Source organism: Paraburkholderia steynii, from assembly GCF_900100565.1.
Lineage (GTDB): Bacteria > Pseudomonadota > Gammaproteobacteria > Burkholderiales > Burkholderiaceae > Paraburkholderia > Paraburkholderia terrae.
Map to the genome: position 1 here is coordinate 114191 of NZ_FNDI01000011.1, position 57671 is coordinate 171861.

The window sequence follows — 57671 nt, forward strand, 5'->3', positions numbered from 1 at the left end:
ATCTGGCTGAACGACCTCACCGACATGCTCGGCTGGGATCAGATCGACATCGATCCATTCGTCGCCGGCGTCGCCGTGCTCGGCTTCATCTACGGCGCGTACTTCACGGAGACGTTCCGCGGCGCGTTTCTCGCCGTGCCGCGCGGCCAGCTCGAAGCGGGCGCTGCGTACGGCATGTCGGGCTGGCAGGTGTTCACGCGGATCATGTTCCCGCAGATGATGCGCTTCGCGCTGCCCGGCATCGGCAACAACTGGCAGGTGATGGTCAAGGCGACGGCGCTCGTGTCGATCATCGGCCTCGCGGACGTCGTCAAGGCCGCGCAGGATGCCGGCAAGGGCACGCTGCGGTTCTTCTTCTTCACGCTGATGGCGGGCGCCATCTACCTGCTCATCACGACAGCCTCGAACTTCGTGCTGATGTACCTCGAAAAACGCTATTCGACTGGCGTGCGCAAGGCGGAACTATGATCGAGCTGATCCAGGAATACTGGCGCAACTATCTGTATACGGACGGCTACCGCTTCACGGGCGTCACCATCACGTTGTGGCTGCTGGTCGTTTCCATTGGCCTTGGCTTCTGCCTGTCGGTGCCGCTCGCCGTCGCGCGCGTGTCGAAGAGGAAGTGGCTGTCGACCCTGGTCTGGCTGTATACGTATATCTTCCGTGGCACACCGTTGTACGTGCAACTGTTGCTCTGCTACACGGGTCTCTACAGCCTCGAGATCATCCGCTCGAACGAACTGACCAACGCGTTCTTCCGCGACGGCATGCACTGCACGCTGCTCGCGTTCACGCTGAACACCTGCGCGTATACAACCGAGATCTTCGCGGGCGCGATCAAGGCGACGCCGTACGGCGAGATCGAAGCCGCGCGCGCGTATGGCATGTCGCAGTTCACGCTGTATCGCCGCGTGATCCTGCCGTCGGCGCTGCGCCGCGCGCTGCCGTACTACAGCAACGAAGTGATCCTCATGCTGCACGCCACCACGGTCGCCTTCACCGCGACGGTGCCGGACATCCTGAAGATCGCGCGCGACGTCAACTCGGCGACCTACCGTTCGTTCGACGCGTTCGGCATCGCCGCCCTGCTCTATCTGATCATTTCTTTTGGGCTCGTCTGGCTGTTCCGCCGTGCCGAGCGCCGCTGGCTCGCTTATCTGCGCCCGCAAGGCAAGTAAGGCGCCGACCCAGGCAAGTCAAGGAACCCGATGAACACTCCAGCTACACCGCAAATGCTTTTCGTCGACAACCTGCACAAGCAGTACGGCGACAACGAAGTTCTCAAAGGCGTCACGCTGCGCGCGAACCGCGGCGACGTGATCAGCGTGATCGGCTCGTCCGGATCGGGCAAGAGCACGATGCTCCGCTGCATCAACTTTCTCGAGCAGCCCAACGCCGGGCGCATCTTCGTCGAAGGCCAGGAGATTCGCACGGCGAAGGACAAGCACGGCGCGCTGCGCGTGTCGGACCCGAAGCAGTTGCAGAAGATGCGCACCAAGCTTTCCATGGTGTTCCAGCACTTCAACCTGTGGACTCACATGACGGTGCTCGAGAACATCATCGAAGCGCCGCTGCATGTGCTCGGTATTTCGCGCAAGGAAGCCGAAGACCGCGCCCGCACGTATCTGGAGAAGGTCGGTCTCGCGCCGCGTCTCGAGAAGCAGTATCCGTCGCATCTGTCGGGCGGTCAGCAGCAGCGCGTGGCGATCGCCCGCGCACTGACGATGAACCCCGACGTGATGCTGTTCGACGAGCCCACTTCGGCGCTCGATCCCGAACTGGTGGGCGAAGTGCTGAAGGTCATGCAGACGCTCGCCGAGGAAGGCCGCACGATGATCGTCGTCACGCACGAAATGGCCTTCGCGCGCAACGTGTCGAATCACGTGATGTTCCTGCATCAGGGGCGCGTCGAAGAAGAAGGCCGTCCGGACGAAGTGTTCAGGAACACGAAGAGTGAGCGTCTGAAGCAGTTCCTCTCGGGAAGCCTGAAATAAGGCTGCAATGTAGTTTATGTAGTATTACAGGGCGCTTACCGGGCGCCCTTTTTCATTTCCGCGCGGCGTCGCCCTCTCCTTCCTGGACGCCCCAAAAGCTTCGGCGTCCCAACATCTGCGCGATCAGCAGCCAAAACGCGCTTACTCCCGACGATTCTCTCCGTCAATAGTGGCAATCCTTGACGCAAGTCATTAACAACGGTGTGTCCCTTGCACGACAAGGCGTGGAGGGGCCTTCGCAGCCCTCTGTCCCCCACTTGTCCCATATTGGTATTGCAATTTAGAGACATCTTTACCGAGCATCACTAATTTATTCGCCAACCGAAGGGTATTTTGCTAAATTAGTAACCAAAGTAGCAAAACAAAGTTCAAGAAAAGTAGTTTCACTTCAAAACGAACGAAAAGGAGATACCGGTCGCGAGGGATCGGAATGACGATCAGACAGCCAGAAAGGCTGCGCGTCGACATCACAACCGGCCACCGCGCATCTCCCTGGAAAAGATTCCTGCTCGGCGCTGCTGGCGTCCGGGCACCACTCGCAGTACTGGCTTTACTTTTTGACAGGGTATGGAGGAGAAGATGAAGAAAGCTTTGGCTGCCGCAGCGCTGCTGACTTTTGGCGTTGCCGCACACGCACAGAGCAGCGTGACGCTGTACGGGCGTCTCGACGCTGGTCTGGAGTACATGTCGGGTGTGCCGACGAACCCGAACGCAGCGGGTGTCGCACAGAGCAGCTCGCACCGCTTCCGCGCGGAAAGCGGCGACTGGGGTACCAGCCTGTGGGGCTTGAAGGGTGCTGAAGATCTGGGCGGCGGCTACAAGGCCGTGTTCCAGTTGGAAGGCTCGTTCAACACGATGACGGGTGCTGGCCCTGGCGGCGGCGGTCTCTTCAATCGTTGGGCAACCGTCGGCTTCGCAAGCGATCAGTACGGTACGTTCACGATGGGCCGCATGCTGTTCATCTCGAACGGCGTGTGGGACTTCGATCCGTTTGGTCAGTCGAACTGGTCGTCGGCATCGCTGGTTCGTGGCCGCAACTGGCCGCAATCGAGCAACAACGTAGCCTACCAGTCGCCGAAGATCGCTGGCCTTGACTTCTACGGCCAATACGCGCTGTCGAATGCGACGAACTGGAACGGTAACGGCACGACCGCTCAAGGCCGTGAAGCCGGTGCGCAAGTCACGTACACGTCGTCGCTCTTCCAGCTTCGCGGTATCTATGACGAAATCCGCAACCCGGCAAACGGTGGCCTGAACGACTCGTACAACTTCTCACGCGAGTACACGGCTGCATTCAACGTGTTCCTCGGCCAGTTCAAGATCCAGGGCGCGTACCAGGCAATTCGCACGTCGGGCATCACGGCAGCAACGCCGGGCACGCCGACCACGCTCGATCACGAATGGGGTGGCGTGACGTGGCAAGCAACGCCGGCAGCAGCTCTGATCGGCGCGGTCTATCACGTGAACGGCAACAACGGTGCGGGCAACGCGACGATCTACACGCTGGGTGGCTCGTACAACCTGTCCAAGCGCACGCTGTTCGACCTCCAGGTCGCAACGGTCCAGAACAGCAAGACGGCTAACTACGGTCTGAACGCCAACGCGGCAGGCAACACCGTGGCTTCCGACAACCCGCTGATCGGCCACAGCCAGACGGGCGTTTATGCAGGTATCCAGCACTCGTTCTAATCGAACGGTGCAAACAGAACAGCTTTAACAGAAACGGTTTTCACGCTGCTGCGAGAGGCGCGTATCGGTGCGATGTCCGAAAGGGTGTCGCACCTTTTTTTATTTCTGCGCGAAGAAGGCGCAAGCGTCTTGTCTATTTCGCTCAGGCACTTGGCTCGTGCAGAAAAGCACCGGCGCGGTGCAACGCCGATGCTTTTTTCCAATGCGCTATTTCAATCGACGGGCGCAACGCCCGCAGTAAAGCTCACACGGCCGCTTCGTTCTCCTCACCCGTACGAATGCGGATCACGCGTTCGACATCCGCGACGAAAATCTTGCCGTCACCGATCTTGCCCGTGCGCGCCGCGCCGATGATGGCATCGATCACCTGATCGCATTGATCGTTCGCGACGACGACTTCGATCTTCACTTTCGGCAGGAAATCGACGACGTATTCGGCGCCGCGATACAGCTCGGTGTGTCCTTTCTGGCGGCCAAAGCCTTTGACTTCAGTGACGGTCAGCCCTGTCAGGCCGACTTCGGCAAGCGCTTCGCGGACTTCGTCGAGCTTGAAGGGTTTGATGACGGCGGTAATGCGTTTCATGGCGGGCCTCGTCTCGGTTCGGAAAAAGGAAGGTTCAGATGCGTTGATTCTACGCCGCAGCGCACACGTTGCCAGCACCCGGCATGGCAACGCGTGCCGTAACCCGCGCTCAACGGCAGATAAAGACTGATTTCAGGCGGCTTTGTCCGGAACCGTTGCGAGATCATCGGTCCAGACGGTCGCTTCCGAATCGCTCGGCGCGCGCCAGTCGCCGCGCGGCGACAGCGAACCACCCGAGCCGACCTTCGGCGAATTCGGCACGCAACTGCGTTTGAACTGGCTCGTCTTGAAGAAGCGCCACAGGAAAATGCCGAGATTGCGTTTGATGGCGGCAATATCGTATTCGTTGCGCTCGACATGCGCGCCTTCTGGCCAGCCGCCCTGCTCCTTGTCGCACCACGCGTGCAGCGCGAGGAATGCGACTTTCGACGGCGCGAAGCCATAGCGCAGGATGTAGAACAGATTGAAGTCCTGCAGCTCGTATGGCCCGATGAACGATTCCGTCTTCTGCTCGATCGCGCCAGCCGATTTGGCGGGCACGAGCTCGGGGCTGATTTCCGTGGCAAGCACGTTGAGCAGCGTGTCCGAGCCGCTCTTGCCGACGGCACCCGTCTCCGCGACCCAACGCACCAGATGCGTGATCAGCGTCTTCGGCACGCTTGCGTTCACGCTGTAGTGCGACATGTGATCGCCCACGCCATACGTACACCAGCCGAGTGCCAACTCGCTGAGATCGCCCGTGCCGATCACGATGCCGTTATGAAAATTGGCGAGACGGAACAGATGGTTCGTGCGCTCGCCCGCCTGCACGTTCTCGAAGGTGATGTCGTACTTCGCCTCGCCCGCCGAGTACGGATGGCCAAGGTCGTTCAGCATCTGCTCGCAGCTTGGCCGGATATCGATTTCCATCGCGGTGCAGCCGACCACGCTCATCAATTCGCGCGCCTGCTTGAGCGTGCGGTCGCTGGTCGCGAAGCCCGGCATCGTCACGCCGATGATGTTGGTGCGCGGCAGCTTCAGCCGGTCCATCGCTTTCGCGCAGACCAGCAGCGCGTGCGTCGAGTCGAGCCCGCCCGACACGCCGATCACCACCTTCTGGATATTCGACGCCGACAGCCGCTGCACGAGCGCCTGCACCTGAATGTTGTAGACCTCGTTGCAACGCTCGTCGCGGCGGCGTGAATCCGCGGGCACGTATGGGAAGCGCTCGACCTTGCGTTCGAGCGGCAGCGCCTGCGCCGCGTCGTGCCCGATCGCGAAGCGCACGATCTGGAACTTCGCCGCTTCATCTTTGTGCCGCTGCACCGACATGCCGAACGTGGTCTGCCGCATGCGTTCGTGCGAGAGCCGTTCGAGATCGACGTCCGCGAAAATCATGTGCGAATCATCGAGAAAGCGTTCGGACTCGGCGAGCATCTCGCCGTTCTCGTAGATCAGCGCCTGGCCGTCCCAGGCCATATCCGTCGACGATTCGCCGCGTCCCGCCGACGTGTACAGATACGCCGCGAGACAGCGCGCCGACTGCTGGCCGACCAGCTGATGCCGGTAGCCCGACTTGCCGACCACGACGTTCGACGCCGACAGGTTCACCAGCACCGTCGCGCCCGCGAGCGCCGCGAACGACGACGGCGGAATGGGCACCCACACGTCCTCGCAGATCTCGACGTGGAAGCGGAAGTCCGGCACGTCGGTCAGTTCGAACAGCAGCGACGCGCCGAACGGCACCTGCTTACCGAGCAGTTCGATGTCGCGCGCGACGGCGCTGTCGGCGGGCGTGTACTGGCGCGCCTCATAGAACTCGCCGTAGTTCGGCAGATAAGTCTTCGGCACCGCTCCCAGCACGACACCGCGCGCGACGACGATCGCGCAGTTGTACAGGCTGTGGTCCACCTGCAACGGCATGCCGACGATCATCGCGACGGGCAGCGTCTTCGACGCCTCGACGATCTTTGCCAGCACTGTCTTGCATGCGTCGAGCAGCGCGCGCTGATGGAAGAGGTCGTCGCAGGTATAGGCGGGCAAACCGAGTTCTGGGAACGCGACGAGCGCCGCGCCTTTCGCCGCGGCCTCGCGCGCTAGCGCCAGCGTCTCGTCGGCGTTGAAGGCCGGATCGGCGACGCGGCAGCGCGGCACGCCCACCGCGACACGCGCAAAACGGTGCGAATACAGGTTGAAGAAGTTGCCTTTCATGTCCGAGATTCCCAATGCACGCGAACCGGGAGAAACGGTCGCGCGCGAAACAGCTGCTATCGATCAGCGTAGATGATAAGCCGTAAGCGCATTCAAGGTCTCGATCGCGTGTATCGACGGGCCACGCCGCGCGCTACAGGCGCGCATTTGCTTTAACATGGCCGTTCGCCGCGCCGCGGTCACGCCTGCGCCCAGTGCCAAAGCATCCGGGCGCCAGCAAAACGAAGCGCGCGACATTCGCCTATCAGCCTCATCCGATCCTGCCGCTGCACCATGCACGCAAGCGAGTGCGGCACCCGGGATCGCCAACGGTCGAACAGATTGAACCAGGAACGTTTTGATTACCGCGCAGGCATTCTTGCTTCGCCGCTCGAAGTCGATGCCGCCGAATGGAATGCGCTGCTCAACCAGCAGGCGCAACCCACTCCATTCTTGCGCCACGAATTCCTGAGCGCGCTGCACGCGACGCGATGCGCCGTCGCGGATACGGGCTGGGCGCCGCAATTCGTCACGCTGACCGATCCGCGCACGGGCAAGCTCGCCGCGGCCGCGCCCGTCTACGCAAAGGAACACTCGTACGGCGAGTACGTGTTCGACTGGGCGTGGGCCGACGCGTACAAGCGCAACGGCCTGCCCTACTATCCGAAGCTGCTGTGCGCGGTGCCCTTCACGCCCGTGCAAGGCACGCGCCTCATTGCCGCCGACTCGCACGCGCTGCGCCATCTCGCCGCGACGCTCGTCGCGTTCGCGGAACAGGCCGACGTGTCGTCGCTGCACGTGCTGTTTCCGACGGAAATCGAAGCGCAAGCGCTGACCGATCTCGGCATGATGCAGCGCGAAGGCGTCCAGTTTCACTGGCTCAACGACGGCTACCGCCACTTCGACGACTTTCTCTCGACGCTCGAACAGAAGAAGCGCAAGAACATTCGCGCCGAGCGGCGCAAGGTGCGCGATGCGGGTGTCACGTTCCGGCGCTTGCTCGGTGAAGACATCAGCGACGCCGACTGGCGCTTCTTCAGCAAGTGCTATCGGCAGACGTACCGCGAGCACTTTTCGAGTCCGTATCTGAATCTCGACTTCTTCCGGATGATCGGCGCATCGATGCCGGAGAATCTGATGATGGTGATCGCCGAGTATGAGGGCAAGCCGATCGCGAGTTCGCTCGTCGTCTATCAGCGCGACGGCGCGAACGCGGGCGGCACGCTGTACGGCCGCTACTGGGGCGCGCTCGAACACGTGCCCTGCCTGCACTTCGAAACCGCGTACTATCAGCCGCTGGAGTTCTGCATCGAACAGAAGCTGGGGGTGTTCGAAGGCGGCGCGCAGGGCGAGCACAAAATGGCGCGCGGCTTCATGCCGACCGTCACGCGCTCGACGCACTGGTTAGCGCATCCTGCCTTTTCGGACGCCGTTGCGCACTTCCTCGACAACGAGAAGAATCATATCCACGCGTACGTCGACGAACTGCGCGAACACAATCCGTTCAAGGAATAACGAGGAACAGTCGCGCGCCATGCCGTGGTTTCTGTATCTGATCGAATGCTCGGACGGCAGCGTCTACACGGGCATCGCCACCGACGTCCAGGCCCGTTTCGACAAGCATTGCAGCGGCGCGGGCGCGCGCTATACGCGCTCGCGCAAGCCGGTGCGGCTGCTGGCGTCGTTCGAACTGGCCGACCGTTCGAGCGCGTCGCGCGCCGAATACCGCGTCAAGCAGCTTGCGCCCGCGCAGAAGTGGGAACTGGCGGCGGGTACGCGGACGCTTGAATCCGTGCTGCCTGCCGTCATTGAGGAAGTCGAGGCTGGCGAACCAGACACCTGACGCGGCGCGGCTTTTCCGTCGGCTGCAACAGTGTTTTCAAGATAAGCATCTCGACGCCGATTTCACTCGATCAGATACTTTCGTCACTGCAACGCGTCGCTGAATTCAGAACCAGCGGCGCTCCAACACCCGACGCGATACCCAGACACCTTGAGGTGAAAAAATGGACGAAAGAAAGCGTGACAGCATGATTGCTTATCTGCGCGGCCGCATGGCTAAGGTCGGCATCAAGGTGGCCGACCTGGCCGCGGCGCTGGCCGAAGAACGTCGGCGTCAGCAATCGGTGCGTTATCGCAGCCCATTTGGCGAAACGTGGGACGGCAACGGCGCGATGCCCCAGTGGCTCAGCAACGCTGTCAGCGCCGGGCAATCGCCGGAACACTTTGCGGTCGACAAGCCGGCGAAAAAGGTCAAACAGGAACGCCCGTCGGTCGACTGGCGTAACGACCCGTTCGCGGGCAGCCGCCTCGCGACGGTCAGCCCGCGCTAACGCAGCGCGGCATCTGATCCGGCCACGCGCTGCGTCGGATCGATAGAGCAAAAAAAAGACGCTCCCGAAGGAGCGTCTTTTTGCAACCAGGCTCGAAAAACGCGCGAATTACTTCTTGTAGTTCGCCGCGCCTTCCGTGATTTCCTTGTGCGCGGCTTCGATGCCCGCCCAGCCTTCCACCTTGACCCACTTGCCCTTCTCGAGCGCCTTGTATTGCTCGAAGAAGTGCTTGATCTGGTCCTTCAGATACTGCGGCACGTCGTCGATCGACTTCAGGTCCGCCGTCATCGGGCAGATCTTGTCGTGCGCAACGGCGATCAGCTTGGCGTCGACGCCCGACTCGTCCGTCATCTGCAGCATGCCCAGCGCGCGCGCGCGCACCACCGAGCCAGCCAGCAGCGGGAACGGCGTGATCACCAGCACGTCGACGGGATCGCCGTCGCCCGACAGCGTCTGCGGAATGAAGCCGTAGTTCGCGGGATAACGCATGCCCGTGCCGATGAAACGATCGACGACGAGCAGGCCCAGATCCTTGTCGGCCTCGTACTTCACCGGATCGCTTTGCGCCGGGATTTCGATGATGACGTTGAAGTCTTGCGGGAGGTCTTTACCAGGGGGAACGTGATTGAAGCTCATGGCGCTCTCTGATCAGGAAGAAATGGGAATAAGGCGCACGGCGCGCGCTGCGTCTCGATACGGGACCCAGCGCCGCAACCCGGACACGGCGGAATGCGCCATTATAGCCAATCGGCCGATGACACCCGCGTGGCGATCGGCGCGATAATTGTCTTACGCGTGTGACCGTGCCGGGCGGCCACACGTCTGGCCGGCTGCTGCGCTTCGTCAAGGCCTGCGCAACGCAACCGCCGTCGCCTGTCCCTTTCGTCATCTCTTCGTTGTTTCTTTCGATGTCCGCCTGACCGCCCAACCGGGCAAGGAGCATGTGTGGAAGAAGCGAAACACTTCATTGGCGGTGAATGGACCGCGTCGTCGAACGGGGAGACGATCGCCGTCATCGATCCCTCCGACGGCCAGCCGTTCGCCACGCTCGCGCGCGGCACGGCCGCCGACATCGACATTGCAGTCCAGTCCGCGCGCCGCGCCTACGAGGGCGCCTGGGGCGCCATGAGTGCCGCCGAGCGCGGACGCCTGCTCTACCGGCTGTCGATGCTCGTCGCCGCCTGCCACGAGGAACTGGCGCAGCTCGAAGCGCGCGATACGGGCAAGCCGCTCAAGCAGGCGCGCGGCGACGCGGCCGCGCTCGCGCGCTACTTCGAGTTCTACGCAGGCGCCGCCGATAAGCTGCACGGCGAAACGCTGCCCTATCAGAACGGCTACACGGTCTTTACGATCCGCGAGCCGCATGGCGTGACGGGCCACATCGTGCCGTGGAACTACCCGATGCAGATTTTCGGGCGCAGCGTCGGCGCGGCGCTCGCGGTGGGCAATGCGTGCGTCGTGAAGCCCGCCGAAGATGCCTGCCTCTCCGTGCTGCGCGTCGCCGAGCTGGCGGACGAAGCCGGCCTTCCCGCCGGCGCGCTCAATATCGTTACCGGCTTCGGACACGAAGCGGGCGCCGCGCTCGCGCGCCATGCCGGCATCGATCACATCTCGTTCACCGGTTCGCCCGATACGGGCAAGCTCGTCACGCAGATGGCCGCCGAAAACCACGTGCCCGTCACGCTCGAACTGGGCGGCAAGTCGCCGCAAATCGTCTTCGCGGACGCCGATCTCGACGCCGCGCTACCCACGCTCGTCAACGCAATCGTGCAAAACGCCGGGCAAACCTGCTCGGCGGGCAGCCGCGTGCTGATCGAGCGGAGCATTTACGAGCCGCTGCTCGACCGCCTCGCCACCGCGTTCAATGCATTGCGCGTCGGTCCGGCGCAGGCGGACCTCGATTGCGGGCCGCTGATCAGCGCGAAACAGCAGCGCCGCGTATGGGATTTCCTCTCCGACGCGCAGCATGACGGCATCGCGATGGCGGCGCACGGCGAAGTGATCGCCGAAGCGCCGGAAACAGGCTTCTATCAGGCGCCGACCTTGTTGCGCGACGTGCCGCCCACGCATCGGCTCGCGCACGAAGAAGTGTTCGGCCCCGTGCTCGCCGCGCTGCCCTTCGCCGACGAAGACGAAGCGCTGACGCTTGCGAACGGCACACCCTACGGACTCGTCGCAGGCGTCTGGACGCGTGATGGCGGCCGGCAAATGCGCATGGCACGCCGCGTGCGCTCGGGGCAAGTGTTCATCAACAACTATGGCGCGGGTGGCGGCGTCGAATTGCCGTTCGGCGGCGTCAAGCATTCGGGACACGGCCGCGAGAAAGGCTTCGAAGCGCTGTACGGCTTCACCGTGCTGAAGACCGTCGCGATCAGGCACGGCTGACGCACGACTGACTCACGATAACCCAGGCGTTTTTGCACTTACAACAACAGGAGACATCATGCGGTTGACCGGCAAAACGGCCATCGTCACGGGCGGCGGCTCGGGCTTCGGCGAAGGCATCGCGAAGACATATGCGCGCGAAGGCGCGAACGTCGTCGTCAACGATCTGAACGGTGCGGCGGCCGAACGCGTCGCAAGCGAGATCGCGCTGGCTGGCGGCAAGGCCATCGCCGTCGCGGGCGACGTGACGCGCGCGAGCGACTGGAGTGCGCTGCGCGCCGCCGCGATCGAAGACTTCGGCAGCGTGCAGATCGTCGTCAACAACGCAGGCACCACGCATCGCAACAAGCCCGTGCTCGACGTGACGGAAGACGAGTTCGACCGCGTGTACGCCGTCAACGTGAAGAGCATCTACTGGAGCGTGCAGGCATTCGTGCCGTACTTCCGCGAACAAGGCGGCGGCGTGTTCGTCAATATCGCGTCGACGGCGGGCGTGCGACCGCGCCCGGGTCTCGTCTGGTACAACGGCAGCAAGGGCGCGGTGATCGTCGCGAGCAAGGCACTGGCTGTGGAGCTCGGGCCGGAGCGCATCCGCGTGAACTGCGTGAACCCGGTGATCGGCGAGACGGGTTTGTTGACCGAATTCATGGGCGTCGACGACACGCCGGAGAACCGGCAAAAGTTTCTGGCGGGCATCCCGCTGGGCCGCTTCTCGACTCCGCAGGACATCGCGAACGCCGCGCTCTATCTCGCGTCCGACGAAGCGGAGTTCATCACGGGCGTGTGTCTCGAAGTGGACGGCGGACGCTGCGTGTAGCGCAGCAGGCGGCGCGCTCGCTCCGCCCGGCGAAAATCCGCCTTAACCTTTGAAAACTCAGTGTTTTCCCCGACGTTGGGGCGGCTATTCAGCGCCCGTTGAAAGTTTAGAATCGCGAACGGCGGTACGACATTTCCACAATAACGAGCTTTGCGTAAGACCAGCGTGAAGCGCTGCCGCGCCGACGCCGGTCGATAGGAGACAAGCGTGTCCAGTCCTGCGAATCCGCTCCACCATCCCGGCGCAGGCGCGCCGCCTTCCACCTTCGAAGAGGCGACCTACAGAAAAGTCGCCTGGCGCCTGACGCCGCTGTTGATGCTCAGCTATGTCGTGGCCTATCTGGACCGCGTGAACGTCGGCTTCGCGAAGCTAGGCATGAGCGCGGACCTGGGCCTTTCCGACGCCGTCTACGGCTTTGGCGCGGGGATATTCTTCATCGGTTATTTCATCTTCGAAGTGCCGAGCAACGTGATTCTGCATCGCGTCGGCGCGCGGGTCTGGATTGCGCGGATCATGGTGACGTGGGGCATCGTGTCGATGCTGACGATGTTCGTCACCACGCCGACGATGTTCTACGTGATGCGCTTTCTGCTCGGCCTGGCGGAAGCGGGCTTCTTCCCCGGCATCATTCTGTATCTGACCTACTGGTATCCGGCGCACCGGCGCGGGCGCATGACGACCTGGTTCATGACGGCGATTGCGATTTCGGGCGTGGTTGGCGGGCCGATTTCGGGCTACATCCTGAAGTCGTTCGACGGCGCGAACGGATGGCATGGCTGGCAGTGGCTTTTCCTGCTCGAGGGGATACCGTCGATCATCGTCGGCATTCTGGTGTTCATCGTGCTCGACGACCGCATCTCGAAGGCGAAGTGGCTCACGCAGGAAGAACGCGAACTGCTGGAGCGCAACATCGCTGCCGAAGATGCGACGAAGGAAGATCATGCTATCGGCAAGGTGATGATGAGCCCGCGCGTGCTGATGATGAGCCTGATCTATTTTTCGTTTGTGATGGGGCTTTATGGTGTGAGCTTCTGGCTGCCGACCATTATCAAATCGACGGGCGTCACTGACGCGTTCACGATTGGGCTGTTGTCGGCGATTCCGTTCGCTGCTGCCGTGGTGGCGATGGTGTTTGTCGCGCGCAGCGCCGATCGGATGCGGGAGCGGCGTTGGCACGTTGCTGTGCCGGGATTTGTGGGGGCGCTTGGGCTGGTGCTTTCTGTCGTGTGGGCGCATGACACCACCCTGGCGATGGCCGGGCTCACGCTTGCTACTATGGGTATTCTCACTACGCTGCCGCTGTTTTGGAGTTTGCCTACTTCGTTTCTCGCTGGTACGGGCGCGGCCGCTGGGATTGCGTTGATTAATTCCATTGGGAATCTGGCGGGGTTTCTTAGCCCGTATGCAGTGGGCTGGCTCAAGCAGGCTACCGCCGGGAATGCGGCTGGGATGTATATGCTCGCGGCGTTTATGGTTCTTGGAGGTGTGCTCGCGGTTAGTGTGCCTTCCAGGCTTGTGAATAGGTGAGCACTGCCGGTGCTTTTGCCGGTTTTTTGACTTTGCTCTGGCATTCGGCTGTTTGACTTCGTGGCGCGGCTGGGTTGGTTTGCTGGTGTTTGCGCTGGCATCCGCGTTTTGTTGTCGTGCTTCAAGCGTCGCCCCTGTGCGGGGCGGCACCTACTTTTCTTTGCCGCCGCAAAGAAAAGTAGGCAAAAGAAAGCGGCTAACACCGCCAACATTTCTCATTGCCTGAGGGCCCCCGAAGGGTCTTACGCTTCACACGGCGGCATCTCTGTTCGCGTTCGTTGCCAACGCGTCGAATGAGCGCCTCACCCACTTCAAACACCCGAACAAGAGCTAGCGGCAGCGAATGGTTTGCGCCGTCCAGGTGGCAAACTGTGTGTAGGTTGTCGCGTCGTATAGCCTGGCGCTCTTACATGGAGGTATGCGCGTGCTATCGGTCCGAAGTGAGGCGTGTGAGGTGCTACGGCCTACACACAGTTTGCCACCTGGGCGGCGGTGGAATAGCTGGCATGGCGTGCTGTAGTGCGGGAGAGTGAAGCGGGTGAGGCGCACCGCAAGAGCGCTGGCAACAAACATGGGTCACGTGATTGCCGTGTGAAGCGTAAGACCCTGTGGGGGCCCTCAGGCAAACACTAGAACTGGCGGTGTGAGCCGCTTTCTTTTGCCTACTTTTCTTTGCGGCGGCAAAGAAAAGTAGGTGCCGCCCCGCACAGGGGCGACGCTTGAAGCAAGACAACAAAACGCGGATGCCACCGCAAACACCAGCAAACCACCCAAAGCGTCGCAGACAAAAAAAACCTCAAACCACATTCATAGCCAGCGCACTCTCCCGATAATGCGCGCTAGCCTTATCAGCATCCCCGAGCTGCTCATGTAAACGAGCCAACGCCCGATGCGACCGAATCTTCAAAGTCTCGTTATCAGCCAGCTTGAGCGCCTGCTCAAGAAACGACTGCGCCTTCCCCCACAACTGCTGATGCAGACACAACCGCCCAAGCGCAAACATCAGATCCGCGTCGTCAGGACGCTCCTTCCGCCAGGCTTCAGCCTTCTGAATCAACGGCAACGCGTCACCGCCAGTGGTATCAGGATAACGCCGCAACAACCGCGCATCCCAATTCTGCGCGAGCGCCTCTTCAACAATCTTCCGCGCATCCTGCGGACGGCCCAACGCGACCAGCAACTCAGCCGCGACATCCGCAAGCCGCGGCGAATGCCGCTCAACAGGCGTGAGCGAATGCCACAACTCGAGCAGCGCGTCAGCATTGTGCCTGCGATCGCGCAACAGATTCTCCGCCGCAAGCTGCCGCAAACGCACGGCAACAGCGGGATGAATCGCCTCGCGCTTCTCCAGCGTCTTCACGAGCTTGAGCACTTCGCCCCAGTTCTTCAACTGCTGCTGCGCGCGCAATGCAATCTGCTGCGCATGAATGCGGCGGCCACCCTGCGACTGCATTTCGGTCAGCGCGAGCAACGCGCCATCCGCATCGCGGCCATCGGCACGCATGTCGGCCGTCGCCATCAGGCGCGCGTCCTGCCAGTCAGCTGAATCGATCTGCGCGAGATATTCGTCGCGGCGCGCGTACTCGTGCATCCGGTGCGCGGCGTTCGCGGCGATCAGGCCCGCCGCACCCTTGTTGTCGGGATTGGTGAGCGAGTCGCGCGCAGCTTTCTCGGCGCGCGAGAAGCGGCCCGCGTACAGATTGCCGATCGCATCGCGCAACGCCGCATGCGCCTTCGCGACCCGCTGACGCGCGCGATACGCGGCGACGCGCTGCGGCATGCGCCAGATGTTGCGCACGATGCGCAGCACCGCATAAATCACGATGAACGCGACGATGATCCCGACAATGAACAGGTTCAGCGAAATATCGATCCGATACGGCGGATAGACGAGCAACACCTGCCCGGTGTCGAAGCGACCGACGATCGCGAGCACCACCGCGATCGCGAACAGGAAAGCGAGCCAGAGAAGTCCACGCAGCGCCATGATTAACCCCGCGTCCGGTATTGATGCACGGCCTGCAGGCTGGTATCCAGGTTCGGCACGTCGACCGCGCCCGAGCCGTCGTCGACCTGCTTCACGAGGTCGCGCACCGTCTGCACCTGCTTCGACGACGCGTCGAAGTAGCGCGCGAGCGCGTTGTCCGCGGCGTGGAGGTCGGACTTGAGCGTCGTCTGGTTGCGCGCAAGCAGCGCGAGACGCGCGGACAACAGACGCATCTTCAGGTTTTCGCGCACGAAGTAGCCCTCATCGGGCGCGACGAGCATCGCGTCGGCGTGGTCGATGCGGCGCACCTGCACGAGACTCGTCAACTGCTGGCCAATACCCGCGATGAGCTGGTTCCACCACACCTTCCACTTCGGTTCGCCCGTGGCGGCCGCAACGCGGTCGACGTCCTTCGGCGTGGACGCGTGCGGCGTAGCGTGCGCAATCGGCGCCTCGCCCGAAAGCGGCAGCTGGTCGATCTGATCGATCGCGTTGTCGAGCTTGATGGCGAGGCCCGTCAGGTCAGTGGACGGCGCGGATTTCAGCTTGTCGATGTCCTGCGCGATCGCCTTGCGCACAGCCAGCACTTGCGCGCCGTCCGACGCGGCGAGACGCGTATCCGCGCTCTGCAACGCGAACAACGCGAGCTGCGTGTTGCCCGTCAGTTGCAGTTGCTCGCTCGCGGCTGACAGCATCTGGCCGACTTCGGCCATCGTCCAGTCGTCGCGATTGCGCGCGAGATCCGCATATTGCTGCTGCAACGCCTGCTGCGCGTTCTGCGCGTCGGCCAGCTTGCCTTCGAGCTGCGCGATCTGCGCATCGGCCTGACGCACGGTGGCGACGGCCTGATCGGTCTTCACGCGCAATTCGGCCGTCTGCGTATCGTTGACCTGCTGGCGGTGCGACAGCTGCTGATCGAGCTTGATGACCCGGCGGTTCAGCGCAATGCCGCCCGCGATCGCCGCGAAGAGCACCAGCGCGATGACAACCCAAAGCAGCGTGTTGCCCTTGGGCTTGGCCTGCTGCATTTCATAAGGCGTAAAGGGTTGATTCGGCGGCAGCGCAGTGGCCGGCCGCGGCGCGGAGTTGGACGTCGGGGGCGTGGGGGTCGTGGATGCGTTGGTATCAGACATGCGTTCTTGTGCCGGGTTGGACTGGACCGGTTGAACTTCAAAAGGGGCCGCGAGAGACAACAGCGTACGGGCGATCCGTTCATCGCCCGCACCGGACACCGTAATGCTATCAAAACCCAATGCCCGCGCGGTTTCCGCGATGCGCGGATGGGGCGCGACGAACATCGCCCGCTTCAGGTGCGTCTGCTCGCTCGCCGTCAGGTGGTCGTGCGCGAGTTCGGCGAGATTGCGCACGCCCTCGGAACTCGTGACGAGCCACGCGTGCGGCGTCTTCGATTCGTCGGACAGCAACGCGTGGATGCGAGACCATGCACCGATCGACGGGTCGGGCACGAGGCGCCGGTAGGCCGCGACCGTCTCGACTTCGGCGCCCGCTTCGCGCAGACGGTCGGCGAGCCATTCGCGGCCGCCGTCGCCGCGCACGATCAGCACGCGCTTGCCTTCGAAGGCGTTGTCACCAAGCGACACTTCAATCGCCGCATACAGGGCTTCGGAGTCGAAGCGCGCGCCGTCGTGGTCATCGGCCGATGCAGCCGGGCTGATCACCTGGTACGCGGGCGCTTCGACGCCATGCTTCGCGAGCGCCGCAACGCTGCCTGGACCGACCACGCCGACGGGCAGCGCGTGCGGCCAGATCGCGTCGTGGCTCGCGAACGCGTAATCGACGGCATTCGGCGACACGAAGACGACCAGCGCGTATCGATCGAGCGCTGCGAGCGCCGCGCGCAGCGGCGCTTTGTCGTCCGCTGCGGCGATATCGATCAGCGGAAATTCGACGGTCGCGACACCCGCGTCGTGCAACGTCTTCGCAAGCGCGTCGGACTGTCCCGCCGGACGGGTCAGCACGACGCTCAGATGCTTCGCGTGCGATGCGCCTGTGCCGTCCCGGGACGGCAATGCGTCGGGTGTCGGGTTCGAGTCGGCCGCCATCACGCGGAAGCAGCCGGGCCGCTCGCCGTGGTGAGCGCGCGGACTATTTCGAGTGCGCCCTGCGCTTCGAGCTGGCTCGCGACCTCGCGGCCCAGTTCGAGCGCGGCGCCCGTGGTCGGCGCGGGCGCCGAGGCTTGCGCGGACAGCACGCGCTGGCCGTCGGGCGTCGCGACGACGCCGCGCAGATGCAGCGCGCCGTCATGCCAGGTCGCGTAAGCGGCGAGCGGCACTTCGCAGCTGCCCCCCAGCGCGCGCGACACCATGCGCTCCGCTTCGACCGCGGCCGCCGTGTGCTCGTGATGCAGCGGCGCCAGCCATGCGGCGAGGTCGGCACGGTCCGCGCGAATCTCGATGCCGAGCGCGCCCTGGCCGGCGGCGGGCAGGCTGTCGGCGGGATCGAGCAACGAACGGATGCGGTCGCCCAGGCCCAGACGCTTGAGACCGGCCGCCGCCAGAATGATGGCCGCGTAATCGCCGCGATCGAGCTTCGCGAGGCGCGTGTCGAGATTGCCACGCAGCGGCTTCACGATGAGGTCGGGATAGCGCGTGCGCAGCATCGCTTCGCGGCGCAGGCTCGACGTGCCGACCACGCTGCCGGGCGGCAACGCGGCCAGCGAGTCGTACTGGCTGGAGACGAACGCGTCGCGCGGATCCTCGCGCTCCATGATGGTCGACAGCGCGAAGCCTTCGGGCAGTTCCATCGGGACGTCTTTCAGCGAATGGACGGCGAGATCGGCGCGGCCGTCGGCCAGCGCGTTCTCCAGTTCCTTCACGAACAGCCCTTTGCCGCCGACCTTCGACAGCGTCCGATCGAGAATCTGATCGCCGCGTGTCGTCATTCCGAGGATTTTTACGTCACAAGATGGATATAATTTGTGCAGCGCACACCGCACATGCTCGGCTTGCCACATGGCAAGCCGGCTTTCCCGCGACGCGATGACTAGCGTGGCGGGCGGAGTGGGCGCAAGCGTCTCGGAATTCATTGTTTGATTCATTGAACGACGGGATGTGATAACTAACAATGTTAGCACGCGCTTTGGCAACCTCTCGCTGGCCGCACGGCCATGCCAAAGCAGCGCGACGGCACTTGCGTGAGACGGTAGCTGGCGTTATGCGCTCACTGCCGTCGACCGCCATAGAACCAGAGGAGACAGGCCTGCGGATTCATCCACGCAGAGCCGTCCTTAGCCGTATCGATCGTGACTCGCGTGGCCGCCAGAAGCCCCAGCACGGTCGTTCGCGCGTCGAAGCGCCGCATGCGCGATGATTTAATGCGGCGCAGCACGCGCAACCGGCTCTCCTCCGCCGCGCGCGCCGCATGCTGACAGGCTTTGAGCGCAGTTCCCCGCTGTACCCGCAGTTGCAGTTCACCATTCTTAGACCCTGGCTTTCCTGAGGAAACATCGTGACGTCTTCCGGATCGGCGCGCCCTGCCCGCCGCACTACTGCCTCGCCCGATGCCGTCAATACCGCATCGGCCGCTCCCGCCGCTTCCGCTGTCAAGGCCGCCAAGGCCGTGAAAGCCACGCAAGCTCTCGACTCCGGCAAAACCGGCAAATCCTCGAAGACCAAGGCGCCCGCCAACGGCGTCTCGAAACGAATTAAATCCGACGGCGCCGGCAAGCAGGAAGCCGCGCGCGCGTCGAAAGAAGCGAAGAACGGCGCCGCGGCGCAGGTGAAGGACAATGCCCGCACGCGCGAAGACAAGGACCAGCCGCTCTTCGAAGACATCCGCTATCTGGGACGGCTGCTCGGCGACGTGGTGCGCGAGCAGGAAGGCGACGCGGTGTTCGACGTCGTCGAAACGATTCGTCAGACGGCTGTGCGCTTTCGCCGCGAGGACGACAGCGTCGCCGCGCAGGCGCTCGACAAGAAGCTGCGCGCGCTGTCCCCAGAGCAGACGGTGAGCGTCGTGCGCGCGTTCAGCTACTTCTCGCACCTCGCGAACATCGCTGAAGACCGTCATCGCAATCGCCGGCACCGGATTCACGATCTGGCCGGCTCGACCTCGCAGCCGGGCACGATTGCGCATGCGCTCGACCGGCTCGTCGAAGCGAACGCCGCCGCGACGCCCGTGCTGCAGCAGTTCTTCAACGACGCGCTGATCGTCCCCGTGCTGACGGCACACCCGACGGAAGTGCAGCGCAAGAGCATTCTCGACGCGCAGCACGACATCGCGCGCCTGCTGGCCGAACGCGACCAGCCGCTGACGGCGCGCGAGCGACTGCAGAACGAATCGCTGCTGCGCGCGCGCGTGACCTCGCTGTGGCAGACGCGCATGCTGCGCGACTCGCGCCTGACGGTCGCCGATGAAATCGAGAATGCGCTGTCGTTCTACCGCGCGACGTTCCTCGAAGAGATCCCCGCGCTCTACGCCGACATCGAAGAAGCGCTCGTCGAGCACGGCCTCGATGCACGCCTGCCGCCCTTCTTCCAGATGGGCAGCTGGATTGGCGGTGACCGCGACGGCAATCCGAACGTCACGGGCGAGACGCTCGAAAACGCGATCACGCGCCAGGCCGCGGTGATCTTCGAGCACTATCTGGAACAGGTACACAAGCTCGGCGCGGAACTGTCGGTGTCGAACCTGCTGGCGGGCGCGAGCGACGAACTGAAGGCGCTCGCGGAAGCCTCGCCCGATCACTCTCCGCATCGCACGGACGAGCCGTACCGGCGCGCGCTGATCGGCATTTACACGCGGCTTGGCGCCAGTGCGCGCGTGAGGCTCGGCGAAGGCGTCGTGCCGCTGCGCAGCGCCGGCCCCGGCGCGCCGAAGATTCGCGCGACGCCCTATGACGATTCGTCCGAGTTCGTGCGCGATCTGCATGTGCTGATCGATTCGCTCACCGAGCATCACGGCGCGTCGCTGGCAACGCCTCGTCTGTCGCCGCTGACGCGCGCCGCCGAAGTGTTCGGCTTCCACCTCGCGAGTATCGATCTGCGTCAAAGCTCCGACATCCACGAAGCGGTGATCGCGGAGCTGCTGCGGCGCGCGGGTGTCGAAAGCGACTACGCGGCGCTTTCGGAAGGCGACAAGCTGCGCGTGCTGCTCGCGGAGCTCGCGCAACCGCGCCTGCTGCGCTCGCCGTATGTCGAGTACTCGGATCTGGTGAAGAGCGAACTCGGCGTACTGGAACAGGCGCGGGTGACGCGCGAGAAGTTCGGCGCGCGCGCGGTGCGCAACTACATCATTTCGCACACGGAGACGGTGAGCGATCTGGTCGAAGTGATGCTGCTGCAAAAGGAAGCGGGCCTGCTGCAAGGCGCGCTCGGCAACCCGGTCGATCCGGCGCGCGCGGGCCTGATGGTGATCCCGCTCTTCGAGACGATTCCCGACTTGCGCAACGCGTCGCACATCATGCGCGATCTGCTGGCGCTGCCCGGCATCGATGCCGTCATCGAGAACCAGGGCAACGAGCAGGAAGTGATGCTCGGCTATTCGGACAGCAACAAGGACGGTGGCTTCCTGACGTCGAACTGGGAGTTGTACCGCGCGGAACTGGCGCTGGTGTCGCTGTTCAATGAGCGCGGCATCACGCTGCGGCTGTTCCATGGACGCGGCGGTACGGTTGGACGCGGCGGCGGCCCGACCTATCAGGCGATTCTTTCGCAGCCGCCGGGCACGGTCGATGGACAAATTCGCCTGACGGAACAGGGCGAGGTGATTGCCAGCAAGTTCGGCAACCCCGACATCGGCCGGCGCAATCTGGAGACGGTCGTTGCGGCGACGCTCGAAGCGTCGTTGTTGCCGCATGGCAATGCGCCTTCGCAACTGCCCGACTTCGAGGAAGTGATGCAGACGCTGTCGGATGCGGCGATGGCGTCGTACCGTGCGCTCGTCTATGAGACGCCGGGCTTCACTGAGTACTTCTTCTCGTCGACGCCGATTGCGGAGATCGCCGAGTTGAACATCGGTAGCCGGCCTGCGTCGCGCAAGCTGCAGGACCCGAAGCAACGCAAGATCGAGGACCTGCGGGCGATCCCGTGGGGTTTCTCATGGGGACAATGCCGGCTGCTGCTGACGGGCTGGTATGGGTTTGGTAGTGCGGTTTCCGGTTGGCTCGAGGCCGCGGGCTCGAATGTCGAGCGTGAACGTCGTGTGAATCTGCTGCGCAAGATGCTTAAGGCGTGGCCGTTTTTTGCGAACCTGCTGTCGAATATGGATATGGTGCTGGCTAAGACCGATCTCGCGGTGGCGTCGCGCTATGCCGCGCTTGTGGCTGATAAGAAGCTGCGCAAGCATGTGTTCGAGCGGATTGTCGCGGAGTGGGAGCGCACGTCCAATGTGCTTTCTGAGATTACCGGGAAGAAGGATCGGCTCGCTGATAATCCTTTGCTCGCGCGGTCTATTAAGAATCGGTTTCCGTATCTTGATCCGTTGAATCACTTGCAGGTGGAGCTGCTCAAGCGCCATCGCGCCGGGGATGATAATGTCCGCGTGCGGCGTGGGATTCATTTGACTATCAACGGGATTGCGGCTGGGTTGAGGAATACGGGCTGATCTGGCCTTTGTGCTGTGAAGAGGCGGCGGTTCTTTTTAGAACCACCGCCTTTTTTGTATTTAGGTGCAAATTGTCCATACGGTATCGTGTCTTTAGCATGATCGCGCGTCTCGAAAAACACCTTACGCGCTTCATACCACACCTTTACGTTTTTATTGGTCGCCCGCACGCAAGATGACCGGGTGCTGGCAAAATCCGCCGGACTTGGTCTATCTTGACAAGTGAAGCGGGAATCGGCCGAAACGCACGCACCATTAGATCCACGCCACCGAATCGCGGCGCATATTCACAACAAAAGCGCCGGAAATTTTCATCCAAATTAATCTGTATAACGAATCATCAGTCAGATTAAAAGAGATGCATCGAGGCGGGCGATCTTTAGCGAAACCGATCCACCAATTTTAGTTAGTACTACATTTTTTAACAAAACGGCATGATCAAAACGAAGGGCAAACGAACCTTGATTGCGATGTGTTGCGCGCTGACCGTTTCGGCTTGCGGCGGCGGCGGCACCGACAGCAGCACTGGTGCAGACAACGTGCAAGACAGCGCCTCAAACACCGCGGGACGTGGACAAACGAACCAGGCACCGGGTTTCACTCAGGCGTCAGGAACTCAACAACTCTGGGAAGGAACGAACCCCACCGTTCCCATGACGCCGCAAGTCACGCTCGATGACAAGGGCACGGCCGTTGCTTCATGGATCGAAGGCATTTCTGGCGAACTCATCACATCGGTGGCCGAAGCCAACGGGCACTGGTCCTCCGCAAACGTGCTGACGAAAGGATCGATCAACTCCGGCAACACGTACGCACTTCGGACCAATTCATCGGGGCAGCGCGTGCTGGTCGTCCCGAAGTTCAATACGGGCGCCGGATCATATCCGTACGCCGTGTACTTCTATGGACCATCAAGCGGTTGGTCTGATCCCGTTCCTTTGAATCGGCAGCTCGCGGCAGTCAGTCCGGACGCGTCTGATATCCAGGTCACTGGCGATGGCACAGCACTGATGTCGGTGTTGAGTTACAACCCGTTCGAAAAAAACCAGCCTGTCGGGCCTGCTGAGCTATACCGTCTGCGCCCAGATGGTGCGCAGAAGACGGGGCTAACAACCGTATCCATGTCAGTCCTTGGGACTCCCCTTCCGTCACAAGAAACCTCAGTTGGCGGCGCTTTCTTCGCCATGCCGCCGCAGGACTCTGCCGCCATCAAGAACCAAGGCTACCTATTCTGGCAGGAAGCAGGCGGGGGCTCTCAACCTTACTCGTCTCTCGGCCTCCTTGGCGCGATCATCACATCGCCGCCGTTCTATACGACCGACGCGCGTGGCATTGCCCAAAACGTCGCAGCGGGTCGCGTAACATGCAGCAGCCGTGGCGTTCCCCAGGCTATGACTTCGATCGCGCGCACGGCTACCGTAATTTGGGGCGATCCGACGTCAGCTGGCACGTGTACGCTGAAGGCGACCAAATTTGACGAAGATCATGGCGGGCAAGCACGCACCGATACTCTCGGCTCTCAAGACACCGATCTGAGCGAGGCGAAGTTGTTAATGGACGGCTCCGGCAACGCGTTGGTGTTGTGGACCGAAACCAGTAAAAACGGTACGGTCACGCGTTACAAATGGAGCCAATCGTTGGCTGGCGGGGAATGGAGCGCACCCGCAGACCTGGCATCGACCTTTGGACTTACTGACGATGTGATCACCAGGCGTCCGGCCATCGCGATGAACCAAGCGGGAGATACCGTCCTGGCCGTTGTCACGGGAAGCGCCAATCTCACGAATCACACGGGAAAACTAAGTTACGTGCGATTTAACTTCAAGACTGGATGGACCCAGAAAACGGAAATCGCGGGAGGCCGGTTTTTCTCGGGTTTCGAAGCGGGCGTCGACATCAATCGCGGCGGCAAGGCGATCGTACTCTACCGCGTGGCGCCCTGTTTTGATGCCACAGGCCCGGAGTCCAGCTGTACTCCCACATCGATTTACGCATACGCGATGTAATGAGACGGCCGCTTCGGTGATGTCTGCAATTCGCGCCATTCGATTCGGCCGGCCTAACTCGAATTCGACCGCTTAACCGATCTGCGCTCTGCTTTCGGCGTGCAACGCGGCAGGACAATGCACCTGCGTCATTGCACGCCGCCATCGGGTCTCACGGCGCGTTAAAAGCTTGCACAGCAAGCTACTAGTACGCCTCAACCATCAAAGCATCGAGCTTAAAAGACCCATCACTCTGAACATCGAAGTACTCACGAACCTCATCCGGAGCGGAAGCCCACAAAGACCGAATCGCAACAACCCGCGCCTCAGGCGTCCGCATCCTAGCGACCCACGAATCAAACTCAATATCCAGCCGCCAGCGCTCCCGCACCACAGCCTCAAACCCTGCATCAGCAAAAAACGCCACCCACTCATCCGCACGATAGTCACGAATATGCGACCCATCGCGCAACACCTCGACAGCCTGAAGATGCGTATCGAGCAACGGATGCTCACTCCCAGCGATATCAATGAACATCACACGCCCGCCGGGCTTCAAAACCCGCCGCACTTCGGCGAGTGCCAACGGCACATCGTGCCAGTGATGCGCGCTCATCCGGCTGACGACCCAATCGAACGAAGCATCATCGAACGGCAGCTTTTCAGCCGCGCCTTGCTGCGTACGGATATTCGACAACCCGCGCTCAACAGCAGCTGAAGCAACCGTAGCCAGCATCTGCGGCGCAATGTCGTAGGCCACAACAGATCCAGCAGAAGCCGCAACCGCAAAACTCGCGTGCCCCGCCCCGCACCCCATATCGAGCACCGCCGCACCCGGCGTCGCCGCAACAGCAGCCGCCAGCGTCTGCAAATCCGCGCCCGTCGCGTGTACCTGGCTCGTCAAATACGAGGCCGCCGTCGAACCGAACGCGTCGGCTACCTGATCGTGATGCTTCATCGTGTGCTCCAGTGCCTTCAGGCCTGTTTGTGAGGATAGGGTCAGAGTCGCGAAGCGTCTCGCCTGTCGCTACAATAGAGCCCGCCCTGTACCAGTACAAGTCAAGCAATTATTCTGGTATCGACATTACCAGCCACCGCCGTCCCGTCACATGACCACGCCGTCCCCCGCCGATTCCGCCCCGCCGCTCGATGCGTCGCCCGCCCGCGCGCTCGGCGAGTTCATCCGCGCGCATCGCGAGCGCCTGTCGCCGCAAGCCGTCGGCCTGCCGCCCGGCCCGCGCCGCCGCACGCCCGGCCTGCGGCGCGAGGAAGTCGCGCAGCTGTGCGGCGTGAGCCCGACCTGGTACACCTGGATCGAACAGGGCCGGCCCGTGTCCGCGTCCGCCGACGCGCTCGCGCGCATCGCCGTCGCGCTGCAGCTCTCGCGCGCCGAACGCGCGTATCTGTTCGAACTGGCCGCGCAGCGCGACCCGGCCGAGCCGGACCCCGCCGCCGCCGATACCCCCGCCATGCTGCTCAAGACCGTGCAGCTCGTGAGCGCGCCCGCCTACGTGCTCGACCGCCAGTTCACCGCGCTCGCGTGGAACGAGCCCGCGGCGGACCTGTTCGTCGGCTGGCTCGACGGCGAGCATGACCGCAACCTGCTGCGCTATACGTTCCTGTCGCCAGATGCGCGCAGTCTGATCGTCGACTGGGAAATCCGCGCGCGGCGCCTCGCCGCCGAATATCGCGCCGATTCGATCCGCCATCAGAACGACGCACCCACGCGCTCGCTGATCGACGAACTCTCCGCCTCCAGCGACGCGTTCGCGCGCTTCTGGGCGTCGCAGGACGTCAACGAGCGCGAAGGCGGCCAGCGCCGCTTCAATCATCCGCGCGACGGCCACGTCGTCTACAACCAGATCACCTTCAAGCCCGCGCACCGCGAAGACCTGAAGCTCGTCGTGCTGATGCGCGAATGAGCTTGCCGGGCCAGCTGAAAGCCGCCCGCACGGCGGGTGTTAAAATCGTTGTCTCCTTCGAGGCGGCGCCGTCTCCACGCGCCGTCAGCGTCTTCACCTCGCAAACTGCCCATCACCATGACGTCCCAACTGCATAAAAAAGGCGAAGCCTGGTCGGCTCGCTTCTCCGAGCCGATGTCGGAACTCGTCAAGCGCTACACGTCGTCGGTCTTTTTCGACAAGCGTCTGGCGTTCGTCGATATCGAAGGCTCGCTTGCGCACGCGTCGATGCTGGCCGCGCAAAAGATCATCAGCGCCGACGACCTCGCGGCAATCCAGCGCGGCATGGCGCAGATCAAGGGTGAAATCGAGCGCGGCGAGTTCGAATGGCAACTCGATCTCGAAGACGTCCACCTGAACATCGAAGCGCGCCTGACCGCCCTGATCGGCGATGCCGGCAAGCGCCTGCACACAGGCCGCTCGCGCAACGACCAGGTCGCGACCGACATCCGCCTGTGGCTGCGCGGCGAAATCGACCGTATCGGCGATCTGCTGAAGGATCTGCGCGTGGCGCTGCTCGATCTCGCCGACCAGAACGCCGGCACGATCATGCCGGGCTTCACGCACCTGCAGGTCGCGCAGCCCGTGACGTTCGGCCATCACCTGCTCGCCTACGTCGAAATGTTCTCGCGCGACGCCGAGCGCATGGTGGACTGCCGCAAGCGCGTGAATCGTCTGCCGCTCGGCGCGGCGGCGCTCGCGGGCACCAGCTATCCGATCGACCGTCACGCCGTCGCGAAGACGCTCGGCTTCGACGGCATCTGCGCGAACTCGCTCGACGCCGTGTCCGACCGCGACTTCGCAATCGAATTCACGGCGGCATCGGCGCTCGTGATGACACACGTGTCGCGCTTCTCCGAAGAACTCGTGCTGTGGATGAGCCCGCGCGTCGGCTTCATCGATATCGCCGACCGCTTCTGCACCGGCTCGTCGATCATGCCGCAGAAGAAGAACCCGGACGTGCCCGAACTGGCGCGCGGCAAGACGGGCCGCGTGAACGGCCACCTGATGGCGCTGCTCACGCTGATGAAAGGCCAGCCGCTCGCGTACAACAAGGACAATCAGGAAGACAAGGAACCGCTGTTCGATACCGTCGATACCGTCGCCGATACGCTGCGTATCTTCGCCGAGATGGTCGCGGGCATCACGGTGAAGGCGGACAACATGCGCGCGGCTGCGCTGCAAGGCTTCTCGACGGCAACCGATCTCGCCGACTACCTCGTCAAGCGCGGCCTGCCGTTCCGTGACGCGCACGAAGCGGTCGCGCATGCGGTGCGTGTCTGCGAACTGCGCGGCTGCGATCTGGCCGATCTGTCGCTCGACGAGATGAAGGCTGAGTTGCCGAACGTCGCTTCGTTGCTGGGCGACGATGTGTTCGGCTATCTGACGCTCGAAGGATCGGTGGCGAGCCGCAATCATCCGGGCGGCACCGCGCCGGATCAGGTGCGGGCCGCCGTTGCCGCTGCGCGGGCTGCGCTCGGCTAGGCCGCTTCCATTCGGCTGCTGAAAGGCGGACTCTCTGGCGAGGGTTCGCCTTTTTTGTTTTCGCACGCGTTGCCTGCGGCTTCTGGCTCGTGCGCCTTCGCTGCATCGAGGGGACAATGGGCCGCTCTCACCTCGCCTGCCGTTGTGCTGCGTCGTCGTCGGCTACTATCACGCAACCATCGGCTTTCATTGTGTACTGTCATGATCATCCGCCCACAACTCCGCTGGTTCCGCATGCTGCTCGCGTGGCGCGGTTCGGTCCTTCCCGAGCTGTTGCCCCGCCTGTGCGTCATTCTGCTTATTTCACTCGTCGCGCTCGGCGTTCATGTTCACCTGCTGAAGATCAGCATCAACATGACCACCACGCCGTTCTCGCTGATCGGCATTGCGCTCGCGATCTTCCTCGGCTTTCGCAACAGCGCGAGCTATGACCGCTACTGGGAAGCCCGCAAGCTCTGGGGCTCCCTGCTCAACGAGACGCGCTCGCTCACGCGCCAGGTCTTAACGCTGCCGAACGCTCATATCGACCCGAGCGAAACGCAGGCCTTCGTGCAAGCCTTGTGCGCCTTCGCGCACGCGCTGCGGCATCAGTTGAGATGCACGGACCCATCGGAAGATCTGTCGACGAGACTCGACAAGCCGCTCTTCGAGCGCGTCATGATGTCGCGCTATCGGCCCGCGACGATCATGCTCTGGCTCGGCGAATGGACGCAGCGCCAGGCGCGCGACGGCAAGCTCGACGCATGGACGGTTCAGGCCATCGATCGCAATCTGAACGGGCTGTCGGATGTGGTTGGCGGCTGCGAGCGGATCCTGTCGACGCCGCTGCCGTTCGCGTATTCGGTGATGATTCACCGCACCGTGTACTTCTTCTGCGCGGCGCTGCCGTTCGGGCTGGTGGAAACGGTCGGCGTGTTCACGCCGATCTTCTCGGTATTCGTCGCGTACACGTTCATGGCGCTCGACGCGATCGCATCGCAGATCGAAGAGCCGTTCGGCACCGACGACAACGACCTCGCGCTCGATGCGCTGTCCGGGTTCATCGAAGATGCCGCGCGCGACCTGCTCGCGCAGCCTTCGTTGCAGAAGACTGCCGCGAAAGATGGTTATCTGCTCACCTGAAGCGTGAGCAGGACACGCGCGCCGAACATAAACGGCGCGCGTTCCTCACAACAACATCAGTCCGTGCCGTACTTCGGCGAACGCGGACCATACAGCAGACCATCCGCGCCGCCGCTCGACAGCAGCTTGCGGCTCGTCAACCTCGCCACATCGTGCGATTCGTCGCTCAGCGTATGTGCGACCTGCTTGACGGCCGCCTGCACCAGCGCGCCGATCAGCCCGCCGCCGACGTTCACGTTGCCGCCCAGTTCCTTGCCCGTCGCGCTTGCCGACCCTTGCCAGAGCGTGTCGCCCGAGCGCAGATCGACGAGCTTCGCGGTTGCCGACACCACCGTCGTGCTGTCGATGATCGTGTATTTCGAACCGTACTGCGTGATCTTCGTGTACACCGCGGCGTCCGCGCCGAAGATGCTGCGCAGCTTGTCGGGCGCGACGGCCTGGATGTCGGTCGGCGTGGTCAGGCCGTTGTGCTTGAACGTCTCTTCCATCTCGACGACGGGCACCACGTAATAGCCGCCTTCCGCGATCGGCATCGTCATCTGCGACAGCATGCCGTACGTCGCGTTCACGTCTGCCGTGTCGTTGATGGGCGGCAGCACGAGAATCGTGCTCGGCTTGCTGTTGCGAAACGCGGTGTAGTCGACCTGGCGAGGCGCATGCGTCACGCACGCCGTCAACGTGAACAGAACAGACAGCGCGGCGATCAGTTTCAGTGAGAGAAAGCGGGTCATGGTCATTGGAATTTGCTCAGCAGAAAGTCCATGTAGGTCGACGATTCAGGAAACGACTGCTTCTCCGCGAGCAGTTCCTGCTTCGCTTCCTGGTCCTTGCCGACGGTCGCGTACAGCATCCCGAGATGCGCATGGAAGCCCGGCGGCGCCGATGCGCCCTTCGCGAGAATCTGCTGACGCGCCTTTTCGAGCGCATCGATCTGCTCGAGCGGACTCTTTTGCCCCTTGAAGTATTCGTACACCTGCGGCTGATAGCCATCCCACTGATACAGCGAAACGCTCTTCGTGTTCGCGCACCCCGACAGCAGCGCGCACGCTGCCGCGACGGGCAGCGCGATGCCCGTCAGCATATTTGTTCTTTTCAACATGGTCTTATTGGATGTGATGTGTTGAAGCGTTGGTTCGCGGCCTGTTAGTTCGCAGCCTGCAACGCGCCCGCGTCGACCTGCTCGACGAGGTGATTGACAGCTTCCTTGATCGCGAGATCGAGCACCTTGCCGTTGAGCGTGGAGTCGTACGACGCGGTGCCGCCAAAGCCGATGATCTCGCGGTTCGACAGGCTGTATTCACCCGCGCCCTGGCTCGATGCGATCACCTCGGAGGTCGTCGTGTCGACGATGTTCAGGCTGACCTTTGCATACGCGACCTGGCTCTTGCCGCGGCCCAGAATGCCGAACAGTTGCTGATCGCCGACTTCCTTGCGGCCGAACTCGGTCACGTCGCCCGTGATCACGTAGTTCGCGCCCTTGAGCTTCTGCGCCTTGTTGGCGATTGCGGCTTCCTGTTTGATTTCGCCCAGGTTGTCGCGTTCGAGCACGGAGAAGCGGCGGCTCTGCTGCAGCGTGGTGACGAGAATGGTCTTCGCCTGGCTGCCGACACGGTCGATGCCGTCGGAGAAGATGCCGCGCATATAGCTCGAGCGGTTGTCGAACTTGCCGACGGCGACGAGTACCGGCTTGCCGGCATAAGGCACGTGTGCGCTACTGACTTCGGGCGTCGGCAGCGAGCGCGACGCCTCCGTCGCGCATCCGCTCAGTGCCGCGGCAACGAACGTGGCGACGAGCAATGCGGAGGGTTTGGATAGCTTCAAGATAGTGATCCCGATCAAAGAATGGCTGGCGCTCCAGGGGCCTTCTGAATCGGGCGTGCTGCGTGCCGTGCTTCTATCCGACGCTCTGGTAACGCAACGTAAGATAACGGCACTTGTAAGCGCAACTTTAAAAAAGTGTCACTAAATGGGAATGGGCGCAGTGTGATCTGATTCACTGCGCATAGAACATGCGTGATGCGAGAAGCACTTAGCTGCTCGAACAGTTTTTAGAAAAAGATCCGGCTCAGTCGTTGCCGGCCGTGTCGCCCATGCGCTTGAGCTGCGCGACGCGCGCGCCGATGATATCGACTTGCGAGCGCGCGTCCATCAGCGGGACGGTCGCGTCGCGATAGGCCGTCCACGCGCGTTGCGCGCGAGACAGGACCGGCCGCGCGTGCGAAGGCAGCTTCGCATGCAGGCGCCGGTAATAGCGGTTCAGGTCGAACATCGCGTGCTCGCACTGCGCGTCGAATGAGCAGGCGCGCGGGCGCTTCTTCGGGTCCTGCCTGCCGGCGTCCATCGCCGCTGCGCGCAGCGCGAGCGCGCGGTCGCGCACCGGCTGCAACTGCATGTCGGCGACCGCGAGCTGGTACGACGTGCCGCGCGTCGTGGCGAGTATGTCGGCCAGCAGCTTGCCGTCCGCTTCGCGCCAGGCCTTCCAGCGCTTCTGACTCTCTTCCCACTTCTTGCTCTGCGCGTCAGCTGCTTTCGACAGCAACTGCTGCAACGACTGATCCATCGAGGCCTGCCACGCGAGCCGCGCCGTATCCATGCACTGCACCTGGCCGACCGCCGACGACATGTCGGCGCGCGCGAGACACGTGCGCATCGATGCGTCGATGGGATCGGCGGCGGCGACTTCGGCATGCGCCGCGCCGGGTGCAAACATCAGCGCGCTCGCCAGCGTCATTGCCGACGCGAACGCGCCCAACGCCGCCGGCGCGCCGACGCGCGCACGACCCCACAACCCGAAGCGCAGTGCCGTCTTCATCATTACGAATCGCGCACGCAATCGACGAAGTACTCGATGCGCCCGTTGATCGTCTCACCGACCAGCCCGTGGATATCCGTATGGAAGCCCGGGAAGCGCTCGTTGAACTCGCGCGCGAACCGCAGATAGTTGACGATGGTCCGGTTGAAGCGTTCGCCCGGAATCAGCAGCGGAATGCCCGGCGGGTACGGCGTCAGCAGGATCGACGTGACACGGCCCTCGAGTTCGTCGATGGGCACGCGATCGATCTCGCGGTGTGCGAGCTTCGCGAAGGCGTCGGACGGCTTCATGGCAGGCTCCATGCTCGACAGGTACATCTCCGTCGTCAGACGCGCGATGTCGTTCGCACGATAGACGCTGTGGATCTGCTCGCACAGATCGCGCAAGCCGATGCGCTCGTATGCGGGATGCTGCGCGACGAACTCGGGCAGCACGCGCCACAGCGGCTGGTTGTTGTCGTAGTCGTCCTTGAACTGCTGGAGTTCCGTGACCATCGAGTTCCAGCGGCCCTTCGTGATGCCGATCGTGAACATGATGAAGAACGAGTACAGGCCCGTCTTCTCGACGATGATGCCGTGCTCTGCCAGATACTTCGTGACGATCGCAGCAGGAATGCCCGTCTCGCCGAATTCGCCGTCCACGTCGAGGCCCGGCGTGATGATCGTCGCCTTGATCGGGTCGAGCATGTTGAAGCCGTCCGCGAGCGGGCCGAAGCCGTGCCAGCGGTCGTTCGGACGCAGCATCCAGTCGTCGCGCGAGCCGATGCCCTCTTCCGCGAGTTCTTCCGGGCCCCAGACCTTGAAGAACCAGTCGTCGCCGTATTCGGCGTCGACCTTGCGCATCGCGCGGCGGAAATCAAGCGCCTCGGCAATCGATTCCTCGACGAGCGCCGTGCCGCCCGGCGGCTCCATCATCGCCGCCGCCACGTCGCACGACGCGATGATCGCGTATTGCGGGCTCGTCGACGTATGCATCAGATACGCCTCGTTGAAGCGGTGGCGGTCGAACGTGCTGTTCTCGCTGTCCTGCACGACAATCTGCGAAGCCTGCGAAATGCCCGCGAGCAGCTTGTGCGTGGAGTGCGTCGCGAACACCAGCGCGCCCGTGCGCGGGCGACCCGCGCCGATTGCGTGCATGTCCTGATAGAACTCGTGGAACTCGGCGTGCGGCAGCCACGCTTCGTCGAAGTGCAGCGTGTCGAGCAGGTCGCCGAGCAGGTCCTTGATCATTTCGACGTTGTAGATCACGCCGTCGTACGTGCTCTGCGTGATCGTCAGGATGCGCGGCTTCAGGTTCGGGTTCTTCGCCAGCGCCTCGCGCGCGAACGGATTCGCCTCGATCTTCTTGCGGATGTTTTCCGGCTTGAACTCGTCGCGCGGAATCGGGCCGATGATGCCGAAGTGATTGCGCGTCGGCGTCAGGAACACGGGGATCGCGTGCGTCATCGTGATCGCGTGGAGGATCGACTTGTGGCAGTTGCGGTCCACCAGCACGATGTCGCCCGGCGCTACTGTTGCGTGCCAGACGATCTTGTTCGACGTCGACGTGCCGTTCGTCACGAAGAACAGATGGTCGGCGCTGAAGATGCGCGCCGCGTTACGCTCCGATGCCGCGACGGGGCCCGTGTGATCGAGCAGCTGGCCGAGTTCGTCGACGGCATTGCAGACGTCCGCGCGCAGCATGTTCTCGCCGAAGAACTGGTGGAACATCTGGCCGAGCGGGTTCTTCAGGAACGCGACGCCGCCCGAGTGGCCCGGGCAGTGCCACGAGTACGAGCCTTCGTCTGCGTACTGCACCAGTTCCTTGAAGAACGGCGGCGCGAGCGAATCCAGATACACCTTCGCCTCGCGGATGATGTGCCGCGCGACGAACTCCGGCGTGTCCTCGAACATGTGGATGAAGCCATGCAGTTCGCGCAGGATGTCGTTCGGCAGATGGCGCGAGGTGCGCGTTTCGCCGTACAGGAAGATGGGGATGTCCGCATTGCGCTTGCGCACCGCCTCGACGAACGCGCGCAGATCGATGATCGCGGGCGCGACGTCGGGCTTTTCACCGTCGCCGTTCTCGACGTAGGGCAGCAGTTCATCGTCGTCGATCGACAGGATGAAGCACGACGCGCGGCTCGACTGCTGCGCGAACGACGTCAGATCGCCATAGCTCGTGAGACCCAGCACTTCCGCGCCTTCTTTCTCGATAGCCTCGGCGAGTGCCCGGATGCCGGAACCCGAGATGTTCTCGGAGCGGAAGTCCTCGTCGATGATGACGACGGGAAAACGAAACTTCATGTGCGATTCTCCAAAAAGAACGACCGCTGCTTCTGATGCGCAGCGGTCACCCGGATAGCTGGTGATTCAATGCGCGGTTGCGTTACGTCTTCGGTAACGTCACGCCATGCTGTCCTTGATATTTGCCGCCGCGATCCGCGTACGACACGTCGCAGATCTCGTCGCTTTCAAAGAACAGCACCTGCGCAACGCCTTCGTTCGCGTAGATTTTCGCAGGCAAAGGTGTCGTATTTGAGAATTCGAGCGTAACGTGCCCTTCCCATTCCGGCTCGAACGGCGTCACGTTGACGATGATGCCGCAGCGCGCATACGTCGATTTGCCGAGGCAAACCGTCAGCACGCTGCGCGGAATACGGAAATACTCGACCGTGCGCGCGAGCGCGAACGAGTTCGGCGGAATGATGCAGACGTCGCCCTTGAAATCGACAAACGATTTCTCGTCAAAGTTCTTCGGATCGACGATCGTCGAGTTGATGTTCGTGAAGATCTTGAATTCGTCGGCGCAGCGGATGTCGTAGCCGTAGCTCGAGGTGCCGTAGCTGACGATCTTGCGACCGTCTTCCGTCACGCGCACCTGGCCTGGCGCGAACGGCTCGATCATCTTGTGCTCGGCGGCCATACGCCGGATCCACTTGTCGGATTTGATGCTCATAGGTACACGCTGCTGACGGGGTGAAATCGGGCCGGCTGACGCTTGCGCGCCGCTTTCGCAACGCGTGCCGCCGGACGAAAGGCGCTTATTTTACGCGAACATGGCGGGCGTGCCCGATGCGAGCTGAATCGCGTGCGCGGACGTGCCGCGCAATAGCGCGCGCCGGCTTGACGGCCATCGACGATGCAACACGGATAACGGCAGGAATTGAAGCGGAAACAGGCGGAAGAACGGGCGTTTGCATACTGCGCAAACGATTGGCGGACAAAAGGCGGGGCGATGCAGTACGAACTGCGGCGGGTGAACGGCGCTGCTTACTGGCGGATCAGCCCGCACGCAAGCGCGGGGCCGGCGCCATGTTGCGGATACGCGTAGGGATCGGACGCTTCGCGGTGGACCAGCACGGCGCGCTGCAGCACGGAACGCACGCCGTCGAGCGAGACATCCGGCGCGACGATGAAGCCCGCCGCCACGCCCGCCGCGTCCGCGTGGATATTGCCGAGATCGCCCTCGACGCGCGAGCCCGACTTCAGACGCTCCGCAGCTGGCGCGAACACGGCGCCCGCGCCGGCGCCGTCGGCGGAATTGCAATCGCCGCGTTCATGCACCTGCAGGGCGTGATCGCTGTTCGGCGGCAAGCCCGTGAGGTTGTAGGTAACCTGAACACCGTCCGAACGCTCGATGAACGTGACCATGCCGCGCGCCTGGTTGCCCAGCGTCGGCAGCAGTTGCGCGTCAGCGCGTTTCTCCTGTGGCTTCATGAAGCCCATGCACCCTGACAACAGGGCGCTGGTCGCAGCCAGGACGACGATGGTCTTGATCGCCTCGCCGCCGATTCGTTTTCTCATGCGATCCTCTTGTCGAGCGCCGGCCGCCCCCGCGACCGCGTTGCCGGACCTGATGAAGCCGACATGATACCGCGAGCGGGGCCGCATTCAGACCCCTTTCTCCCCGCTCCTGAAGAGTTGTTCGACCCGTTGTTCAGTTGCCCCGCGCCGACTACCAGACTGGGGCATTTCGCGCCTTATGTGTTCTGCACGACGATGGTCGGGAACTTCGAACTCATGTCGCGCGAGCGCTCAGCGATATGAATCGCGACCTTGCGCGCAATCGTCCGATAGATCTCCGCGATACGGCCGTCCGGATCCGCTGCCACCGTCGGTGTGCCCGAGTCGGCCTGTTCGCGGATCGCGATGTCGAGCGGCAGGCTGCCGAGCACGTCGACGCCATACTCCTTTGACATCCGCTCCGCCCCGCCCGTCCCGAAGATATGCTCTTCGTGGCCGCAATTCGAGCAGATATGCAGGCCCATGTTCTCGACGATGCCGAGAATCGGAATGCCCACCTTCTCGAACATCTTCAAGCCCTTCTTCGCATCGAGCAACGCGATGTCCTGCGGCGTCGTGACGATCACGGCACCCGTCACGGGCACGCGCTGCGACAGCGTGAGCTGGATATCACCCGTGCCTGGCGGCATGTCGACGATCAGATAGTCGAGATCTTTCCAGTTGGTCTGACGCAGCAACTGCTCGAGCGCGGACGTGGCCATCGGGCCGCGCCACACCATCGGGTTGTCCTGTTCGACCAGAAAGCCGATCGAGTTCGCCTGCACGCCGTGGCCCGCCATCGGGTTCATCGACTGGCCGTCGGGCGACTCGGGGCGGCCTTCGATGCCGAGCATCATCGGCAGCGACGGGCCGTAGATGTCGGCATCCAGAATACCCACCGATGCGCCTTCGCTCGCCAGCGCAAGCGCGAGGTTCACGGCCGTCGTGCTCTTGCCGACACCGCCCTTGCCCGACGCAACGGCCACGATATTCTTCACGTTCGGCAACAGTTTGACGCCGCGCTGCACGGTATGCGCAGCGATGTCCTGCGACACTTGTACGCGCGCCGCTTCGACGCCAGGCACCGCGCGCAGCGCGTTCTCGACGAGCGCGCGAATCGCTTCGAACTGACGCCTGGCCGGATAGCCGAGTACCACGTCGACGCTGACCGTGGCACCATCGACGTTGACGTTCTTGAAGTTCTTCGCTGCCGCGAAGGGCTTCTGGGTGTTGGGGTCGGTGATGGCCGCGAGGGCCGCGTCTACCAAAGCCCGATCGATGCTCATTGAGTCTCCGTGGGAACGCTTGGCGAGGTGCGCGATCGAAGTCTGCGCCACACGCCTGAAATATTGAAAGAAATTGTTAGCCGGCATTGCCTAAAACCTGTCTCATTGGCACGCTTGCCGCGCAAGTTTTGCAATAGGGCCGAATCGACGCCTGCTCAGTCGTCATTGTAGTGGCTGGCGCAGGGGCCTGCCGGAAGACCCTTTCCGGCTGTCGGCACGGTTCACGAGCCCTTGCAACTGTCGACCGTTTAATTAAAGAGAGGAACCAGAATGAATGCAAAAATCATGACCCGTCTGTCGGCACTGGCTGTCGTCGGTGCGCTGCTCGGCGGTTGCGCGACCCAGCAAGGCACGGACACTGCCGTCGGCACGGGCGTCGGCGCAGGCACGGGCGCCGCGCTCGGCGCGATCTTCGGCGGCGGCAAGGGTGCGGCGATCGGCGCCGGCGTTGGCGCGGCTGTCGGCGGCGTCACCGGCTACAACTGGCAGAACATCAAGAACAAGCTGTCGGGCGCGACGAAGGGCACGGGCACGCAGATCACCGAGCAGCCGGACGGCTCGCTGAAGCTGAACATCCCGAGCTCGGTCACGTTCGACACGAACAGCTACGCGATCAAGTCGTCGTTCGCTCCCGTGCTGACGCAGGTTGCGCAAACGCTGAACCAGAACCCGGAAGTCGTCGCGCAAGTCGTCGGCCACACGGACAGCACGGGACAGCCGGCGTACAACCAGACGCTCTCCGTCAACCGCGCGCAAAGCGTGGTGAACCAGCTCGCGCAAGACGGCGTCGCGCAGCAGCGCCTCGCGGCTTCGGGCATGGGCGCCAACCAGCCGATCGCCGACAACAACACGGAAGCAGGCCGCGCGCAGAACCGCCGCGTGGAAATCTACCTGCGCGCGATGGCGCAGCACGCGCAATAAGTTTTTCGGGGAAGGACAGGCCAGAGTCGGAATCCGCCCGCCAGTTCGCCAAGCGCGTCGAAGCGAACCTCGGACGGGTCTCACAAGCTGATCGAAAAATTTTTCGAACTCTTGTGAAATTCCACGGTCTGTCTTTACGGTACGTGTGCGGCGATGCCGCCGCGTCACCATTCTCCTCTTGTCGTTGTTGCTCCGGGGCCTATAGCCCCGGTTTTTTTTGCCTGTTTTTTGTCCGCGTCTTGCCCGCTCCTCGCGTTCTTTCCGCAGGCGATACCTCCCCAATCTTCCTCGCATCGCGCGCAAGCCCGGCGCCATCATTCCCCACGCGCTGCCGCTAACAGTTCACACTGGTAAAATCGCCGATTCGGGCCGGTTCCGCGCGCGACGAGAGTCCGCGAAGCCGCGTTCGACACCCGAGCTGCATGAGCGGACACCCCGCCCATGTGGTCCTGGGCACAGCGCCGTCCGCTGACGCCGAAACGTCGTGACGGCCGCCCGTACCTTCCGCCAGTCCATAGACCCACATGTCAGCAACCGACGCCACCGCGGTTCAATCCGCGGACCTCACCGCCGCCGGCGCGCCGAAGGGCCGCCGCCAGATCCTCGTCACGTCTGCCCTGCCGTACGCGAACGGGCAAATCCATATCGGCCATCTGGTCGAATATATCCAGACGGACATCTGGGTCCGCGCGCTGCGAATGCACGGGCACGAGGTCTACTACGTCGGCGCCGACGACACGCACGGCACCCCGATCATGCTGAAGGCGGAGCAGGAAGGCATCACGCCGAAGCAGCTGATCGAGCGCGTGTGGCTGGAGCACAAGCGCGACTTCGACAACTTCGGCATTTCGTTCGACAACTACTACTCGACGGATTCCGAGGAAAACCGCGTGCTGTCCGAATCGATCTACACGGCGCTCCAGGCGGCTGGACTGATCGAAGCGCGCGACATCGAGCAGGCGTACGACCCCGTCAAGGAAATGTTCCTGCCGGACCGCTTCATCAAGGGCGAATGTCCGAAGTGCCACGCGAAGGACCAGTACGGCGACAACTGCGAAGTGTGCGGCTCGACCTATCAGCCGACCGAGCTGATCAACCCGTATTCCGTCGTGTCGGGCGCGACGCCCGTGAAGAAGACGTCGACGCACTACTTCTTCAAGCTGTCCGATCCGCGCTGCGAGAATTTCCTGCGCGGCTGGGTCGGCGGCCTCGCGCAGCAGGAAGCGACCAACAAGATGCGCGAATGGCTCGGCGACGCGGGCGAAGCAAAGCTCGCCGACTGGGACATCTCGCGCGACGCGCCCTACTTCGGCTTCGAGATTCCCGGCGCGCCGGGCAAGTATTTCTACGTGTGGCTGGACGCGCCCGTCGGCTACTACGCGAGCTTCCGCAATCTGGCGGAAAAGCGCGGCCTCGATTTCGATGCGTGGGTGCAGAAGGGCTCGACGACCGAGCAGTACCACTTCATCGGCAAGGACATCCTGTATTTCCATACGCTGTTCTGGCCGGCGATGCTCGAATTTTCGGGCCATCGCACGCCGACCAACGTGTTCGCGCACGGCTTCCTGACCGTCGATGGCGCGAAGATGTCGAAGTCGCGCGGCACCTTCATCACGGCTAACAGCGTGATCGAAACGGGCATGAACCCGGAATGGCTGCGCTACTACTTCGCGGCCAAGCTGAACAGCACGATGGAAGACATCGACCTGAACCTCGAGGACTTCCAGGCGCGCGTAAACAGCGACCTCGTCGGCAAGTACGTGAACATCGCGAGCCGCGCGGCGGGCTTCTTGATCAAGCGCTTCGACGGCCGCGTGCAGGACAGCGCGATGCAGCATCCGTTGCTCGCGTCGCTGCGCACGGCGATTCCGCAGATCGCCGCGCACTACGAAGCACGCGACTACGGCCGCGCGCTGCGTCAGACGATGGAACTTGCGGACGCCGTCAACGCGTACGTCGATACAGCCAAGCCGTGGGATCAGGCGAAGGACCCGGCCAATGCCGTCGCGCTGCACGAGACGTGCAGCGTGTCGCTCGAAGCGTTCCGGCTGCTCTCGCTGGCGCTCAAGCCCGTGCTGCCGAAGGTCATCGAAGCGGCCGAATCGTTCCTCGGTATCGAGCCGCTGACGTGGTCGCACGCGAATACGCCGCTGAGCTCGGCGCGCGCGATCAACGCGTACAAGCATCTGATGACGCGCGTCGACCCGAAGCAGATCGACGCGCTGCTCGCCGCCAACCGCGGCTCGCTGCAGCCGACTGCATCGCCCGAAGCCCAAGCCGCCGACGCCAAGACCAAGGCCAAGGCGCATGCGAAAGCGACAGCTGCCGCGCACGGCGACGCGCAGGCGAAGCCCGACGACAGCGGCATCATCTCGATCGACGATTTCGCCAAGATCGATCTGCGCATCGCGAAGATCGTCGACTGCCGCGCGGTGGAAGGCTCGGACAAGCTGCTGCAACTCACGCTCGACGTCGGCGAAGAGAAGACGCGCAACGTGTTCTCGGGCATCAAGTCCGCGTATCAACCGGAACAGTTGGTCGGCAAGCTGACGGTGATGGTCGCGAACCTCGCGCCGCGCAAGATGAAGTTCGGGCTGTCGGAAGGCATGGTGCTCGCGGCATCGGCGGCTGACGAGAAGGCCGAACCGGGCATCTACGTGCTCGAGCCGGACAGCGGCGCGAAGCCCGGCATGCGCGTCAAGTAACGCCGAAGCAGCCATCTTCCGGCGCGGCCCACGCGCCCACGCAAAAAGCACGTCTCCCGACGTGCTTTTTTTTCGCCCCTACGACCGCGCTTTTGCAGCGGGTTCCTTTCTCAAAATAAGACTCCTCCTAGATTCATCCACAGCGAATTCTTCGAAAATCGAGATCGCTTTATGAGACGTGCGCCGCCGGCCTCTACGCAGACGACACGCGCCTCACGGTGGATGCATCAGCCACGCCGCCGCGCCTTCCGCCTTCCATTGAACATGACGCGCTCGCGCAATCCGAGCCGCTTCCACAGAGCATTGACATGAGCACTGAATTCTCCCTCGACCGGTTCGAATCCCTCGTTGCTGCGCGCGATCACGACGCCGCGAATGAAGAGTTGATCGTGTTGTTCAACACGTTGGCCTCGAACCGCAGCAGACTGCCCGGCGTCGAACTGGCGCTCGCCGACCCCACCAAACCCGCCAGCGAAGAAGGCGCGCAGACGCTGCAACGCATCGCCCACGCGATCACCGCTCTCCTCTCCGATCCGCAGTTCCAGCTGACCGAAAAACAGTTCAACCAGCTTTTCTCCGCCCGGCATTTCCTCAACATGCTGTTCGTCGCGTCGGCGTATGGCAACACGGACCACATTCTGCGCGCGCTGCTCGCCGACGCCGGCGAAGCGCCCGCCGCCGATGTCGCGAAAGCGCTGATCAGAAAGCAGATCGTGCTGTACACCGTGGAATCGGAATACGACATCGATCTCGCCGACATGGCAAAGAGCGACCCCGTGCTGGCAACGAGCCTCGGCATGTCGGTCGTCAGTTCGGCCGTGGTGATTTCGCCCGCGGCGCACGCCAAGCGCGAACGTCTGATCGAATGGCTGCCCAGCGCCCTCGAAACCATCGAAGATCTCGACGATCTGGCCGGCCCGGCCGTCTGCGGCGCGTACATGCATTGCAGCTATTCCGACTTGCCGAACCGGCACGCGATCAAGCGAGGCATCAGCCGGCTGGTGCGCAAGAAGCTGGGCACGCTCGGCCTGCTCGAACACGAAGCCGAAGTCGGCCGCGTGGCAACGCCCGAAGCGGCGGCAACGCGCGGCGAGCGCAAACCGTTGATGGTCGTCGTGCTCGAATGGTTCAACGGCGGCCACTCGATCTATCGCACGCATTCGCGCACGATGCTCGCCGCGCGCGAGCGCTTCGAAGTCGTCGCGTTCGGCGAAGCGCAGCACGTGGACGAAGCGGGACGCGCGGTGTTCGACCGCTTCATTCCGTTCGAGCATCCCGAATATGTCGGCGAGATCGTCCGGCAGGTGCGCGACTTCGCACTCGAGAATCAGGCGGCCGTGCTGTACATGCCGAGCGTCGGCATGTTCCCGCATACGGTCTTCATGACGAACGTGCGCGTCGCGCCGCTCCAGATCGCCGCGCTGGGCCATCCCGCGACGATGCACGCCGAATGCATCGACTACGTGAGCGTCGAGGAAGACTTCGTCGGCGATCCCGCGTGCTTCAGCGAAAAGCTGATGCAATTGCCGAAAGACGGCCAGCCGTACGTGCCGTCCAAACTGCTCACCGACGTCACGCCGAGCCTCCCCACGCGCGGCGAGTTCATCAATATCGCCGTGACGGCGAGCGCCATGAAGCTGAATCCGCGCTTTCTCGACGCGTGCCGCCGCATCATCGAAACGGCCGGCATCCCGGTGGGCTTCCACTTCATGACGTCCTGGGCCGAAGGTCTCGATATCGCGTACGTGCGCCGTCTGGTCGAGGCCGCGCTGCCGCTCGAAAACGTCGTGGTGTACGGCGGGATGAGCTATCCGGCCTATCTGAGGGTGATCAACCTGATGGACATGTTCGTGAGCCCGTTCCCGTTCGGCAACACCAACGGCATCGTCGACGCGTTCACGCTCGGCTTGCCCGGCGTCAACCTGTGCGGCCGCGAGGTCTTCGAGCATATCGACAGCGGTCTGTTCGGACGCGCGGACATGCCCGACTGGCTGACCACGCATTCCGTCGACGAATACGTGCGCGCAGCCGTGTGGCTTGCCACCCAGCATGAGGAGCGCGAAGCGTTGCGCCGCAAGATGATCGAGACGAAAGCCGTCGAACGGATTTTCGAGGGGCGGCCCGAAGCGTTTGGCCGGAATGTGCTGGCACTCGTGAACGCACAGGCGCAGGGCCACGCGAAGTTGCAGACTCAAGCCTGACCACGTGAAGGCGACGTAGCACGTCGCCTTCGCTCTCCAGCCAGAAACCGGCCGGGCGCTCGCCGCCCCGCCGGTTTTTTTATCACCACCGCAGCCGGTCGAAGCGCCTCGTGTATTGCAGATCCATCCCCTGGAACGTGCCGCCATAGACGGCCACCGACCAGTAACGCGTCAGGTTCACCGTCGCCTTGATCGCGTTGCTCGCCGACTGCAAACCCTGTTCGTAGCCGATCACGAGCCATTCGCTCATCGCCTTCGACACCATCACGACCTGCGGATCGGTCAGCCCCACTTCGCTTCGTCCGATCGAGAACTCGTCGAGCCCGAACTCCTGCGCGATACGCTTGCCGCTCGCGCTGCCGAGCAACGCGAGCGCCGTCGTCATCGTGCTTTGCTGGCCGACGTTGTTGCCCTGATCGGTGCCGTGTCCGAACAGCAGCCACGACAGCTTTTCGTTGTCGGGCACATTCGGCTCCGACACCAGCTTCGCGACGGGCGACTGGATCGTGCCCGTCACCTGCACGCCCGCTTCGACCTGCTGGTTGCGGCGCATCGCGAGAATATTGATGCCCGGGTTCGCAACCGGTCCGTTGAACGTGAAGAAGCCGTTCTCGATGCCGAGCTTGCGGCCGAACGCGATATAGGTCGAACCTTCCGTCACGCGCACGTTGCCCACAGCCCGCAGCGGCAGATTCGGCGCGGACAGCGCCGTAATCGTGCCGCGCAGGCCGACGTCCGCGCCCTGGCCGCGGAAGCGGAATTTCTGGCCGAGATCGATATCGATGTTCGCGCGCGGCGCGAACGCGCCGACGGGCTTGTTCGAATTGCCGACTTCCTGCGGCTTGCCGCTCGCCACCGATCCATCCGGACGCACCACCACGACGTCGTCGCCCAGCCGCGGCTCGGACTTGTCGGGCATATCGAACAGGGCATGATCGATGACGAACTTGCCGTTGATCGCGAGCCCGCCCTGCGTGCCCGCGTTGGCGACGCTCGCGCTGCCCGACATCGTCAGTTGCCGGTCCGGCGACGCGAACAGTTCGAGTTGATCGGCGACGATGCTCGCCGTCAGATCGGGCTCAGTGTTGTCGAGCCGCACGCGGCCCGTTGCGCGCAGCGTGCCCGTCGCGCCGTGGAACTCGACCTGCTGGAAATCGACGAGGTTCTCTGATAGCGCGATGCGCACCACGCCGTCCTTCAACTGCACGCCGAGATCGACGAGCGTCGCGGACAAACCGTCGCCAACCAGCGATCCAGACAGATTCGGCTTCGCCACCGTGCCGCCGAGCGCGAGCTTCAGCGCGAGATGGCCGTCGAGCAGATAGCTCGGCCCGAACAGGCCGCCCGTCGTCTTCAGCGACGGCACGTTCGCGTTGATCGAGCCCGACAACGGCCCTTCGTCGTTGACTGCCAGCACGCCGTCGCGCGGCACGAGCGTCGTGCGCGCGGACGCGTCGACCACGCCGATACGGCTCGCCTGCGCATGCACGGTCGCGTTCAACTGGTTGCCGCCGCTGAAGTCCGCGCGCGCCGCGACGTCGGTGATGCCGAGCGGCGCGAAGCCGCGTCCCACTTCGATCGTGATGTCGCCGCCGCGCCGCTTCAGCTCGATATGGCCCGTCGCCGTCTCGCCGAGCGCAAAGTCCCAGTCGCCGTCGAACACGAGGTCTGTCTTCAAGGTCGACGGCACGCCTGTGAATTCCTGGCGCAGTTCGAGCATGCGTGCCACCGACACGCCCGTCAGCGTACCCGCCGACTTGATGCGCCCGTGATCGAGCGCAAACGACTTCAGATCGAGCAGCGAGCCTTCCAGCGTGAGCCGCGTCGGGCCGAGCGTCACGCGCTGGCCGCCCGCGCTGACGGTCAGCGGTGTCTCCATGTTCAGTGCGGGCGTGCCCTTGTTCGACAGGCGCGTGACGGTGCCGTCCCAGTGCGTGCCGTCGCGCGCATCGGTGAGCTTGCCGTTCGCGGCCACGGCGAGATCGAGCGGGCGGCCTTGCAGCGTGCCCTTCGCGGCGGCGTCGAGCGTGTGCTTCGCGCGCGTGCCGTTCAGGTGCGCGGTGAGCGTGTTCAGCTCGACGCCCGCCGTGCTGATATTGCGCGCATCCGTCGTGAAGACCATCGCGCCGTTCGCGCCGTCGCGGATCTCGGCGTGCCCTTCCGCGTGCCCGACCTTGTTCGCGCCGAACACGACGCTGTCGGCCTTGTAGTCGAGCGCGACATTGGGATGCTCGAAGGTGCCCGTCACGTCGCCCTGCGCCGCGACGAGGCCGGCGAGGCCGAAGCCGAGGCGCTCCAGTTCCGGCGCGTCGATATGAAAGCGCAGCCGGTCGCCGCGCGCGCCGAAGCTGCCTTGCAGATCGACCTGATTGCCCGCCACCGACAGATTCGCGCGGCTCGGCAGAATGCGCGACCCCGCCAGTTGGATGACGCCGCTGCCCGTCATTGGCAAGCCGTCGTAGACGCTTTCGCCGAGACGGAACTCGGCCTTTGTCGTGAAAGTTGGTGCGAGCAAGCCCGCCGCCGTTAGCGTGCCGTTCACGCGCGCTTCGATCTTGCGCGACGCAGGTGCCTTCACGGGCGCGTTCGGCGCGCTCACCTGAGCGCGCTTGTCTTTGCCCTTGCCTGAGCCGCTGGTAGTCGCGGGCGCCGCCGCGCGCGACGGCGTTTGCGTCGTCAGCGACAGCGGATCGAAGTCCGTCAGCGTCGCCTTCAGGTTATAGGTGGAACTGGCGTCGCGCTTGATCGCGCCGTTCAGGTCGATGCGTCCTTTGCCTGAACTCACGCGCACGTCGTTGAAACTGGTGCGCGCGGGATCGAGCGTGACCTTGCCTTGCACGCGCAGCGCCGCCTTCGGATCGTTCAGATCGAGCGTGACGCTCTGCACGTCGTCGTTCAGCCGTATCGAGACAGGGCCGCCGAACTGCGTCGGCCGCACGCTCGCTTGCAGTGCGTTCAGATCGAGTTTCGCGACCTTCAGGTCGAACTGGCCACGCTTGCCCATCAACGCGCCGCCGCCCGTGACGGTCGCTTCCTTGATCAGACGCACGTTGAGGTTCGAGATGCGCTGCGCCTTGGCGTCGAGCTGCACGTCGGCGCGCGCGTCGATCAGCGGCAGCAGATGCGCGTCGATTGAGCCTGGCTTTGCGTTCACGATCGACAACTGGCCTTGCACCGCAAAGCCCGGCGAACCATGGGCGGCGTCTGCTTGCGCCTGAGAGGCTGCGAGCGGCGCGCTTGCCGCACTCGCGAGGACTGCCGAACTTGCCGCGTGGCCTGCTTTTGGCGAGCTGGCCGAACTAGCTGCGCGCGCAGATTTCACCACGCTCGCCGTACTGGCCGCGTGCGCAGATTTCGTCGCGCTCGCCGAACTGGCCGCACGCCCTGATTTCACCGCGCTTGCCGAACCTGCCGAACTCGCCGCCGCAACCGTGCTCGCAGCCGCCACGGCACTGGCCACGTCCGCCCCACTCGCCGGCACCACACGCCCTGCCGCGTCCCGCTGCACCGGCTGCAACTCCGCGCGCACGGCGAGATCGGCCAGCGGCGCGCCGGGCGCGAAGGCTTGCGGATTGACGTGATCGAAGACCAGCGTCGCGCGTTGCAGCGGCACCTCCGCGAACGGCGTCGCCTCGACGCGCGCGTGGCCCGTCAGCTTCATCCCCGATGCGTCGAGTTCGGCTATCAGCGTTTCGAGCGACCCAGAAAGATGCGCGCGCACCTGAACGGCTTCGTCGTTGACCTTGCCCGAATAGCCCGCGTCGCCTGTCAGTGGAAACGGCCGCACGCCGTCGAGCTTCGCCGCTGCCGTCACCGCGCCGAACGGCGTGTCGAGGCGATCGACGGAAGCCTCGTGATGGCGCCCGTCGCTGCGCCCATGAAACAGCAGCCGCGCGTATTCCGAGGTGGATGCGCCCTCGTGCAGGATCAGCTTCTCGACGCTCAGATCTCGCACGGCCAGTTGCAGCGGCAAGCGCAGATCCTTCGGCAGGCTCATCGGCTCGGACTTCGACGTGGACGGCGCGATACGCGCGTCGACGGTGCCGATATGCAGATAATCGACGACAAAACGCCACGGCTTGTCGGACAGCGCCCATTTCCCGTCGATGCGGTCGACGCGAATGTCCGTGCCGCTCCCGTCGAGGCTGCGCCAGCGCACGTCGCGCATATGCAGCCCCGTCGCGATCGCGCCGCCGTCGAGCTTGCCTTCGAGCTGGCCGTGCAACAGCTTCACGGTCGTCTGCCACGCGTACGCGGTGCCGCGCTCGGTGACGACCACGCCGTACAGCAGCCCGCCGACCAGCGCAACAAGCACCGCCGGCACGGTGATCGCCCATACGATCTTCGTCCACAAACGGCGCCGCTTCCTCGGCGGTGGCGTGTCCGAGCCATCCGGACCGCCCGGCGGAGGGCCGCCCCGCGGATCGCCGCCCGGTGGTTCTCCGCCAGGCGGTGCGCCGCCGGACGGATGGTCGGATGGGTTTTCGGATGGGTCCGTCGTCATGCTCAAAAAGTGCCGTCGATTCAGTGTGATGTCAGAACGCAATGCCAAGCGTCAGATACGGCCGCACGCTGCGGTTACGCGTGCCGTACGCGACATCGATGTTGACCGGGCCAACGGGGCTGCGCCATCGCGCGCCCAGGCCGACGCCCGGATAGAAGACTTTCTCGCCCCACGCGTCGGTGGCCGTGCCGATGTCGAAGAACGCGGCCGCGCCCCAGTCGCGGTTGAACCAGTGCTGATATTCGGAAGTGGCCGTCACGAGGTACTTGGTCGGCAGAATCGAGCCGCCGACGTTGTTACCGATGCTCTGATACGCGTAGCCGCGCACCGAGTTCGACCCGCCCGCGCGGAACAGCAGCGACGCGGGCACGCCGCTCGACGGCCCGCTCGTGAACACGCCGCCCAGTTCCGCGCGAAACAGGACAAGGTCGCGCGCGCCGACGGGCAAGTATTGCTGGCCGCGCGCATAGCCGCGAATGAAGGTCTGGTCGGTCGCCACGCCCTTGACGGCAAAGCCCGCCTCGACGTGGATCAGGTTGCCCGAGCGCGGAAACAGCGGGTCGTCCGTATTGCGGCGCGTCCATGACCATCCGGGCACGAGCGCGCGGCTCGTGGTCGGCGCCTGGGTATTCTGGTCCAGCCTGTCCTGGTAGTAGAGCAGCGAGTAAGCGTAGTCGATGTACTGCGACGTCCGCGTGCGCTGCACGCCCGCGCGCAAGCTGTAGATGCGCGTGTCGGACACGTTGGTGCTGGTGTACGACACGAGCGCGCTGTTGGTCCAGCCGCGCAGGCCCGGCGGCATCGCTAGCGTCACCTGGCCGTACTGCTGGATCTGGTCGAGCCGGCCAGCGACGGTAAACGGCCAGGCCGCGCCGAACGTGTCGAGATACGAATACGAGCCCTGCACGTGCGCGCCCGTGTCCGTCGAATAGCCGACGCCGCCGCGCACACTGTTGTACGGAAACTCGCTGACCTTTACGTGCAGGGGGGTGTCGAGCGGCTTTTCCGTGTCGTTGCCGACATCGATCGCGACGCTCGCGTAGTACGGCGTGTTCTGCAACTGGCGCTGCAGCTCGGTCACGCGCTGGACATCGTAGACTTCGCCCGGCGAGATCGGATTCACGTTCCTGACGATACGTTCGGGATAGCGCCGCGTGCCCGACACATCGAGCTGGCCCATCGTGAACGTGGGGCCGCTGTCGTAGGTGACGGACAGCTTCGCGTCGTGCGTGCGCGGATCGATCCGCGCTTCCGAGCGCGAGATTTTCGCGCCCAGATAGCGGCGCGACTGCAGCGCCTTGAGCGACGCCTCCTTCGCGTCGTCCCAGCTCGTCTGCGTGAACGGTTCGCCCTCGTGCAGCGAGAACGCAAAGCGCGTCTTGTTTTCCTGCTCGGGGTCTTCCGTCAGCACGGGGCCGCGAAACGACAGTGAAATCGACGAAATGGTCGTGCGCGGGCCGGGATCGACGGAGACGCGCACGACCTTTTTGCCGTCGATGGTGCGCACGTCGGTCCGCACGATGGGCGTGAAATAGCCTTGCGTCGACGTCAGATCGCGTACCTGCTGAGGCGTCGCCGTCACGAGGAAGTCGAATTGCTCGGGGCTGATGTCCTCGCGTTTCGCGAAGCGGGAAATGTCCAGATGCTCTTCGAGCAGCTTGCGCAACGAGCGCGGCTCCGCTTCCACGTCGACCTCGTAAGTCGGCTTGGCGCGCGCGGCATGGGCGTGCGTCGTGACGAGCAGCAGCACGCAGAACCCGCACGACAGACATGCGCGCAGCAGCATCGCCGCAAACGATGCGCGTTGCATCGCGCGACGGCCCGTCACGGTGCTTTCGTTGCGATGCCTGCGCGACCGCTCGATGGCCCACCCCGCCAAACGCGACCTCCGGCTCTTATTGACCATTGTTGAAGAATGCCGACACCCGGCCCGCTTGGGCGCAGGGGGAACGAGCGCTATTTGAACACATCGGCGCCCCAGCGCCATTTACGGGATACGCCGCGGCCACGGGCGCCGCACGTGGCCCTGAGGCGGCACGGTGCAACGAGCGCCCGCCTTGGACGCCGCCGGCCGCCCACGGTTCCGCCAGGTTCCGCCGACTTTTCGCTTGGCGTTGGCGAGCTTGCGGTAAAATCCTGTTCTGCACGAGCGGCCCCGCGTCATCAGCACGTCGGGGCGCCGTCATCTTCATTCACGGACGTCGAGCCATGTATCAATCGGATATCACGCAGTTCCTGAATCAACTGAAGTCGCAAAAGCCCACCCTGGAAGAAGAGCAGCGCCGCGGCCGCTCGCTGCTGTGGGACAAGCAGCCGATCGACCTCGACGAGCGTGCAGCCAATCAGGAAGCGCGCGTGAAGCAGAACTCGTACGTCTACTACCAGAACTTCTAAGTGACCATCGCCGACGAGGCCCGCGCCGCTTCGGGACAGCCCGACGCAGCGCTCGCCGCGCCCGCTACCGATTCGACGCCCAACACCGTCGACGGCATCGCTTTCGCTCGCCTGTACGGCGAGCCGCTCTTCAAGCTGCCGCAGGATCTCTACATCCCGCCCGACGCGCTCGAAGTCTTTCTGGAGACGTTCGAAGGCCCGCTGGATCTGCTGCTGTACCTGATTCGCAAGCAGAACTTCAACGTGCTCGACATTCCGATGGCCGAAGTCACGAACCAGTATCTCGGCTATGTCGAACAGTTGCGCAAGACCAATCTCGAACTCGCCGCCGAATATCTGCTGATGGCCGCGATGCTCATCGAGATCAAGTCGCGCATGCTGCTGCCCGTGAAGAAGGCCGACACCGGCGACGAAGCGGAAGACCCGCGCGCCGAACTGGTCCGCCGCCTGCTCGAATACGAGCAGATGAAGCTCGCCGCGCAGCGTCTGGACCAGTTGCCCCAACTCGGACGCGATTTCCTGCGCGCCGAGGTGTATATCGAGCAGAGCATCACGCCGCGCTTCCCGGACGTGAACACGGACGACCTGCGCTCCGCGTGGGCCGACGTGATCAAGCGCGCCAAGCTCGTCCAACATCACAGGATTTCGCGCGAAGAGCTGTCCGTGCGCGAGCACATGAGCGTGATCCTGCGCAGGCTGCAGGGCGCGCGCTTCATGGAGTTTTCCGAATTGTTCGACACGACGCGCGGCGTACCCGTCGTCGTCGTGAACTTCATCGCGATGCTCGAACTGTCGCGTGAATCGTTGATCGAGATCACGCAAGCCGAGCCGTTCGCGCCGATTTACGTGCGGCTGGCCTATCTGCCGGCCTGACGGGCTGCCGGCCGCGCGCGGGGACGTCGTTGCAGCACGCCTTCTTCCCGCTGTCGCAGCCGTTCACGGAACCGAAACGAAGCTTTCCGGACGCCGTACCGCTTGGCCTCGCGTGGCTTATCCGCCCCGCGTTCCGTTCCAGTATCCGGGATTCCAGGCGTTTACCCCGCCGCCCAAACTCGGTGCAGCACGACAATAAATCCACTACAATCCCGCGCTCGAAGCCAGCCTACCGGACGGCCTGCGCCGGGCTTCAGATGGATTTCCCGAAAATGCGCGCACCGTCGCGTGAACGAGACAACCGCGAGCCTCGCTGCCGCCTGCCAGCGGTCGGCGTGACTCACAACATTGCCCGATCATGAAAGTCATCAGCTCGATCCAGGAATTGCGCGACCAGTTGCGCGGCCAAAACCGCACCGCCTTCGTGCCGACGATGGGCAACCTCCACGAGGGCCATCTGTCGCTGATGCGCCTCGCGCGCCAGCACGGCGACCCGGTGGTGGCGAGCATCTTCGTGAACCGCCTTCAGTTCGGACCGAACGAAGACTTCGACAAGTATCCGCGCACGCTCCAGGACGACATCAACAAGCTGCAGAAGGAAAACGTCTACGTGCTGTTCGCGCCGACGGAGCGCGACATGTATCCGCAGCCGCAGGAATACCGCGTGCATCCGCCGCACGATCTCGGCGACATCCTCGAAGGCGAGTTCCGCCCCGGCTTCTTCACGGGCGTCTGCACGGTCGTGATGAAGCTGATGTCGTGCGTACAGCCGCGCGTCGCCGTGTTCGGCAAGAAGGATTACCAGCAGTTGATGATCGTGCGCGCAATGACCGAGCAGTTCGCGCTGCCGTGCGACATCATCGCCGCCGAAACCGTGCGCGATGCCGACGGCCTCGCGCTCAGCTCGCGCAACCGCTTTCTGAGCGAGGCCGAGCGCGCCGAGGCGCCGATGCTCGCCGTCGCGCTCGCGCGCGTGCGCGAAGGCGTGCTGTCGGGCAACCGCGACTTTGCGAAGCTGGAGCAGGAGGCGGTGGCGTCGCTGGCTGCGCGCGGCTGGAAGCCGGACTACATCGCGATCCGCAAGCGTTCGAACCTCGTCGCGCCCGCCGCGCACGAACTGGACGCGCCGCTCGTCGTGCTCGCCGCCGCGAAGCTCGGCGCGACGCGCCTGATCGACAACCTTGAAATCTGACGGCCAGAAGGATTAGCCATGCAACGCAACATGCTGAAGTCGAAGATTCACCGCGCCGTGGTCACGCACTGCGAACTGCACTACGAAGGCTCGTGCGCGATCGACGAGAACCTGCTCGAAGCGGCGAACATCGTCGAAAACGAGCGCATCGACATCTGGAACATCAACAACGGCGAGCGCTTCTCGACGTATGCGATCAAGGGCGAGCGCGGCAGCGGCATGATCTCGCTGAACGGCTCGGCGGCGCGGCGCGCGCAACTGGGCGACCTGGTGATCATCGCGGCGTTCGCGAACGTCGACGAGGAAGAATTGAAGGCGGGCTGGAAGCCCGATCTGGTGTTCGTCGATGAAAACAACGTGATCAAGGGCAGCCGCGACCACGTGCCGACGCAAAGCTGGAGCTGATCGCTCCGCTGCCTGAATCATCTGCACGACATCACTAAAGGCGCTTGCGACAAGCGCCTTTAGTCTTTTTTGCCGCCGCCCTTCCCGTGCGCGGCCTTCCCGTCGACCCACGACGTGATCGACGCCCACTGCTCCAGATCTTTTTCGACCCGGCTCTTCGCGACGTCCCACAGCGTCAGGCCGTGCGCCGCGAGTTGCACGTAGTTCTGCGTGTCGCGCAGATAGCCGAGCACGGGCAGATCGAGCCCTTCGACGAAACGATGCAGCTGGTCCGCCGACTTCGTGCGCGCATCCACCCGCATGCCGACCACGCCGATTTCGATTGCGCCCTTGCGCACGGCTTTCTCTTTGGCGAGCCGCTCGAGAAATTCCTTGGTCGCGAGAATATCGAAGATGGACGGCTGCAGCGGCACGATCACCTTGTCCGCCAGCGACAACGCCAGGTTCAGCCGGTTGCCGTGCAGTCCGGCGGGCGTGTCGATCACGGCCTGCTCGAGGCCTTTGGGCGGCTTCGCCGGCGCATCGGGGTCGACCTCCCAGGTTTCGATGGCCGGCAGGGTTTCCGGACGCAGATCCAGCCATGCGTGCGCGGACTGCTGCCGGTCGAGGTCGGCGAGCGCGACCCATTGGCCTTCGGCCGCGAAATAGCCAGCCAGATTGGTCGACAGCGTGCTCTTGCCCACGCCGCCCTTTGGATTCGCCACCACGATCACCGTCATGAATTCTCCCGGGAAGATGGCTGGCGCTGGCCAGCCGGTTTGCCGCTCGACTTCCGGCCCGCCCGCGAGTTGCGGCTCGCGGCGACGGTTCGTGCCGTTCCGTTGCCTGTGCATGCGGCATGGCCGATTGGTTCCAGCCGTTGATAATATCGGCAAAACCCGTCAGGCCGAAGTCCCTACGCGCCTGAGGGACGCTTCCAGCCCTTTTTTTCGAGAATCATGACCATGAGCAAACTTCGCAGCGAATACACGATCGACCGGCTTCACGAACGCCAGAAAGGCTCGCTGCCGGGCTTGCTGGGCGTACGCGTCACGGGCCTGGAAGAAGGCGTGCTGACGGCCGAACTGACCGTGCGCAGCGAGCTGCTCGCGCCGAACGGCTTCCTGCATGCGGCCACCGTGATCGGTCTCGCCGATACCGCCTGCGGCTACGCGTGCCTCGCGCATCTGCCCGACAACGCGCGCAATTTCACGACGATCGAGCTGAAGAGCAATTTTCTCGGGACTTCGACGGAAGGCACGATCCGCGCCGTCGCGAAGGCCGTGCATCTGGGCCGCAGCACGCAGGTGTGGGACGCGACCGTGACGGGGCCTGACGGCAAGACGATGGCGCTGTTTCGCTGCACGCAGATAGTGCTGTACTGATACGTCGTTGACGCGGCGCGCCACCATGACGATTTGCGACAAATCCCGTCCCGGCCCGCGCGTATGATCGGATGCGCCAGCGTCGTTGCAGCGGCGCATCCCTCATTCCAGCGACATGTCTTCTCAACTTCCGACCTTTGAAGCCGCGCTAGAGGCGCACCGCGCCGGCCGCTATGACGAAGCCGAACGCGGCTACCGCGAAACGCTCGAAAGCAACCCGCATGACCCCGAGGCGTTACGCCTGCTGGGCGTCGTGTTATCGGTGCGCGGCATGTGGATCGAAGCCGAAGCGCTGCTCCACCGTTCGATCGCGCTGAGAGAAGACCCGCTGTGCCTTGGCAATCTTGCGGAACTACTGCTGAAGCGCAATCGGACGCAAGAGGCCTATGCAATCTGCCACCGCGCCCTCGATATCGATCCGGACTGCGCGTTCGCCCATTTCCAGTTCGCCGCAATCCTGCACGAGGATTTACGCGTCGAAGAGGCCGAAGCCGCGTATCGGCGTGCAATCGAGGTCGAACCTCAGTTCCTTGCCGCGCATAACAATCTTGGCAACCTGCTAGCGAGCGTCGGTCGGCTGGACGAAGCCGTTGTCGCGCTGCGCGTGGCGCTCGAACTCGACGGCAACTATATCCACGCGCTATACAACCTCGGCATGGCGTTGCTGCGTAGCGCGCGACCCGTCGAAGCCGAAGCCGTGTTCCGCCGCGCGCTCGCCGTGCAACCCGATCATCGCGACGCTCTGCACAATCTCGGCACCGCGCTCAAGCTCCAGGGCCGCTACGATGAAGCCGAAGCCGCCTATCGTCAGACGCTCGCTCTCGCGCCGGACTTTGCCGATGCCCGCTGGAATCTTGGTGTCCTGCTGCTCACGCAAGGCCGCCTCGAAGAAGGCTGGCCGCATGCCGAAGCCCGACTTGCCCAGCGGCGCAAACCAGACGCAGCTCCGCCGCCTGAAAGCACGCGTCAATGGCTGGGAGAATCGCTGGAGGGAAAGTCGCTCGTGTTGTGGCACGAGCAAGGATATGGCGACTGCGTGCAGTTCGCGCGTTATGCGCCGTTCCTGAAGAGGCTCGGCGTGCGTCATCTGACGCTGATGTGCCCTGCGCCACTGAAGCCGCTGATGGACACGATAGGCGGTGTGAACGAGATCAGAACCCATACCGCCGGCCTCCCCCCGCACGACTACTGGGCGTACCCGCTGAGCCTCCCGCTGCGGTTCGGCACCACGCTCTCCACGATTCCCGCCGCGCTGCCTTATCTCCATGCGTTGCCGGAGCGCATCGAGCGCTGGCGCGCGCACCTGTCCGTTGGAAGCGGGCTGAAGGTCGGGCTGGTCTGGAAAGGCTTCGCCGAAAACCAGCATGACGCCACACGCTCGGTTCCCGGTCTCGCGCCGCTCGCGCCATTGTGGACGGTGCCCGGGGTGACATTCTTCAGTCTGCAGAAAGGCCAGGGCGAGACGGACGCCACCGCGCCGCCCGCTAACCAGCCCATCGTGCATCTGGGCTCCACCATCGAGGATTTCGCCGATACAGCGGCCATCATCACGCAACTGGACCTGCTGATCACCGTGGACACGGCAGCTGCGCACATCGCGGGCGCGCTCGGCAAGCCGTGCTGGCTGATGCTGCCGCACGACTGGACTGACTGGCGCTGGCTGCTGGAACGGGACGACTCGCCGTGGTATCCGGGCGTGATGCGCCTCTTCCGGCAATCGGATGCGCGAAACTGGCGGGAAGTGGCCGAACGCATCGCGGATGCGCTACGGCAAGGGCGCAAATGATTCAGCGGGCAAGCGGCGCGTCAGTCGCGCACCGGCTTGCCCGCGCCGCATCGCTCGATGCTTCAGGCCGCCTTGCGCGCCTGACCAATCGATGCCGCCTTCACGCCACCCACTGCATACAGCCCATTGCCTAGCAGCGACTGCACGACGAGCGTGACCGCCCAGAACGCCGGGTACTCCCAGCCGCCATGCGGCGACACGAAGCCCCAGCCGTTCGGCAGATGCACCGACAGCGCGCCGAGCATGAACGGCAACAGCACCAGCGCGACCCAGCGGACCTGCACGCCAAGTAGCAGCGCGATGCCGCCGGCCAGCTCGACGAAGGCCGTCAGATAGCCGAGCCAGCCCGGATAACCGATCGACTGGAAGAATTGCGCCGTGCCCGGCAGCGTGAAGACGAAGATTTTCTGCAGGCTGTGCGCCAGGTACAACACGGCTAGCGCGACGCGCAGGATCGTGGCGGCAAGCTCGGGTTTGCTGTCGACGGTCGGGTTCATGTCGGTTCCTTGAGATCGGGTTGACCGCGCGGAATGCGCCGTCGATGGAACGGACTTTATTCGAACCGATGCGTAGGAAAAATCGCTTTGGTGGCTTAGATTAATTCCTATTGAGAAAGAATCAACCGACAGCCGCCCACAACCGCTTCAAATCGAGATGTTCGGCGAGCGTATCAGCGAGACGCTCCAGCGACGCCTCGCGCAGCGCCGGATAGTCGATCGCCTCGGCTTCCCTCAACCCCGCCCACGCGAGCAGCGACGCGCACGCGGCGGGCGTGTCGAACAAACCGTGTACGTAGGTCGCGAGAATCTGGCCGTCGGCGGAACGGGCGCCGTCAGGGCGCAGGCCGCCTGTCTCGTCGGCGAGCAGCAGCGCTGGAGCATCGAGCGCGGGCCCTTGGGTCTCGCCCATGTGAATCTCATAGCCGGAGATTCCAGCGGCTTCGGCGGCAAGGCGTCCCGTCACGTTCTTGAGCGTTTTCTCGCGCGTGAGGGTCGTCGAAAAGTCGAGCCAGCCGAGCCCGGCAACGGTCGCGGGCGGCCCTTCGACGCCATACGGGTCGGCCACTTCGCGCCCGAGCATTTGCATGCCGCCGCAAATCCCGATCACCCGCCCGCCATAGCGCAGATGCCGTTGCAGCACGGCGTCCCAGCCCTGCGCACGCAAGAACGCCAGATCGCCCTGCACGTTCTTCGAGCCGGGCAGGATGATGAGATCCGCGGGCGGCGGCGTGCTGCCCGCGCGCACGTAATGGAAGTCAACTTGCGGATGGGCGCGCAGCGCATCGAAATCCGTGTGATTGCTGATGTGCGGCAGCACGGGCACGACGACGCGCAGCATCTCCAGACCATCCGCATTCGCCGCCCGCAATTCACGCGGCAACATGTCTTCGGCATCGAGCGTGAGGCCATGCAGATACGGCACGACGCCAAGCACGAGCTTGCCCGTCTTCGCTTCCAGCCAGTCGAGCCCCGGCTGCAACAGACTCACGTCGCCGCGAAAGCGGTTGATCACGAAGCCGCGCACGCGCGCCTGCTCGGTCTCGGACAAACACGCGAGCGTGCCCGTCAGATGCGCGAACACGCCGCCTCGATCGATGTCCGCGACGAGCACGACGGGGCAATCGACAGCTTCCGCGAAACCCATGTTCGCGATGTCGCGCTCGCGCAGATTGATCTCAGCGGGACTGCCCGCGCCTTCGACGAAGATCGTGTCGTACGACGCCTTGAGCCGCGCATACGATTCGAGCACCGCTTCGAACGCGATGGGCTTGTAGTCGTGATACGCGCGCGCGTCGAGATTCATGCGCGCCTTGCCGTGGATGATCACCTGCGCGCCGCGATCGCTGGTCGGCTTGAGCAGCACGGGGTTGAGATCGGTATGCGCGTCGATGCCCGCGGCCACCGCCTGCAGCGCCTGCGCGCGGCCGATCTCGCCGCCGTCGACGGTCACTGCGCTGTTGAGCGCCATGTTCTGCGGCTTGAACGGCGCGACCCGCGCACCCGTGCGCCGCGCGAGACGGCACAGACCGGCGACGAGCGTGCTCTTGCCCGCATCGGATGTCGTGCCTTGAATCATTAGCGTGCCGCGCGGCACGTCGAGCGGTTCAATCGAAGCGTCGGGAATGGAAGCCACAGGGTGCGCGAACAGGGTGAGAGAGGAAGCCCGCATTATCCCATCGCACTCACGCCCACGCGCTTGAACGATGGGACAGTCGGTACAATCACGCGATGATTTCCCGCGACCTCACCTTCGTCCTCGGCGGCGCGCGCTCGGGCAAGAGCCTGCACGCCGAACAACTCGCGAGCGCGAGCGCATTGCCCGTGACCTATGTCGCGACCGCGCGCATTGGCGACGATGAGTTCGCCGCTCGCGTCGCGCGTCATCGCGAGCGTCGGCCCGCGCAATGGGCCTTGCTCGAAGCGCCGCTCGATCTGCCGCAGGCCATCGCGTCGATCGATCAGCCGGAGCACTGCGTGCTGATCGACTGCCTGACCTTGTGGCTCGCGAACCTGCTCTGCCCTGCCGATGGCTCGCCGCCGCTAGCCGATTACCTCGACCGTTTCGCCGCGCTCGAAACGACGCTCGCGCAGGCGCGCGCGAAGATCATTGTCGTCAGCAACGAGATCGGACTTGGCGTCGTGCCGCTCGGCGCGGCGACGCGTCTTTATGTCGACGAACTCGGCCGTCTGAACCAACGCATCGCCGCGATCAGCACGCAGGCAACGATGATGGTCGCGGGCCTGCCGCTGCAACTGAAACCCGCGAGCCGCGCATGATGCTGCTGTCCTTGCCGCTTGTCGCGACGCTCGCCACGGCCGCTGTCGCCGTCGACAAATGGTTCGGCGAACCGCGCCGCGCGCAT

General features: G+C 63.7%; 46 protein-coding genes (2 of these 46 running past the window's edge). 26 read left to right on the forward strand and 20 right to left on the reverse strand.

The annotated features are described in order from the left end of the window. The 4 genes from BLT65_RS20745 to BLT65_RS20760 form a co-directional block, all read left to right on the forward strand. A protein-coding gene (locus BLT65_RS20745) for an ABC transporter permease (RefSeq protein WP_042310369.1) crosses the window boundary here: on the forward strand, positions 1 to 468 show its 3' portion. The gene continues 222 nt to the left of window position 1, outside the view; 468 of the gene's 690 nt are visible here — the last part of the coding sequence; its start codon lies off the left edge, out of view; its stop codon occupies positions 466 to 468. Continuing rightward, on the forward strand, positions 465 to 1178 hold the full coding sequence (locus BLT65_RS20750) for an ABC transporter permease (protein ID WP_042310370.1): 714 nt from the start codon (positions 465 to 467) through the stop codon (positions 1176 to 1178). Before BLT65_RS20745 ends, BLT65_RS20750 begins: the two co-directional genes overlap by 4 nt. Before the next feature lie 30 nt (positions 1179 to 1208). Beyond that, entirely contained in the window at positions 1209 to 1994 is a 786-nt protein-coding gene (locus BLT65_RS20755; protein ID WP_091780399.1) for an ABC transporter ATP-binding protein, read from the forward strand. Positions 1995 to 2573: 579 nt separating this feature from the next. Beyond that, complete coding sequence (locus tag BLT65_RS20760) at positions 2574 to 3683, forward strand: porin (protein WP_042310405.1); 1110 nt, start codon at positions 2574 to 2576, stop codon at positions 3681 to 3683. A 244-nt stretch (positions 3684 to 3927) separates the two neighbouring features. Here BLT65_RS20760 and glnK read toward each other — a convergent pair whose 3' ends face one another. Together glnK and BLT65_RS20770 are read right to left on the reverse strand one after the other, a co-directional pair. Continuing rightward, entirely contained in the window at positions 3928 to 4266 is a 339-nt protein-coding gene (gene glnK, locus BLT65_RS20765) for a P-II family nitrogen regulator (protein ID WP_007587958.1), read from the reverse strand. Positions 4267 to 4398: 132 nt separating this feature from the next. Continuing rightward, positions 4399 to 6456, reverse strand: coding sequence for an NAD(+) synthase (locus BLT65_RS20770; protein ID WP_091780401.1), 2058 nt, complete (start codon positions 6454 to 6456; stop codon positions 4399 to 4401). A gap of 321 nt (positions 6457 to 6777) precedes the next feature. On the opposite strand from BLT65_RS20770, the gene BLT65_RS20775 reads away from it, so the two are divergent. The 3 genes from BLT65_RS20775 to BLT65_RS20785 all read left to right on the forward strand — a co-directional run bounded on the left by BLT65_RS20775 (position 6778) and on the right by BLT65_RS20785 (position 8768). Next, complete coding sequence (locus BLT65_RS20775; RefSeq protein ID WP_091780404.1) at positions 6778 to 7950, forward strand: GNAT family N-acetyltransferase; 1173 nt, start codon at positions 6778 to 6780, stop codon at positions 7948 to 7950. 19 nt (positions 7951 to 7969) lie between these two features. Further along, positions 7970 to 8278 carry a GIY-YIG nuclease family protein gene (locus tag BLT65_RS20780; RefSeq protein ID WP_091780407.1) on the forward strand — a complete coding sequence of 103 codons (309 nt, stop codon included), beginning with the start codon at positions 7970 to 7972 and terminating at the stop codon, positions 8276 to 8278. A 163-nt stretch (positions 8279 to 8441) separates the two neighbouring features. Further along, positions 8442 to 8768: an H-NS family nucleoid-associated regulatory protein gene (locus BLT65_RS20785; RefSeq protein ID WP_091780410.1), complete on the forward strand. Its 327-nt coding sequence runs from the start codon at positions 8442 to 8444 to the stop codon at positions 8766 to 8768. Positions 8769 to 8876: 108 nt separating this feature from the next. Here the strand turns inward: BLT65_RS20785 and ppa are convergent, their stop codons facing one another. Further along, complete coding sequence (ppa, locus tag BLT65_RS20790; protein WP_007587974.1) at positions 8877 to 9404, reverse strand: inorganic diphosphatase; 528 nt, start codon at positions 9402 to 9404, stop codon at positions 8877 to 8879. Between the two features lie 309 nt (positions 9405 to 9713). Here ppa and BLT65_RS20795 point away from each other — a divergent pair, with 309 nt between their 5' ends. The 3 genes from BLT65_RS20795 to BLT65_RS20805 all read left to right on the forward strand — a co-directional run bounded on the left by BLT65_RS20795 (position 9714) and on the right by BLT65_RS20805 (position 13497). After that, positions 9714 to 11153: an aldehyde dehydrogenase family protein gene (locus tag BLT65_RS20795; RefSeq protein WP_091780413.1), complete on the forward strand. Its 1440-nt coding sequence runs from the start codon at positions 9714 to 9716 to the stop codon at positions 11151 to 11153. Between the two features lie 58 nt (positions 11154 to 11211). Further along, positions 11212 to 11970 carry an SDR family oxidoreductase gene (locus BLT65_RS20800; protein ID WP_091780416.1) on the forward strand — a complete coding sequence of 253 codons (759 nt, stop codon included), beginning with the start codon at positions 11212 to 11214 and terminating at the stop codon, positions 11968 to 11970. Between the two features lie 207 nt (positions 11971 to 12177). Then, complete coding sequence (locus BLT65_RS20805) at positions 12178 to 13497, forward strand: MFS transporter (protein WP_091780419.1); 1320 nt, start codon at positions 12178 to 12180, stop codon at positions 13495 to 13497. 796 nt (positions 13498 to 14293) lie between these two features. On the opposite strand, the gene BLT65_RS20810 is transcribed toward BLT65_RS20805, so the two are convergent. Genes BLT65_RS20810 through hemC form a run of 3 tightly spaced genes read right to left on the reverse strand, consistent with a single transcriptional unit; the run spans position 14294 to position 18530 of the window. Then, a complete protein-coding gene (locus BLT65_RS20810; protein WP_091780422.1) occupies positions 14294 to 15484 on the reverse strand; it encodes a heme biosynthesis protein HemY in 1191 nt (396 codons plus the stop codon). Between the two features lie 2 nt (positions 15485 to 15486). Then, positions 15487 to 17547, reverse strand: coding sequence for a fused uroporphyrinogen-III synthase HemD/membrane protein HemX (gene hemDX / locus BLT65_RS20815; RefSeq protein WP_091780425.1), 2061 nt, complete (start codon positions 17545 to 17547; stop codon positions 15487 to 15489). After that, entirely contained in the window at positions 17547 to 18530 is a 984-nt protein-coding gene (gene hemC / locus BLT65_RS20820) for a hydroxymethylbilane synthase (RefSeq protein WP_091780428.1), read from the reverse strand. Before hemC ends, hemDX begins: the two co-directional genes overlap by 1 nt. Positions 18531 to 18952: 422 nt before the next feature. Between hemC and ppc the strand changes: the two genes are divergently transcribed. After that, a complete protein-coding gene (gene ppc / locus BLT65_RS20830; RefSeq protein WP_091780431.1) occupies positions 18953 to 22048 on the forward strand; it encodes a phosphoenolpyruvate carboxylase in 3096 nt (1031 codons plus the stop codon). Between the two features lie 434 nt (positions 22049 to 22482). Beyond that, positions 22483 to 24054, forward strand: coding sequence for a hypothetical protein (locus tag BLT65_RS20835; protein ID WP_143036532.1), 1572 nt, complete (start codon positions 22483 to 22485; stop codon positions 24052 to 24054). Positions 24055 to 24238: 184 nt separating this feature from the next. Here the strand turns inward: BLT65_RS20835 and BLT65_RS20840 are convergent, their stop codons facing one another. After that, positions 24239 to 24991: a class I SAM-dependent methyltransferase gene (locus BLT65_RS20840; protein WP_091780435.1), complete on the reverse strand. Its 753-nt coding sequence runs from the start codon at positions 24989 to 24991 to the stop codon at positions 24239 to 24241. 151 nt (positions 24992 to 25142) lie between these two features. Here BLT65_RS20840 and BLT65_RS20845 point away from each other — a divergent pair, with 151 nt between their 5' ends. From BLT65_RS20845 to BLT65_RS20855, 3 genes are all read left to right on the forward strand, one after another. After that, positions 25143 to 25955 carry a helix-turn-helix transcriptional regulator gene (locus BLT65_RS20845; RefSeq protein ID WP_091780438.1) on the forward strand — a complete coding sequence of 271 codons (813 nt, stop codon included), beginning with the start codon at positions 25143 to 25145 and terminating at the stop codon, positions 25953 to 25955. A gap of 117 nt (positions 25956 to 26072) precedes the next feature. After that, the gene (gene argH, locus BLT65_RS20850) at positions 26073 to 27479 is read left to right on the forward strand and encodes an argininosuccinate lyase (RefSeq protein ID WP_091780441.1); all 1407 of its coding nucleotides are present in this window, start codon (positions 26073 to 26075) and stop codon (positions 27477 to 27479) included. A 201-nt stretch (positions 27480 to 27680) separates the two neighbouring features. Next, positions 27681 to 28601 carry a bestrophin family protein gene (locus BLT65_RS20855; protein ID WP_091780444.1) on the forward strand — a complete coding sequence of 307 codons (921 nt, stop codon included), beginning with the start codon at positions 27681 to 27683 and terminating at the stop codon, positions 28599 to 28601. A gap of 56 nt (positions 28602 to 28657) precedes the next feature. Here the strand turns inward: BLT65_RS20855 and BLT65_RS20860 are convergent, their stop codons facing one another. From BLT65_RS20860 to apbC, 8 genes are all read right to left on the reverse strand, one after another. Beyond that, positions 28658 to 29332 carry a DUF799 domain-containing protein gene (locus BLT65_RS20860; RefSeq protein ID WP_091780674.1) on the reverse strand — a complete coding sequence of 225 codons (675 nt, stop codon included), beginning with the start codon at positions 29330 to 29332 and terminating at the stop codon, positions 28658 to 28660. A 2-nt stretch (positions 29333 to 29334) separates the two neighbouring features. Then, positions 29335 to 29700: a DUF4810 domain-containing protein gene (locus BLT65_RS20865; RefSeq protein ID WP_007738260.1), complete on the reverse strand. Its 366-nt coding sequence runs from the start codon at positions 29698 to 29700 to the stop codon at positions 29335 to 29337. Between the two features lie 44 nt (positions 29701 to 29744). After that, on the reverse strand, positions 29745 to 30422 hold the full coding sequence (locus BLT65_RS20870; protein WP_091780677.1) for a CsgG/HfaB family protein: 678 nt from the start codon (positions 30420 to 30422) through the stop codon (positions 29745 to 29747). Between the two features lie 244 nt (positions 30423 to 30666). Continuing rightward, positions 30667 to 31416, reverse strand: a complete 750-nt coding sequence (locus BLT65_RS20875; RefSeq protein WP_091780446.1) for a lysozyme inhibitor LprI family protein — start codon at positions 31414 to 31416, stop codon at positions 30667 to 30669. Beyond that, positions 31416 to 33698: an arginine/lysine/ornithine decarboxylase gene (locus BLT65_RS20880; RefSeq protein ID WP_091780449.1), complete on the reverse strand. Its 2283-nt coding sequence runs from the start codon at positions 33696 to 33698 to the stop codon at positions 31416 to 31418. The genes BLT65_RS20875 and BLT65_RS20880 overlap by 1 nt, the downstream gene beginning before the upstream one ends. Positions 33699 to 33780: 82 nt before the next feature. Further along, positions 33781 to 34350: a dCTP deaminase gene (gene dcd, locus BLT65_RS20885; RefSeq protein ID WP_007588601.1), complete on the reverse strand. Its 570-nt coding sequence runs from the start codon at positions 34348 to 34350 to the stop codon at positions 33781 to 33783. A gap of 314 nt (positions 34351 to 34664) precedes the next feature. After that, entirely contained in the window at positions 34665 to 35198 is a 534-nt protein-coding gene (locus tag BLT65_RS20890; RefSeq protein WP_042314871.1) for a superoxide dismutase family protein, read from the reverse strand. A gap of 176 nt (positions 35199 to 35374) precedes the next feature. Next, positions 35375 to 36499 carry an iron-sulfur cluster carrier protein ApbC gene (apbC, locus tag BLT65_RS20895; protein ID WP_279634468.1) on the reverse strand — a complete coding sequence of 375 codons (1125 nt, stop codon included), beginning with the start codon at positions 36497 to 36499 and terminating at the stop codon, positions 35375 to 35377. Between the two features lie 234 nt (positions 36500 to 36733). Between apbC and BLT65_RS20900 the strand changes: the two genes are divergently transcribed. From BLT65_RS20900 to BLT65_RS20910, 3 genes are all read left to right on the forward strand, one after another. Next, positions 36734 to 37384, forward strand: coding sequence for a YiaD family glycine zipper/OmpA-like lipoprotein (locus tag BLT65_RS20900; RefSeq protein WP_042314862.1), 651 nt, complete (start codon positions 36734 to 36736; stop codon positions 37382 to 37384). Between the two features lie 524 nt (positions 37385 to 37908). Further along, positions 37909 to 40089 (forward strand): methionine--tRNA ligase, encoded by a 2181-nt coding sequence (gene metG, locus BLT65_RS20905; protein WP_091780455.1) that lies wholly within the window; start codon positions 37909 to 37911, stop codon positions 40087 to 40089. Between the two features lie 308 nt (positions 40090 to 40397). Further along, positions 40398 to 42290: an adhesin gene (locus BLT65_RS20910; RefSeq protein ID WP_167306511.1), complete on the forward strand. Its 1893-nt coding sequence runs from the start codon at positions 40398 to 40400 to the stop codon at positions 42288 to 42290. Positions 42291 to 42372: 82 nt separating this feature from the next. On the opposite strand, the gene BLT65_RS20915 is transcribed toward BLT65_RS20910, so the two are convergent. Together BLT65_RS20915 and BLT65_RS20920 are read right to left on the reverse strand one after the other, a co-directional pair. After that, complete coding sequence (locus BLT65_RS20915) at positions 42373 to 46794, reverse strand: translocation/assembly module TamB domain-containing protein (RefSeq protein ID WP_091780458.1); 4422 nt, start codon at positions 46792 to 46794, stop codon at positions 42373 to 42375. Positions 46795 to 46825: 31 nt separating this feature from the next. After that, a complete protein-coding gene (locus BLT65_RS20920) occupies positions 46826 to 48580 on the reverse strand; it encodes an autotransporter assembly complex protein TamA (protein ID WP_244186539.1) in 1755 nt (584 codons plus the stop codon). Between the two features lie 422 nt (positions 48581 to 49002). On the opposite strand from BLT65_RS20920, the gene BLT65_RS20925 reads away from it, so the two are divergent. The 4 genes from BLT65_RS20925 (at position 49003) to panD (ending at position 51658) form a co-directional block, all read left to right on the forward strand. Continuing rightward, a complete protein-coding gene (locus BLT65_RS20925) occupies positions 49003 to 49188 on the forward strand; it encodes a DUF3460 family protein (protein ID WP_007588593.1) in 186 nt (61 codons plus the stop codon). After that, positions 49189 to 50061, forward strand: coding sequence for a segregation and condensation protein A (locus BLT65_RS20930; RefSeq protein ID WP_007738241.1), 873 nt, complete (start codon positions 49189 to 49191; stop codon positions 50059 to 50061). 358 nt (positions 50062 to 50419) lie between these two features. Continuing rightward, positions 50420 to 51253: a pantoate--beta-alanine ligase gene (gene panC / locus BLT65_RS20935; RefSeq protein ID WP_091780464.1), complete on the forward strand. Its 834-nt coding sequence runs from the start codon at positions 50420 to 50422 to the stop codon at positions 51251 to 51253. 18 nt (positions 51254 to 51271) lie between these two features. Beyond that, positions 51272 to 51658: an aspartate 1-decarboxylase gene (gene panD / locus BLT65_RS20940; protein WP_007588587.1), complete on the forward strand. Its 387-nt coding sequence runs from the start codon at positions 51272 to 51274 to the stop codon at positions 51656 to 51658. A 59-nt stretch (positions 51659 to 51717) separates the two neighbouring features. On the opposite strand, the gene BLT65_RS20945 is transcribed toward panD, so the two are convergent. After that, entirely contained in the window at positions 51718 to 52377 is a 660-nt protein-coding gene (locus tag BLT65_RS20945) for a ParA family protein (protein WP_007588586.1), read from the reverse strand. Positions 52378 to 52602: 225 nt separating this feature from the next. Between BLT65_RS20945 and BLT65_RS20950 the strand changes: the two genes are divergently transcribed. Beyond that, positions 52603 to 53022, forward strand: a complete 420-nt coding sequence (locus BLT65_RS20950) for a PaaI family thioesterase (protein WP_042314856.1) — start codon at positions 52603 to 52605, stop codon at positions 53020 to 53022. Positions 53023 to 53137: 115 nt separating this feature from the next. Then, a complete protein-coding gene (locus BLT65_RS20955) occupies positions 53138 to 54808 on the forward strand; it encodes a tetratricopeptide repeat protein (RefSeq protein ID WP_091780467.1) in 1671 nt (556 codons plus the stop codon). Positions 54809 to 54870: 62 nt separating this feature from the next. Here the strand turns inward: BLT65_RS20955 and BLT65_RS20960 are convergent, their stop codons facing one another. Further along, a complete protein-coding gene (locus tag BLT65_RS20960; protein WP_091780470.1) occupies positions 54871 to 55305 on the reverse strand; it encodes a DoxX family protein in 435 nt (144 codons plus the stop codon). Between the two features lie 121 nt (positions 55306 to 55426). Beyond that, complete coding sequence (locus BLT65_RS20965; protein WP_208545786.1) at positions 55427 to 56884, reverse strand: cobyric acid synthase; 1458 nt, start codon at positions 56882 to 56884, stop codon at positions 55427 to 55429. 152 nt (positions 56885 to 57036) lie between these two features. Between BLT65_RS20965 and cobU the strand changes: the two genes are divergently transcribed. Next, entirely contained in the window at positions 57037 to 57585 is a 549-nt protein-coding gene (gene cobU, locus BLT65_RS20970) for a bifunctional adenosylcobinamide kinase/adenosylcobinamide-phosphate guanylyltransferase (RefSeq protein ID WP_091780473.1), read from the forward strand. Then, positions 57582 to 57671 carry the beginning of an adenosylcobinamide-phosphate synthase CbiB gene (cbiB, locus tag BLT65_RS20975; RefSeq protein ID WP_091780476.1) on the forward strand. 852 nt of this gene lie beyond the right edge of the window, so only the first 90 of its 942 coding nucleotides appear in the window; it begins with the start codon at positions 57582 to 57584; its stop codon lies beyond the right edge, outside the window. The genes cobU and cbiB overlap by 4 nt, the downstream gene beginning before the upstream one ends.

Coding starts and splice junctions, on each gene's coding strand:
- BLT65_RS20785 (WP_091780410.1), top strand. CDS start 8,442: ATGGACGAAAGAAAGCGTGACAGCATGATTGCTTATCTGCGCGGCCGC.
- BLT65_RS20875 (WP_091780446.1), bottom strand. CDS start 31,416: ATGATGAAGACGGCACTGCGCTTCGGGTTGTGGGGTCGTGCGCGCGTC.
- hemDX (WP_091780425.1), bottom strand. CDS start 17,547: ATGGCGGCCGACTCGAACCCGACACCCGACGCATTGCCGTCCCGGGAC.
- hemC (WP_091780428.1), bottom strand. CDS start 18,530: ATGAATTCCGAGACGCTTGCGCCCACTCCGCCCGCCACGCTAGTCATC.
- dcd (WP_007588601.1), bottom strand. CDS start 34,350: ATGAGCATCAAATCCGACAAGTGGATCCGGCGTATGGCCGCCGAGCAC.
- BLT65_RS20750 (WP_042310370.1), top strand. CDS start 465: ATGATCGAGCTGATCCAGGAATACTGGCGCAACTATCTGTATACGGAC.
- metG (WP_091780455.1), top strand. CDS start 37,909: ATGTCAGCAACCGACGCCACCGCGGTTCAATCCGCGGACCTCACCGCC.
- BLT65_RS20835 (WP_143036532.1), top strand. CDS start 22,483: ATGATCAAAACGAAGGGCAAACGAACCTTGATTGCGATGTGTTGCGCG.
- BLT65_RS20840 (WP_091780435.1), bottom strand. CDS start 24,991: ATGAAGCATCACGATCAGGTAGCCGACGCGTTCGGTTCGACGGCGGCC.
- BLT65_RS20770 (WP_091780401.1), bottom strand. CDS start 6,456: ATGAAAGGCAACTTCTTCAACCTGTATTCGCACCGTTTTGCGCGTGTC.
- argH (WP_091780441.1), top strand. CDS start 26,073: ATGACGTCCCAACTGCATAAAAAAGGCGAAGCCTGGTCGGCTCGCTTC.
- BLT65_RS20950 (WP_042314856.1), top strand. CDS start 52,603: ATGAGCAAACTTCGCAGCGAATACACGATCGACCGGCTTCACGAACGC.
- BLT65_RS20880 (WP_091780449.1), bottom strand. CDS start 33,698: ATGAAGTTTCGTTTTCCCGTCGTCATCATCGACGAGGACTTCCGCTCC.
- BLT65_RS20865 (WP_007738260.1), bottom strand. CDS start 29,700: ATGTTGAAAAGAACAAATATGCTGACGGGCATCGCGCTGCCCGTCGCG.
- panC (WP_091780464.1), top strand. CDS start 50,420: ATGAAAGTCATCAGCTCGATCCAGGAATTGCGCGACCAGTTGCGCGGC.
- BLT65_RS20915 (WP_091780458.1), bottom strand. CDS start 46,794: ATGACGACGGACCCATCCGAAAACCCATCCGACCATCCGTCCGGCGGC.
- ppa (WP_007587974.1), bottom strand. CDS start 9,404: ATGAGCTTCAATCACGTTCCCCCTGGTAAAGACCTCCCGCAAGACTTC.
- BLT65_RS20910 (WP_167306511.1), top strand. CDS start 40,398: ATGAGCACTGAATTCTCCCTCGACCGGTTCGAATCCCTCGTTGCTGCG.
- BLT65_RS20845 (WP_091780438.1), top strand. CDS start 25,143: ATGACCACGCCGTCCCCCGCCGATTCCGCCCCGCCGCTCGATGCGTCG.
- glnK (WP_007587958.1), bottom strand. CDS start 4,266: ATGAAACGCATTACCGCCGTCATCAAACCCTTCAAGCTCGACGAAGTC.
- BLT65_RS20900 (WP_042314862.1), top strand. CDS start 36,734: ATGAATGCAAAAATCATGACCCGTCTGTCGGCACTGGCTGTCGTCGGT.
- panD (WP_007588587.1), top strand. CDS start 51,272: ATGCAACGCAACATGCTGAAGTCGAAGATTCACCGCGCCGTGGTCACG.
- BLT65_RS20860 (WP_091780674.1), bottom strand. CDS start 29,332: ATGACCCGCTTTCTCTCACTGAAACTGATCGCCGCGCTGTCTGTTCTG.
- BLT65_RS20960 (WP_091780470.1), bottom strand. CDS start 55,305: ATGAACCCGACCGTCGACAGCAAACCCGAGCTTGCCGCCACGATCCTG.
- BLT65_RS20945 (WP_007588586.1), bottom strand. CDS start 52,377: ATGACGGTGATCGTGGTGGCGAATCCAAAGGGCGGCGTGGGCAAGAGC.
- BLT65_RS20755 (WP_091780399.1), top strand. CDS start 1,209: ATGAACACTCCAGCTACACCGCAAATGCTTTTCGTCGACAACCTGCAC.
- BLT65_RS20920 (WP_244186539.1), bottom strand. CDS start 48,580: ATGCTGCTGCGCGCATGTCTGTCGTGCGGGTTCTGCGTGCTGCTGCTC.
- BLT65_RS20780 (WP_091780407.1), top strand. CDS start 7,970: ATGCCGTGGTTTCTGTATCTGATCGAATGCTCGGACGGCAGCGTCTAC.
- BLT65_RS20925 (WP_007588593.1), top strand. CDS start 49,003: ATGTATCAATCGGATATCACGCAGTTCCTGAATCAACTGAAGTCGCAA.
- BLT65_RS20760 (WP_042310405.1), top strand. CDS start 2,574: ATGAAGAAAGCTTTGGCTGCCGCAGCGCTGCTGACTTTTGGCGTTGCC.
- BLT65_RS20965 (WP_208545786.1), bottom strand. CDS start 56,884: ATGATTCAAGGCACGACATCCGATGCGGGCAAGAGCACGCTCGTCGCC.
- cobU (WP_091780473.1), top strand. CDS start 57,037: ATGATTTCCCGCGACCTCACCTTCGTCCTCGGCGGCGCGCGCTCGGGC.
- BLT65_RS20855 (WP_091780444.1), top strand. CDS start 27,681: ATGATCATCCGCCCACAACTCCGCTGGTTCCGCATGCTGCTCGCGTGG.
- BLT65_RS20890 (WP_042314871.1), bottom strand. CDS start 35,198: ATGAGAAAACGAATCGGCGGCGAGGCGATCAAGACCATCGTCGTCCTG.
- BLT65_RS20800 (WP_091780416.1), top strand. CDS start 11,212: ATGCGGTTGACCGGCAAAACGGCCATCGTCACGGGCGGCGGCTCGGGC.
- BLT65_RS20810 (WP_091780422.1), bottom strand. CDS start 15,484: ATGGCGCTGCGTGGACTTCTCTGGCTCGCTTTCCTGTTCGCGATCGCG.
- BLT65_RS20955 (WP_091780467.1), top strand. CDS start 53,138: ATGTCTTCTCAACTTCCGACCTTTGAAGCCGCGCTAGAGGCGCACCGC.